Source organism: Corynebacterium efficiens YS-314 (assembly GCF_000011305.1).
Taxonomy (GTDB): Bacteria; Actinomycetota; Actinomycetes; order Mycobacteriales; family Mycobacteriaceae; genus Corynebacterium; species Corynebacterium efficiens.
The window spans coordinates 915,541-973,211 of sequence record NC_004369.1 but is presented as its reverse complement, the minus strand read 5'-3'; the positions used below and the strand labels follow the sequence as shown (position 1 = coordinate 973,211).

Here is a 57,671-nt window from a genome sequence, read left to right as displayed (position 1 = left end):
TAATAGGTAGCATTATTGTTAGTGTTTATAGGTTCCTGTCACTCAACCAAAAGAAGGGACCTATTCTTGACGCCGCCTATACACACTGAGACGACCTCACCCGGACTGGGGTTCCGGGGTTATGCCTCCATCACCATGACAGTGCTTCTGTCCTTCGCCTATGGACTCCAGATGTATGCGACCGTCCCGGCATTCGGAGCGCTGGCTGACGAATTCTCCCTCGACCTCACCCAGATCGGATTCCTGGTATCCATCTGGTTCCTCGGTTACGCGGTAGCCCACGTCCCGGCCGGTTTCGCCGCCGCGGCCTGGGGCGCGAAACGCGTTGCTGTCTGGGGTGCCTTCGCCCTGACGCTCTCCACCGTCATCTTCGCCTTCGCCCAGAGCTACGGAATGATCGTGTTCTCCCGTGGACTCGGTGGTGTGGCCATGTCCTTCATGGCTGGTGCGGCCTTCCCCCTGGCCACCGCCTGGGCCCCCGCCAAACACTCCCGACTGATCGTCGGCGGTCTGGTCAACGGTGTCGGTTTCACCGGCGCCTCCGCCCTCGGCCTGTACGTATGGACGCTGCTCATCAACTCCTACGGCTGGCGCGTCAGTACGCTCATCGCCGCCGCCATCAGCCTCATCGTGGCTGTGGCCTCGGTGTTCCTCATCACCACGCCCCGCCACACCGATGAACTCGACGGTGGTCACTTCACCCTCAAGGCAACCGGTCAGGTGCTGCGTTCCCGTTCCATCTGGGCTATCGGCATCGGCAGCATCTGTGGTTATGGCGTCCTCTTCACCGTCTCCCAGCTCGGCCCGGGTTATGTGGAGAGCGAATTCGGTTTCTCCGCTGAAAACGCCGGTCTGCTCGGTGCCCTGATGCTGCTCCTCGGTATCCCGGCTGCCCTGGCCAGCGGTGTCATCGCGGACCGTGCACGCCGCTTCCTGCCCACCCTGTGGATCCCTGCGGGTCTGCTCGTGATCATGCTGGCCATCCTGCCGTTCATCAGTGGCGCTGGTCTGTGGATCGCGCTGCCACTCGTCGGCATCCTGGGCTCGATGTACTTCTCCCCCGCCACCGTGGCGCATGGTGAGTACCCGGATGAGATCTCCCCGGCCAACTACTCCACCGCGTTCGGCCTCGTGCTGTCCCTGGGCAATATCGGTGCCTTCCTCTTCCCCTATGTCTACTCGGTGGCCACCGGATACGTCGGTGCCCGCTGGAGCTGGATGGTGCTGGCTGCGATTGCTGCCGTCGCCTGGTTCGGATTCCTCTTCGCCCGTGAACCACGGGTGGACAAGGCTGATACCCCGTCGGACTCCGACGATCAGATCGCTGTATCCAAGAAGGCCTACAGCCTGAGCCGTTAAGGCCATTAATCGCGTTAGACGATTACTCCTATATAACGCCCGCCTGCACACCGGCCCCCACACTGATGGAGACCACGGTGCAGGCGGGTTTTTCATGCGTCCCACCGCCGTGCCACAGATAAAAACCGCCCGCCCCCTGCTCTCCTGAGGAGAAACAAGGGGCGGGCGGTTCGAGTCATGCTCCCATGCCGGTCAACCTGGCTGGTTGACCCGCACCACCTACCTAGCGCGCGGCCGGGTAGGTGCCGTCGGCGCCGAGGCGGGCGTCGGCGTCGATAAGCATGTTGATCTCAGCCTCGTGGGCGCCGCGCTCAGGCAGGCGACGTCCGTCGACCTGTTCGAACAGAGGTGCGCGACCGACCATGCCGGCCTCGAGGCGGTTGGCTCCGGCGCGCAGACGCTCGGTGGCGCGCTTGCGCCATGCCTCCACGTCCAGACCAGCATTGCGCATGGCCTGCTCGAAGACACCGGTGGTGGCCATGACCACCAGGGCGGCGACGTGACCGAAGCCGAGCGAGGTCAGGACACCGGCCTTGATGGCACCGGCACCCAGGTCGAGTGGCTCACGCAGCCAGACCAGGCTCTCGCCCTTGGCCTGCATCTCCGGATCCACACAGTCCAGGGCCGCGTTCTGCGGCAACTTACCGGTCTCGAGGACGGAGACCAGACCACCGATCTGGAACAGTGCGGCGCCGCCCTTGGAGTGGCCGGTCAGCGTCTTCTGGGAGATGACGAACATCGGGTTGTCCGCGTCGCGGCCGATGGTCTTCCAGAGGATGCTGTGCAGCTCGGACTCGTTCGGGTCGTTGGCGTTGGTGGAGGTGTCGTGCTTGGACACCACACGCACATCATCCGGGGTCAGACCCATCTTCTTCAGTTCCCTCGCCAGGACGGACTTCTCGCCACCCCGTGCGGCACCCAGGGCACCGATGCCCGGGGCCGGGATGGAGGTGTGGGAACCGTCGGCGTAGGACTGGGCGTGGGCAACCACGGCCAGCACCGGCAGACCCAACTCGGCTGCGAGGGAGGCACGTGCCAGGAGCACGGTGCCACCACCGGCGGCCTCGAGGAAGCCGCCACGACGACGGTCGTTGGCGCGGGAGATGAAGCGCGGATCGATACCCTTGTCCAGCATGGTCTGGGTATCGGCGGTGGCGTTCATGTCGCCGAAGCCGGTGAGGGATTCGACCTGGATGTCATCGATACCACCGGCGACCACGAAGTCGGCCTTGCCCAGGCGGATCTTGTCCAGACCCTCCTCCACGGACACAGCCGCGGTGGCACAGGCGGCAACCGGGTGGATCATCTGACCGTAGCCACCGACGTAGGACTGCATGGTGTGGGCAGCCACGACGTTGGGCAGGGTCTCCTGGAGGATGTCGGAGGGACGATCCTGGCCCAGGAAGCGGTTGACGAACAGCTTGCGCAGGGACTGCATGCCACCGATACCGGTGCCCTGGGTGGAGGACACATCAGCCGGGTGGACAGCCTGCAGCAGCTCAGCGGGGCTGAAGCCGGAGGACAGGAAGGCATCGACGGCGGTGACCAGGTTCCATGCGGTGATGTTGTCCATCGCATCAATCATGGAGGCCGGGATACCCCACTTGGCCGGGTCGAAATCGGTCGGCAGCTGACCGGCAACGGAGCGGGTCAGGGTGGCCTTGCGTGGCACGAAGGAGGTGGAGCCCTTCTTCTTGGTCACGGTCCACTCGCCGTCAACCTCGGCGATCTCGGCGGATGCGTCGGCATCCACGTAGGCCTGGGCCTCCTCCTCACTGGTGACGGTGAAGGTGATGTCGCGGTCGAGGAAGATCTCGGCTGCGTCCATGGAACCACCGTCGATGAGGAAGGCATCGTTGACCAGTTCGCGGATACCACAGCGGGCGACAACCTCGTCACGGTAACGGTCGTAGATGTCCTCTTCCGGAACCTCGGTGCCCTCGGCGTCGTACCAGCCCGGACGTGGGTCCTCGGACCAGGTGATCAGGCCCATCATCCAGGCCAGTTCGACAACACCGGCGGCGGTCAGCTCAACGCTACCGTCACGCTGGATGCCGTACTCGGCCTCGAAGCGGGTGCGGCCGGAACCCCATGAGGAGATCTCGCCCACACCGACCATGACGACCATGTCGTCCAGATCCACGCTGACCTCGCCGACCTCGGCGCCCGGTGCCTGGACCGGGTTCTTCGGGGACGGCAGTGCCTTGATGGTGGCGGAGTCGGTCTCGACCTGCTCGACCTCGTCCTGTTCCAGGGAGGCTGCCAGCTCAGCGATGGAGATTCCGCCGCCGAGACCACCGGTGAGGTCGTAGTCGATCGGCGCGGTCAGCGCCTGCTCACGGGACTCAGCGGACGCCAGTCCGACGAGCTCCGTGGAGATCTCCTCCGGGGTGTAGACGTGGATGCCCAGCTTCTCAGCGGCCGGGATCAGGACGTCGTTGCGGCCCATCAGGCCGGTACCGGCAACCCAGCCGATCCGTGCCTGCGCCAGGGTGACGTACTGTGGCCAGCCGGTCTCGGAGCCCCACTTCGCCAGGATGGCGTCGAAGGCTGCCTTGACCTCGCCGTAGGCACCGTCGCCACCGAACATGCCACGGTTCGGGGAACCCGGCAGGACGATGTGGACGCGCTCACCTGCACCGCGGGAGGCCAGGTCGGCCAGACCCGCGATGGTGCGCTCGACGGACCAGAGCAGCAGACGTGCCTGGTTCTCGGTCTGCGGACCGGCATCAGAGAGGTTGCCGGAGACAGACGGTGCCGCGAACGGGTACGCCAGGGTCGGGGTCAGAGCAGGCTTGGTCACGGTGACGGAGCCACCGACGGTGACGCGCTGCTCATTGCCGATCCAGTCGATGACGGCATCGACATCGCGGTAGGAGGACATGTTCGCCGGAACGATCCACAGCTTCGCGCTCGGGGAGGCGTGCTGGGCGTAGAGCTGACGTGCGTACTCCTTGCGTGCCTGGGACACGTTGGAGGCGGTCATGATGACCGTTGCGCCCTGGGACAGCAGGCGGCCGGCGACGGCACCCGCGATGGACTCAGGTGCGGCACCGGTGACCAGTGCGACATCCTCGGCGTGTGGCTCGTCGGCTGCCTCGAGGGCAACCTTCGAGACCTCGGTCAGGGTTGCGGCGAGGGTGGTGTCCTCGACGTGGTCAGCCCACCAGGCTGCCTGCTTTGCGACGGTCTCACCCGTGCCCGCGAAACGCTCAACGGCGATGTCGGCACCGGTGGCCAGACGTGCGAGGTCCTCACGTGCGGAGGCCCAGCGGTCATCGAAGAGGATGGCGCGCTCGGCGGTGAACACCGGGGTGACCATCTTCTGCCAACCGGCACCCAGCTCGGCCTCGACGGCCTCGTAGAGCTCGGTGTCGGCCTCGGCGGCCGGGGCGTCATCCCGGGTATCCAGTCCGAGCTGGGTCAGGATACCGCGTGCAATGTTCGCCAGGACGCCGTCCTCACCGGTGACGGTGGCGGCGTAGGCGTCCAGGGCTGCGGAGTCGACGACTCCACCGCCACCACCGGAACCACCGGCGGACAGGGACACGGAGGTGCCGTTGGCTGCCGCGACGTTGTTGACGGCGGCGTCGATGAGGGAATCAACCTCACCCTTGTTGGAGGCGGACTCGGGCAGGGAGCCCAGGGCGCCACCGCGAACGGACTCGCCGTCGCGGGTGCCCAGCAACAGCTCGACCTCGACGTGGGCGACCCAGCTCTCGGGCAGACCCCAGGTGCCGGTGACGCGGTCACCGACGTAGGAGGCCTTCAGGCCGGCGGCACCGAGCAGTGCACGCAGGCGGGCGCGGATGGCCTCGCCCAGGACCGGACCGAAGGGCTTGTAGCCCGGTGCGGCGGTGACGACACGACCCTGCAGGGTGGCTACATCGGCATCGGCTGCGCCGTCGATGGTGGGGACGGACAGCTCGGTGGACATGTCCATGAGCATCTGGTTACGACGGGAGGAGACACCGTTGGTGAGGGTCTCGGAGGTGTCCGCCGGGGTGATCTGGTCGATGTTGATCTTGTTCTGCAGGGCGAACAGAGTCATGATCGCGTTCGATGCGTTGAACTTCAGTTCAGGGGCATCGGAGACGGCGACCGGTGCGGCGGCGGGAGCTGCCGGTGCCGGCACGGACTCGGTGACCGGGGCGGGTGCAGAGGACTCGGCGGGAGCCGCCGGGGTGTCCTCCTCCTCGACCTCCACGACAGGTGCCTGGCGGACATCGTTGAGCATGACCTGATCCTGATCGCGCTCCACGTTGAACACCGGGCGGGACTCACCGATGACATCCATGGTGCGCAGTGCCAGGTTGGTCAGGGTCGGGGATGCTGCGAGGCCGACCTCGATGATCTGGTCGACCTGGCCGATGATCAGGGCCTGGGTCTCGATCCAGCGGACCGGGGAGGCGAACTGCCAGGACAGCAGCTCGATGAGGAGCAGGCGGGCGAGCTTGTTCTCCTCCATCTCCTCGACCTTGACACCCTTGAGGCGCTCGGACGGGACGACAGCCAGGATGGCATCGACGAAGTCCTGGGTCAGCTCGAATGGGCGGGCGACCAGGTTCGGGATGTAGCGGCCACGCAGGGCATCGATGTCGATGACCTGTGGCAGCAGCTCGTCGAGCTTCTCGGCGAAGGCCGGGACACCCGGACGCAGCACGCTGGAGTGGAACGGCACATCGATGCCGGGGATGTCCACGTAGGCGCGTGGGTTGGCGCTGGCGGAGGCCTTGAGGGCCTTCAGGCCCTTGAGGGTGCCGGCAACGGCGTACTGCTGGCCGTCGACGTTGTAGTTGACGATCTGCAGGAACTCGCCGGATTCCTCGGCGATGCGGTCGACCCAGTTCTCCACCTCGGCACCGGACAGTCCGATCATGTTCGGACGGAAGGCGGCCAGGGCGTAGTTGGAGCGGCCCTGCTCATCACGCGGGACCAGGGAGTGCATGGCGGAACCGCGGGAGAACACCACATCGATGACACCTTCGAGTTCGAAGATGTTGCCCAGGGATGCCAGGGCGGTGTACTCACCGAGGGAGTGGCCGGCGTAGAGGGAACCATCGACGATGGCATCGGCGGCCTTGAGACGCTCGGTCTGGGCGTAGGCGACGACCGCGAGGGCGACCTGGGTGAACTGGGTGAGGTTGAGGACACCCTTCGGGTGGACGAAGGTGGTGTCGCCGACCTTGAGCTCCACCGGGTTCTCATCGATGACCTGCTGGATGGAGAATCCGAGGTTGGCGCGGGTGTGGGCGTCGGCACGCTCCCAGACGGCGCGGGCCTCCGGGCTGGCGTTGCGGTCGCCCTGGCCCATGCCCTTGGCCTGGATACCCTGGCCCGGGTAGACATACGCGGTGGACGGTGCCTTGAGCAGCGCCTGGCCACGGGAGACCACATTGCCGTCGATGCGGCAGGTGACCTCGTAGGCCGGCATGAGGCCGGAACGGCCGACGCGCTCGACGGTGATGTCGACGATGTCGTTGAGCTGGACCATGCCGTACATGGAGTAGGTCCAGCCGACGACCTCGGAGCCGAGGCCGGCCAGGTGCTGGGCGGTGGCGGACAGCCACATGCCGTGCACCAGGGGCGCGTCGAGACCGACGAGCTTGGCGGCGTTGGCGGAGGTGTGGATCGGGTTGTAGTCACCGGAGACCATGGCGAACGGGGTCATGTCGGCCGGGGCGGTGACGGTGGCGGAACGCACGAAGGAACGTGGGGTGTCCTCGATGACCTCGTCGCGTCCACCGTAGGCCTCGGCGGGCTGTGCCAGGTCGGTGGTGGTGATACGTCCACGGATGGCGAAGCGGGTGACCAGCTTGGCCACGACCTCACCCTCGGAGAACAGGGTCAGGCGCACGGTGACGATGCGGCCCGAGGAGGACTCCTCGATGGAGGCGCAGCGGGATTCAACGTCGATGGTGCGGCCGTCGGCAAGCTCCTCGAGTGGGACGCGCAGGTCCAGGAGGTGGTCGAGGTGGACGGCGTTGAGCAGACCCTCGATGACGGGGTAGCCGTCGGAAAGCTTGCCGGTGCCCAGGGAGGCGTAGAGGGCGGGCCAGCAGACACCGACCAGTACGTCGCCGGTGCCGACGTTGTGCTCCTCAAGGGCTGCGCCGGTGACGGCGGTGTGGGCGGTGAGCAGCTCGCGTGGCAGGGTGAAGGAGTCGCGGACGTATCCGAACTCGGTGCCGTCGTCGATCTTGGTGGGCAGGGCCTCGATCTTGTCGCCGGCGGCGGACACGGAACCGACACCGGCCACGCCTGCGAGCAGTGCGTAGACGGACTCGGGCAGCTTCTCACGGGAGACGACCGGGGAGGCGCCGGTGGCCACGGCATCGCTCAGCTCGACGGGGATGTCGACGTGCTTGACCAGGTAGGGGCGCTGCTCGACGGGGATGTCATCGAAGACGGAGTCGGCCAGGATGCGGATGATCCAGTAACCGTCCTCCTCGATGAGCTCGAAGGCACCGTCCTCCAGGACGTGTGCGGGGTTGTCGATGAGGTTGCCGTGCCAGACGATGTGCGGTGCGGACAGCAGCAGCTCGCGCTCGTTCTTGGACTCGTTGAGGCGGGCGTAGATCTCGACGGGCTCGCCGTCGACAGCCTCAATGCAGGCCTCCTCGAAACGGCCGAGGAGGTCGGCGACGGGCTCATCGACGCGGTCAATGCCGGCGACGGAGACGGGGCCGGGGATGACGCGGACGGCGTTGGCGCTGTAGCGCGGGTTGTGGGCCTGCCACAGGGTGTCCAGACCCCACCAGCGGGCGAGGTCGGCGTCGATGGCCGGGACCCACGGCATGGGCTTGTGGTGCTTGCGGCACAGACCGATGAACCACGCGGCGTCGCGGGCGGAGACCTTGATCTCGCGGGCGTGCGGGTAGGCGGCAAGGAGCTTCTCGACGGCGGCCGGTGCATCCTCGATGGAGGCCAGGTCCGGGAAGAGGGTCTCGATCTCACCGTGGTCGGCGTCGTGGAGGCGTGCCTCCAGGCGGTGCACCAGGTCGAAGAGACGATCGTCCCAGGTCGGGTCCTGGGATGGGTGGGCCAGGTCGACCCAGCGCTCGATCCACTCGGCGTAGGTCATCTCCTCGAGATCACCGAAGTACGGCTTGGCGGTCTTGTTGATGGCGGCGATGAGCTCCTCGCGGTGCTCCTCGACATCATCGGAGTCGATGGAGGAGATCAGGCGGGACGCTGCTGCGGAGTCGTTGTCCAGCTCGTACATGTCGGCATGCAGGTGGGACAGACCAGAGGTGACGCCACCGCGGGAATCACCGCGGCCAACCCAGCCGCCGGCATCCTGCGGGTCGATACCCGGGGTGTCCACCAGGGCCTGCTTGACCTCTGGTGAGGTGGTGGCCTCCTTGGTGGCCATGGCGGCGGTGCCGATGATGATGCCGTCGACAGGCATCTTCGGGTAGCCGAGGTCCGCGGACCACTGACCGGTGAGGTAGTGGGCGGCCTTGGCGGGGGTGCCGATGCCACCACCGATGGTGAGCACGACGTTCTTGCGTGCACGCACCTCGGCGTAGGTGGTCAGCAGGAGATCATCGAGGTTGACCCAGGAGTGGTGTCCACCGGCGTGGCCGTCCTCGACCATCATGATGATGTCGTGGTCGGGGTTGTTGTCGGCGATGGCCAGGGTGGCGCGGATCTGGTCGACGGTGCCTGGCTTGAAGGCGATGTACGGGAAGCCGTCCTCGTTGAGGCCCTGGAGCAGCTCGGTGGCCTCCTCGGGCTCGGGGATGCCGGCGGAGATGACCACACCATCGATGGCGGTACCTGCGGCGCGGGCGCGGGAGACGATGCGCTGCGCACCGAACTGCAGGTTCCAGATGTAACGGTCGAAGAACATGGAGTTGAACTGGGCGGCTCGGCCCGGGTTCAGCTGCCTGACCAGGTTCTCCTTGTTGCGGTTGAACACCTCCTCGGAGTACTGTCCGCCGCCGGCCATCTCGGCCCAGTAGCCGGCGTTGGCGGCTGCGGCGACGATGGTGGCATCCACGGTGGTGGGGGTCATGCCACCGAGCAGGATCGGCGAGTAGCCGGTCAGGGTGGAGAAACGAGTCTGGACCTTGGTCTCACCGGTGGGGAGCTTGACCAGCTTGGGTGCGAACTCGGACCAGTCGACGGCGGTCGGGATCTGGTAGCCGGGACGTGCCAGGTTGTCGCGCTCCGCGGCGGTGTAGGCGGGCAGCTGGGTGATGCCGGTGCCCTCGAGCAGGGGCGCGGTGAAACGGGCGAGACCGGCGTCCAGGGTGAGGACATAATCGGCCTTCAGCTGGGAGATCTGGGCAACCCAGTCGGAGTGGTCGACCAGGATGGCGCAGGCCAGTCGCTTGGCATCGACGTTGAGACCACAGGCCTCGGACCACTCGACGGCGATGTTGACCGCCTCCTGCATGGAGGAGTGGTGGAACGGGATGGCAACGGGCAGGTAGTCGAACTTCGGCTCGAGCAGGGAGCCGCCCTTGCGCTTGTTGTTGATGTCCTCGTTGAAGGCATCAGCGGCGTGCTGGAGGGCCGCGGCGGCCTTCTTCAGCTGTGCCGGCTTACCGGAGAGGACGAAGTGTGCCCGTGCGTTGCGCAGGGAGACCTCGACACCGTCGACATCGGCGACGACCTCGTGGATGGTGTCACGCTCGAGTCCGCGCACGGAGAGCATGTGGGAGCCCTTACCGGCGAACCGGGAGGCGGCGGCACCGAGCAGGATGGCGAATGCGAGGACGTCCTCCTCGTTGACGGCTGCCTCGACACCGAGGATGCCCTGGGAGTGACCCAGGCGGGTGGCGTTGTCCACATCCAGGCCCAGATCCCGCAGCTGACGGGTTGCCGCGACCTGGCCCAGGACGATGCCCGGGATGGACACGGCCGGCTGCGGATCGATATCCGACTCATGATCCGAGCCTTCGCGGGTCAGTTCCTCCAGACGCGCAAGCGACCCGGGGACGATGGAGGTCACCTGGCGTGCGAAGGGGGCGGTTTTTGCCCGGGCGCGGGACAGCAGCTCGCGGAGATGGGAGGCGGCGATGTGGTCGACACTGGCGTCGGCGATCACCTGCTGCCAGGCGGATGCCTGACCTGCGTACAGAATTGCTGGCTCCTTGAAGGAATGCAGCGGTGTCAGTGAAGAGATGCTCACGAAATAAAGCTCCTAAGTCTTGGAATGGGCACAGGTGTCCCATGACCACTTACGAATGCGTAGGTTACGCGAACGTAGCCGAAAAAGGTGAATGAACCCTCACGTTTACCTGGCAGGGGTTAGTTTTCGCAGGAAACACGGTTATCCGTGTGTGGAACATCACAGATTGAGGGTATGTCCGGAGGAGTTTTCCGCGAACTCTGGCCCCCATGATCCCGTGTTGTTATTGTTAACCACTGTTATCAAGCGTTAATTGCTGTTAATTACCGTTATGCTTGGGACCTAAGTGGGATCGGAGATTCATGAACACACCCATCAACCGCAGGACGTTCCTCAAGGTGACTGGTGTCGCTGCGGCAGCAGGCGCGGCGGGCATCCTCGTGGCACCGCGGGCGACGGCCGTCGGCCCCATCCTGGGAACCGTCATCGACTACGCCGCCGGCGTGCCCAGCGCGGCATCCATCAAGGCAGCGGGACATCTGGGCGCAGTGCGTTATGTCTCCCAGCGCCGCCCCGGAACGGAAAGCTGGATGCTCGGCAAGCCCGTCACCCTTGAGGAGACCCGCAGCTTCGCCGCCCTGGGGCTGAAAACCGCCTCGGTCTACCAGTACGGCAAGGGGTCGACCGCGGACTGGCTCAACGGGGCCGCCGGCGCCGGGGTCCACGCACCACAGGCCATCGCCCTCCACCTCGCGGCAGGTGGCCCCACCAACCGCCCCATCTATGTCGCCATCGATGACAACCCGACGCGGACCCAGTACCTCAACCAGATCCGCCCCTACCTCCAGGCCTTCAAGACCGCGCTCGAGGCCGCCGGGTACCGCCTCGGTGTCTACGGCAACTACAACGTCATCGACTGGGCCATCAGTGACGGGCTCGGTGAATTCTTCTGGATGCACAACTGGGGCGGCACCGGCCAGGTCCATCCCCGTGCCGCACTGCACCAGGTACGCATCGACAAGGACCGCCTGGATGGTGTGGGCATCGACATCAACCACGTCTACGCCCACGACTGGGGCCAGTGGACCCCCGGCAATGTGGTCGACGACGTTGTCCCACCGCTGCCGGGCTCCCAGGAGCCCCTCCCCCACTCCGCCCTCAACCCACAGAGCATCTCCGAGCTGATGCGGGTTCTGGGCACGCTATCCAGCTAGCGGGCAACCTCTTCATTATTAAACGTATCCGGGCCGGGAAACCATGTGGTTTCCCGGCCCGGATACGTTGGTGGCCCCGCTAATCCCCGGCGGAACGCTCCCGGACATCCCCCAGCTGATTCTCCACCAACCGGGTGAGATCCTCCGCATCACCGGTCACGGCTGCGGCTACGACGAAGTCCGTACCGAAGGACACCGAGGAGTGCAGCAGGCGATCATCAGACCATCCCCACTTGGTTCCGATGACACCCGGCAGCACATGGGTACCCCAGTCCTGGTCATAGCCATCGGCGGCCATCGGGTCGGCCGCAGCCATGGCCACCAGGATCGGTGAGGTGGGATCGTCCCGCAGGAGCGCTGCGACGAACTTCACCACGTCGTAGGTGGAGGTCACCGAGTATCCCCAGCGTTCCGCCCCCCGGGTGGATAACAGTCCGTATTTATCAGCCGTGACATCAACGGCCTCGGGGTACTTCTCGAAGAGTTCACTGGCCGAGATGTCGGAGGAGGTGTTGATCATGTCCACCGCGGCGTACTTCTCCTCCACGGTGCCGTTGTCCAGGACATAGTCCGCGATGTAGAGCTTGCTCAGGCTGAGTGCCGGACGTGCAAACCGCTCAGTGGCGGTCCCGGTCCGGAACTCCCCGTCCAATTGCAGATAGGTCACCTGGGAGCCGGTGGAGTTCTCCACAAAATCCGAGTAGCTGGAATTACCGGTGATGTCCGACCCCGCTGACACCGTGGTTCTCTGCACGCTCTCCCCCGCGCCCTCCCCTGCCTTCTCACCGTCATCCGTGAAGATGATCAGCGGACCGCCCACAGCGATGACCACTGCGAGCAGAAATGTGGAAAGACGCCACCCGGGGTGGACGTAGGAAGATGATGACACGCCGAACAATCCTAATGCATAAAGAAACCACCACTGTTCCCGCGGGGGAACAGTGGTGGTGGCTAGTGGGTGCCGAAGGCACCACACCGGTTCGGATTCAGCTGTGGATTAGTGGTCAACAGCCTTCTCGACACCGACGCCGGTGAGGGAACGAACTTCCATCTCGGCAGCGAGGTCATCCATGTTGTCCGGCTTACCAACCATGGTGCCGATCCAACCGGCAAGGAAGGCCAGCGGGATGGAGATGATGCCCGGGTTCTTCAGCGGGAAGATGGCCCAGTCCGCGCCGGGAACCATGGAGGTCTCGGTGCCGGAGACTGCCGGGGAGAAGAAGATCAGCAGCAGTGCGGAGATCAGGCCGGTGTAGATGGCGGCCACGGCACCGGTGGTGTTGAACTTCTTCCAGTACAGGGAGTACAGGATGGTCGGCAGGTTGGCGGACGCTGCGATGGCGAAGGCCAGGGCGACCAGGAAGGCGACGTTCTGGGTCATGGCCAGGATACCCAGGACGATGGAGAGGACACCGATGACGATCACGGTGATGCGGGAGACGCGGACCTGCTCGGCCTCGGTGGACTTGCCGTCACGGAGAACACCGTTGTAGATGTCGTGACCGACAGCTGCGGAGGCGGTGATGGCCAGACCGGCGACCACGGCGAGCACGGTGGCGAAGGCGACAGCGGAGATCAGAGCCATGAAGATGGAACCACCGAGTTCGAAGGCCAGCAGCGGGGCTGCCGCGTTCTGGGCACCCGGGGCGGCGAGGATATCATCCGGACCGACGAGTGCGGCAGCGCCGTAACCGAGGATCAGGGTCATCAGGTAGAAGGCACCGATGAGGACGATGGCCCAGGTGACGGACTTACGTGCCTCGACGGCGGTGGGAACGGTGTAGAAGCGCATGAGCACGTGGGGCAGACCGGCGGTGCCGAGCACCAGTGCGATGGCCAGGGAGATGAAGTCCAGCTGGGAGGTCAGGCTCGCACCGTACTGCAGGCCGGGCTCGAGGATCTGGGTGGCCTCGTAGCCCTTGGCTGCCAGGTGCTCGGAGTCAGCATGGGTCTCCACGGCATCATTCAGCAGGGTGGTGATGCCACCCTTGACCTTCCAGAAGGTCAGGACAGTCATGATGCCGACACCGCCGACCAGCAGGACAGCCTTGATCATCTGGACGTAGGTGGTGCCCTTCATTCCGCCGAGCAGGACGTAGGCGATCATCACGATACCGACGATGCCGACCACAACCGCCTGCCAGACGAACTCGTGGATGTTGAGCAGAACGGACACGAGGGAACCTGCACCGGCCATCTGGGCGATGAGGTAGAAGAGGCTCACGGCGAGGGTACCGAAGGCGGCGGCCACACGGACCGGCTTCTGCTTCAGGCGGAAGGACAGAACATCCGCCATGGTGAAGCGGCCGACGTTACGCAGTGGCTCGGCCACCAGCAGCAGCGCCACGAGCCAGGCCACGAAGAAGCCGATGGAGTAGAGGAATCCGTCATAACCGTTCAGCGCGATGGCACCGACGATACCGAGGAAGGAGGCGGCCGACAGGTAGTCACCTGCGATGGCCAGGCCGTTCTGGGTGCCGGAGAAGGAGGCACCACCGGTGTAGAAGTCGGTGGATTCGCCGGTGCTCTTACCGGCGCGCATCACCACGGTCATGGTGACGACGATGAAGACAACGAAGACAGCGATGTTGAGGATCGGGTTACCGACACCCTCGGGTGTCGCTTCCTGTGCGAGGAGAAGGGTTGAGTTCATGGTGGTTTAACCTTCCATCTTCTTGCGGATTGCAGACTGGCGGGGCTCGAGGTTCTTGTTCGCGAACACGATGTACACATAGGTGATCACGAAGGTGGTAACGAACTGGAGCAGCCCGAAGATCAGGCCGATGTTGATGGATCCGAACACCGGGGTGGCCATCCACTCACTGGCGAAGGTCGCAATCAGTACGTAGGCGATGTACCACACGAAGAACGCGATGGTCATCGGGAATGCGAAGGAGCGGAACTTGCTGCGGAGTTCACCGAACTCCTGGCTGTTCTGCATGTCCCGGAATTCTTGAGCTGTCGGCTGACGACGCTCCCGGATTGAAGGTTCTGCACTCACTGGAAATTCATCTCGCTTTCATATCCCTCGAGCAGGGTGTTGGTAACCGGTTTCCGGGGGAGGTGCCGGCCTCCCCCGGAAACTGAATGTCTCACTACATTTCGCCGACGACCGGAAAATATGTTGTCGGTCACAGCTAAACGTGTGAATGTGAAGTTACCTAACTCACATTGCAATGCGATAGCGATTAATGAAACTTTTCCCAAACTTCCACACCCGATACACCCGAAAACAGCTTTAACCAGCCGTTATAATCGCTGACGATCTACCCCCAAAAGAGCACATGATGATGACTTTGTTAACCCTGTTAACATGCGGTTGTAATAGTTAACGGGCTTCACATACCGGCTTTTTCGGCATGATCTCTGTTTCTGGGGTTAAAATCGGGCAGGTTAGGCCGGAAATTCCTCGGGGTCATGGAAGAGACGACCCATCCCCGGCCCCTCATCCAACGCCGTGATGCGCTCCACCTCCTCCACCGAAAGTTGGAAGCCGTGGACATCCAGATTGCTGCGCAGACGCCCCGGATCGGATGACTTCGGGATGGCTACCACCCCCAACTGGACCAGCCATCTCAATACCACCGCGGACGCCGGGACCCCGTACCGGCCCGCAATTCCCTTGATCACCGGATGCGATAGAACCCCACCCCGCGCCAATGGTGCCCATGCGGTGGTGACCACGCCCAACCTGTCATGCAACGCCCTCAGGGGTGCCTGACTGAAGCCGGGATGCAGTTCCACCTGGTTCACCGCCGGCACGATCCCCGTGGTGACCACGAGGTCCTCCAACACCCCGGCGTAGAAATTGGCCACACCGATCGACTGGACCTGCCCCAGACCCTGGATCCTGGCGACCGCCTCGAAGGTCTCGTTGTACAGTCCCTTCCTCGGGCACGGCCAGTGCACGAGGTACAGATCGAGATAGTCCAGGCCCAGGCGCGCCAGGGAGGCCTGGAACGCCCGGGCGGCCTGTTCACGGCCCTGATCGTCATTCCATACCTTGGAGGTGATGAACAGCTCATCCCGGGTGACCTCACCCGACCGGATGGCATCGGTCACCGCGCGACCGACCTCCACCTCATTGTCATAGAGTTTCGCGGTGTCGATGTGGCGGTAGCCCATACCGATGGCCTCGCGGACGGTCCGGTAGGCCTCCTCGCCGTGCATCTGCCAGGTCCCCAGTCCGATCTGGGGGATCTCGGACCCGTCGCTCAGGCTCAGTGTGGGACTCGGTGTCGGGCTCATGATCGGGTTGGATGCGTCATGGTATGTCATACCCTCATTCAACACCACCCGCGCCCACCCCGGATGGCCTCAACCACCGGAATAACACCCCGGGAATCGTTAGTGTTGAGACCATGACACGAACCTCCGCCAGGGATCTGATCGATCAGGTATTGGACAAGGACAGTTTCTGCTTCTGGGACACTCCCCCGGAGTACGGGGAGATAGATGATGACTACCGGGAGGCGCTTGCCCGCGCCCGGGAGAAATCCGGGGTGGATGAGGCGGTGATCACGGGTGAGGGAACGGTGGAGGGCTCCCGCGTGGCGTTCATCGTCTCCGAGTTCGCCTTCCTCGGTGGTTCGATCGGTGCCGCCACCTCCCGTCGTCTCATCCAGGCCATCCACCGGGCCACGCGGGAACGTCTCCCGCTGTTGATCTCGCCGTGCTCGGGTGGCACCCGGATGCAGGAGGGCACCCCGGCGTTCGCCATGATGATCTCCATCACCACCGCCGTCTACCGGCACAAGGACGCCCACCTGCCGTTCCTGGTCTACCTGCGTAACCCCACGATGGGTGGGGTGATGGCCTCGTGGGGTTCCGCCGGCCACTTCACCTATGCCGAGCCGGATGCACTGCTGGGTTTCCTCGGTCCCCGCGTGGTGGAGCTGACCACCGGCACCCCCATGCCGGAGGGCGTGCAGCGGGGCGAGAACCTCGCCGGGCACGGTGTCATCGACGGGGTGGTCTCCCCCACCCAGCTGCGTGCGGCGGTGGTCAAGATCATGAGGGTGTTGGGGGAGGCGTCGCCAGGCACGCCCCGTGAGCTCGCCGCACCCGGGAAACCACGTGGTGCGTGGGAGTCGATCATGATCACCCGGGAACCCGGTCGCCCCGGGGTGGCCGATCTGGTGTCGCGTCTGGGCAGAAACGTGGTGACCCTGTCCGGCACAGGTGACGGTCGCATCTCGCGGGCGACCACGGTGGCGCTGGCCCGCATCGGGGGCCGTCCGGTCGTGCTCATCGGGCAGGACCGTCACCACCTCCCGCTCGGGCCGGCCGCACTGCGTTTCGCCCGCCGCGGTATCGCCCTGGCCAGGGAGCTGCAGCTGCCGATCATCAGCATCATCGACACCCCCGGCGCGGAGCTGTCGCGGGAGGCGGAGGAGAACGGGCTCGCCGGTTCCATCGCCCGGACTTTGGGGGAGCTTGTCGACGCTCCGGTGCCCACCGTCTCCGTCATCCTCGGCCAGGGCTGTGGAGGCGGTGCGCTGGCCATGCTGCCCGCCGACCGGGTGCTGGCGGCGGAGAACGCCTGGCTGTCCCCGCTGCCCCCGGAGGGCGCCTCCGCCATCATCTACCGTGACACCTCCCACGCCCCGGAGATGATGGAACGGCAGGGGGTGTCCGCCCATGCGATGCTGGCCTCCGGGATCATCGACGGACTCATCGCGGAACACGATGATTTCATCGGGGAGGTTGTGGCCGCAATTGACAACACCCTCCACGAATTGGAAACCAATCCGGAGAGGGTGGGTCGGGAACAGCGCTTCAGGCACTATGAGCGCCTGGCTGATCTGAACTAGGCGCTGATCAGGTCGATGATGAAGACCAGGGTGCGGCCGGACAGTGGGTGTCCACTACCCTCCGGGCCGTAGGCAGCCTCCGGGGGGATGGTCAGCTGACGACGTCCGCCAACCTTCATGCCCGGGATGCCCTCCTGCCAACCGGCGATCAGGCCGGTGAGCGGGAACTGGTTCGTCTGGCCACGGTCCCAGGATGAGTCGAACTCCTCACCGGTCTCGAAATCGACACCGACGTAGTGGACCTCGACGACACCGCCCGGCTGGGCCTCGGCACCGTCACCCACGATGAGGTCCTTGATCACCAGGTCCTCTGGCACGGGTCCGGTCTGGGCTTCAATCTGTGGCTTTTCCATAAGGTTCACATGCTCCTTGAAAGATCGTGACGAGGTTGGGGTTTCAGCTGCCGTGTCCTTGTACGGCCCCGTGGCGGGGCTTCACAGGACACAGCAAAGGCCGGAACCATCGCCTGTCATTATGACAGATTCTCTGGCTCCGGCCGAAGCGGGTCGCACCGAGGGTGCGTCAGACCCGTTGCCTAGCGCTCTTCGCGGGGGATGATCTTGCGTGCGGTCTCACCGGTGTAGATCTGGCGAGGACGGTTGATCTTGGCGCCCGGATCGGCGAGCTGCTCGCGGTAGTGGGCGATCCAGCCCGGGAGGCGGCCGATGGCGAACAGGACGGTGAAGAAGTCCGTCGGGAAGCCCATGGCGCGGTAGATCAGGCCGGTGTAGAAGTCCACGTTCGGGTACAGCTTGCGGGAGATGAAGTAATCGTCGTTGAGGGCGATCTCCTCCAGCTTGAGAGCCAGATCCAGCAGTGGGTCGCCACCGAGGTGCTCGAGGATCTCGTGGGCGGTGTCCTTGACGATGGCTGCACGCGGATCGTAGTTCTTGTAGACGCGGTGTCCGAAGCCCATGAGGCGGACACCCTTCTCCTTGTTCTTCACGCGGTTCATGAAGTCGGTTGCGTCGCCGCCGTTGGCTGCGATCTCCTCGAGCATCTCGAGGACAGCCTGGTTGGCGCCACCGTGCAGCGGGCCGGAGAGTGCGTTGATGCCGCCGGCGATGGAGACGAACATGTTCGCCTGCGCGGAGCCGATCATGCGGACAGTGGAGGTGGAGCAGTTCTGCTCGTGGTCTGCGTGCAGGATGAGCAGCTTGTCGAGGGCCTTGACCATGATCGGATCAACCTCGTACGGCTCGGTCGGGTAACCGAACATCATGCGCAGGAAGTTCTCACGGGCATTGAGGGAGTTGTCCGGGTACATGTACGGCGCACCCTTGCGGGCACGGTGTGCGTATGCAGCCAGCATCGGAACCTTCGCCATCAGGCGGACGGTTGCCTTGTCCAGCTGAGCCTCATCCAGGGGATCCAGCTGATCCTGGTAGTAGGTGGAGAGGATGTTAACCGAGGAGGCCAGGGTGGCCATCGGGTGGGCATCGCGAGGGAAGACATTGAACTGGGACTTGAAGTCCTCGTCCAGCAGGGTGTGGTGACGAATCTCGTCGTTGAACTTGTGGAGCTCTTCCGGGGTCGGGAGCTCACCCTTGATCAGGAGGTAGGAGACCTCATTGAAGGTGGCATTTTCGGCCAGATCCGCAATGTCGTAGCCGCGGTAGCGCAGGATGCCTGCATCACCATCGATGTAGGTGATCTTGGATTCGGTGGAACCGGTGCTGACATAACCGGGGTCGAAGGTGACCAGACCGGTTTCCGACAGCATCTTACCCAGGATGACACCGGAGTTACCCTCGGTGGCCTGCTTGATGCCCATCTCGAATTCGCCGCCAGGGTAGTGCAGTACAGCCTTGTTGTTATCAGAAGCCACGATTTCCCTTTCAAACTTTTTGTCGGTTCCCCCGGGTTGCGGGAGGTCACCAGATTCAATAACCAGGTCGGACGCATCACGTGCAGCCAGAATGTTGTTGCGCGACACAAAAGTCTCCAAACCGGTCCGTTTAACACGCTATACCGACGATTGCCGTTTAGCCATATCCCGGTTAAGGGCCACTTCCCCCCTCTGCGGACTTGGATACCCACGTTTCCCGGCCACCCACGCCCACCGTAGTCAGTAGGCGCGGTCACGCCGGGAATTGTGCCGTCTTCCTGCTATTCATTTGTGTTTCGTCATATCAATTGCAGGTGAAAAGCCATGCTTTTCCGCCCGATTTCCGTAAGCGCCATTCTGCCGAGGAGTGGAGCATGGCACAGTTTAGCAAAGGTTGTGATGTGTGCGACAAAAAACTGCGAGTTTTTTCTTTCCGCATGTAGACCATATGTTGAAAACCCAACTACAGGGGATATTCGCAGGGTTGAAAACAAAATGCGGCCCCAGATTATGCACTACCCCCGATATGGTGATAAATCACCTACCGGGCGTACCGGGAAGGGGTGCTGCGTCGATAGGCAAGCCCGGAGAATCACCCCGCCCGCATTTTCGGGACAATCCCCCGAAATGGGCGGGTTTTGTGGAACGCGGACACAGGCACCGGGGTGCTGTGGGGTTATAGTGATCAAGTCAGATAAGGCGGGGGCCGCTAACCGACCTCTTACCTACGCCTCACTTCCAAGCGCAGAAAGTTGCCCGAAGACATGACCGACTTCCCCACCCTGCCCTCCGAGCTCATCCCCGCAGATGGCCGCTTCGGCTGCGGCCCCTCCAAGGTCCGCCCCGAACAGATCCAGGCGATCGTGGACGGTGCCTCCTCCATCATCGGCACCTCACACCGTCAGCCCGCCGTGAAGAACGTCGTCGGATCCGTCCGTGATGGACTCTCCGAGCTCTTCTCCCTGCCCGAAGGCTATGAGATCATTCTCTCCCTGGGTGGTGCCACCGCTTTCTGGGATGCCGCGACCTTCGGCCTGATCGAGAAGAAGTCCGGTCACCTGTCCTTCGGTGAGTTCTCCTCCAAGTTCGCCAAGGCCTCCAAGCTGGCACCATGGCTGGAGGAGCCGGGTGTGGTCACCGCTGAGCCGGGCGATGCCCCCGAGCCACAGGCCTTCGAGGGCGCGGATGTCATCGCCTGGGCCCACAACGAGACCTCCACCGGCGCCATGGTCCCGGTCACCCGCCCAGAGGGCTCCGAGGGCTCCCTGGTCACCATCGACGCCACCTCCGGCGCCGGCGGCCTGCCCGTCAACATCGCGGATGCCGATGTCTACTACTTCTCCCCACAGAAGTGCTTCGCCTCCGACGGTGGCCTGTGGCTGGCTGCCATGAGCCCGGCGGCCCTGGAGCGCATCGAGAAGATCAACTCCTCCGACCGCTTCATCCCCGAGTTCCTCAACCTGCAGACCGCTGTGGACAACTCCCTGAAGAACCAGACCTACAACACCCCGGCTGTGGGCACCCTGCTCATGCTGGACAACCAGGTCAAGTGGATGAACGACAACGGCGGACTGGACGGCATGGTTGCTCGCACCACCGCCAACTCCTCCGTCCTCTACGACTGGGCTGAGGCACGCGAGGAGACCACCCCGTACGTCGCGGATGCAGCCAAGCGGTCCCTGGTCGTGGGCACCATCGACTTCGATGACTCCATCGACGCAGCCGTTGTTGCCAAGATCCTGCGCGCCAACGGCATCCTCGATGTCGAGCCGTACCGCAAGCTCGGACGCAACCAGCTCCGCGTGGGCATGTTCCCCGCCATCGACACCGTCGATGTGGAGAAGCTGACCAAGGCCATCGATCATATCCTCGAGGGTGGCTTCGCCAAGAAGTAGCACCAGCGCAGGCTTTTCCTGCAGGACGCGCTATCCCGGTACCGCCCCGGTACCACGGGGCAGCGCGTTTTTTCGTTAAGCTGGGTAAACACATCACGGTGGTGCCCCCTTGAAGTAAACTCACCGTCATCACTGAAGCCAAAGGAGTCAACATGCGGGAAATCTTCCTCGTCAGCGGTGATTCCACCGAATCGTCCCTGGTGTTCAAGACCTCCCCTGAGGACGGTGCCGAGGAATTCTTCATCGCGGTCACCGACGAACTCCGGGACATCGTGGCCGGTCACCCAGCACCTGCCCCCGTCACCGTCACAGATACCACCGGTGTCTACGTGCCCGGGGGAACCGGCAGCGTGTCCCTCGCCCCGGTCAACGGCGATGCCGACCCGGACGCCCCGGAGGATACGGACACCCAGGGTGAGAGTGATCCCACCGCGGAGCCCGTCGATACGCCCGCTGCGCCCACCGGCCGCACCCCGCGGGAGGAACGGGAGATCGACCCGCGCATCAGTGCGCCATTGATCATGTCGCCACGGGAGATCCAGACACGCATCCGCGCCGGCGCCACCGTCGCCGAGGTCGCCGAGGAAAACGGTGTCACCGAGGCCCGCATCGAGCCCTACGCCCATCCGGTGTTGCTGGAGCGGGCCCGCATCGCCGAGCTGGCCAAGCAGTCGCACCCGGTGCGCGAGGACGGCCCGGCCAAGCTCACCCTGTGGGAGATTCTCGCCACCGCCTTCGCCGCCCGCGGCCACGACCTCACCTCAGCGGTGTGGGATGCCTACCGGGATGCCTCCAACCAGTGGATCGTCCGGGTGGACTGGAAGGCCGGTCTCAGCAACAACCACGCCGAATGGTCCCTCAACCTGCACAACACCAGCTCCCCCACCTCCGATCCGCGCACCCCGGTGGCAGCCGACCTCATTGACCCCGATTTCATCCAGCCCGTCCGCACCCTGACCTCGGTCGGTGGTGGGAAGTACGCAGGCGATGATGAGGACTATGAGAATTCCGGTGACGATGACCGTCGCGCCGACGAACACGCCACCGGCCGCACCGACGCGGACGACGAGGTCACCGCAGCCGAGGGTGAGACCGGGCGGGCACCGGAGGAGGCACCACGCAACCGGCGTCGCAAAGCGGTCACCCCGCACTGGGAAGATGTTCTGCTGGGAGTTCGCGCCAACACCAGGCGCCCGAAGAAATAGGACTGATCAGTCATGCCTCAACAGCTGGGAGAGAATGCGGCCATTGTCACCTTCTGGTTTGTGACGGCAGCCGATCCGCACGCCATCATCCGCTCCGGCCCCCGTGCCGACCGTGGATTCGGCCGCAAGTATCTGGCGCAGCTGAACCCCGCCTGGCCGATCACACCCATCGGCCAGTTCTCCCTCAGCCGATCCGCGCCCGCCTCGGCGAATGAGTTCTACATCGCCGGTTTCCCAGGTGTGACTATCATCCAGACGGCCCTTGAGGATGTCTCCTCCATGGAGTCACTCGATCCACGCATCCTGAAGTCCATGCCTGCCTCGGATATCTATGTCTTCGCCGAGAATGAGCACACCACCCTGGGCGGGTTCGCCCACATCAGGGGCGATGCCATCAAGCGGTCCTTCATCGCTCGTGAGGAACGGGTCTTCGAGGACATCGGGGTGCCCGGAGGGTTTGAGGCACCCTACTGGGCCGGGAAGAAGGGGGAACGGACCAGCCCGCTGTCCCTGCCCTTCAACCCGATCGAACTGGTCCGGGAGGCACAACGCGCCTGGCTGGGATTCGATCCCGCCACCTCACCCGACATCAACGTGGTCGCCTTCGCCGTGGACGGGCGTCCCGAACCCCGGATCGCCGCCCCGAGACGTCAGCCGTCGGTGGATGAGGTCACCCAGAACGCCGCCGAGAAACTCGGGCTGCGCGAATCAGCGGATTACGACGACTACGAACAACATGACATCCCCGACCGTGTGGTCCCCCACCGGGTGGTCGACGGTGCCGGTAAAGTTGCCCGCGCCGCGCAGAGCCTGGGGAAGACCCTGTTCCGGGCGGGCCGGGACCTCGGTTCCACCGTGGCGGAGCGACTCCGGCACACCGACCGCAAAACAACCCCGGCTCCACCGGATACGGTGCGCAGCACGGACACCGGCCGTGGTGATGCACCGCGCCCGACAGCCCGCGACGAAGACAGCGGCGGCACGTCCAGGAGGGGGCGCCGTCCCGGCGCGGATGAGGACCTCTACAGCGGGGATCCCGGGACTACCGAACCATAGACCACCCAGGAGCGGACCTCAGCGCAGGTGACGCTGGGAACGGTCGCGTTCATAGAAGGCGATGGCGGCGGAGGTCGCCAGGTTGAGGCTGTCCGTTCCGGGGGCCATGGGGATCCGGGCGCGCACATCGGTCGCCCTCATGGCATGCTCGGTCAACCCCGGTCCCTCGGCACCGACGAGGAGTGCTACCTTCTCCCTCCCCGCCAGGGCATCCTCCAGGTGGACAGCCTCCGGATCCGGGGTGAGGGAGACGAGGTGGAAGCCGGCGTCGGCAAGCTCGGTCAGGGACCTCTGCCACGTGGTGTAGGTACCGGCGAGATGCGCGTACGGGAGGCGGAGGACATGTCCCATGGACACCCGCACCACACGGCGGTAGAGCGGGTCGGCGCAGCCGTTGCCGAAGAGTATGGCATCAACCCCCATGCCGGCGGCGTTGCGGAACATGGAACCGATGTTCTCATGGTCTCCCACACCCTCCAGCACCACGACCGTGCGGGCGCCGTCCAGGACCGATGCCACGGTGGGTTCCTCCACGCGGTCTGCGGCGGCCAGGAGACCGCGGTGCATGTCGAATCCCGCGACCTCGGCCAGTACCTCCCGGGTGACCTCATAGACGGGGATGTCACCCACCTCATGTTCGGCGAGGAAGGCATCCAGTTTGCCCCGGAATCCGACCAGCGCCCGGACGGGGAACCGTGATTCCAGCAGCCGGCCGGTCACCAGCGGCCCCTCTGCGATGACCAGTCCCCTGCCACCGGGGAGATCCGGGCGGAAATCGGAGCGGTTGAGGTCGCGGAAGTCATCCAGGCGGGTATCGGCCGGGTCGGTGATGATGATGCGCTCTACGGCTGCCACGGTCAGGACACCGCGGCCATGATCGGATCGATGCCGAAGAACACCACGAACAGGGCGGCGACCAGCCACATCAGCCAGTGAATCTGCTTGCTCTTACCCGCGGCGGCGGCCATGACGGCGTACATGATGAAACCGACGCCGATGCCGTTGGCGATGGAGTAGGTGAACGGCATGGTGACAATGGTGAGGAACGCCGGCAGGGCGATGTAGAACTTGGAGAAGTCGATCTCGCGGACCTGGCCCATCATCATGGCGCCGACGATCACCAGGACGGGGGCGGCGGCCTCGATGGGGACGATCTCATACAGCGGGGTGAGGAACATCGCGAGGAGGAACAGACCACCGGTGACGATGTTCGCCAGGCCGGTGCGGGCACCGTCGGCCACACCCGCGGAGGAGTCGGCGAAGACGGTGTTGGAGGATGCGGAGACCGCGCCACCGACGATGGCGCCGGCACCCTCAACAACCAGGGCCTTCTTGATGTCCGGCAGGTTGCCGTCGGCATCGGTGAGGTTGCCCTGCTTGCCCAGTGCCGTCATGGTGCCCATGGCGTCGAAGAAGTTGGCCAGCACGAGGGTGAAGACCAGGAGGCTGGCGGCGAGGACGCCCACGCGGGTGAAGGCGCCGATGAGGTCGACTGCACCGACCAGGGACAGGTCGGGCACACCACCGAAGGAGTCTGGGATGCCCGGAACCGCGAGTGACCAGCCCTCGGGGTTGGGTTCACCGTCCTCGAAGGAGGCACCCGCCCCGAAGATCGCCTCGGCGATGATGGCCACGATCGTGGTGCCCAGGATGCCGATGAACAGGCCGCCACGCACACCGCGGACAACGAGGATGCCACACAGCAGGACACCGATGATGAACACCAGGGTGGGCCAGGAGGCAATCGACCCGTCGATACCGAGGGTGACGGGGACGGTGGTTCCGGCGGCATCGGGGATACGCCGGACGAACCCAGCATCCACCAGACCGATCATCGCGATGAACATGCCGATGCCGACACTGATGGCTGCCTTCATGGACTGCGGGATGGCGCGGAACACCGCAACGCGGAATCCCGAGACAGCCAGGATGACGATGACGATACCGTCGATGACGACCAGGCCCATCGCCTCCGGCCAGGTCAGTCCCTCACTGGCGACGAGGGTGACCGCAACCAGGGTGTTCAGGCCCAGGCCCGCCGCGATACCGAAGGGGTACCGGGCGATGAGACCGAAGGCGATGGTCATGACACCGGCGGCCAGCGCGGTCACCGCCGCGACCTGGGGGATACCGAGGGTGTTACCGTTGACATCCTCGGTGGTACCGAGGATCAGCGGGTTGAGGATGATGATATAGGCCATCGCGAAGAAGGTGACCACACCGGCACGGATCTCCGTGGCGATGGTCGACCCCCTCTCGGAGATGGAGAAATAACGGTCCAGGACACCCCTGGGCTCCGTTGCGTTTTTCGACGTCATGACCGCAAACCTGTTTCTATGCTGGGAAGCGCCCCCGGCTGGGGACGCACTGAAAGCGACGCGTCTGCATCCCGTCCACTGCCTGCGACACAGGTGCCATTGATGGGGCCCTCCCGCAACCGGCAAGCAGTTAGGTGCTATGAGTGCGTGGAAATTGTTTCACCCCTACCCGGTGACAGGCAACTCCAACGGAGAAAGAACGGGCAATTAAGGACCTTCATCAACTGCCCCACCCGCTGAGATGCTACTGTTTGGCTGTCCTCCATTTATGGGGAAGTTGTTCGGCAGGCGTCAGTTCTAGAACGGAAGGTGCATCGACACACCGTGGTGGCCACAAGTTTTCACATGCTCAACGGCCGGGTCCGGGCGTTTTCCGCCCATATGCAACGGCTGGTCACCCAGATCCCCGCAGCAGCTGCGTACGAGGATGAGATCCGCGAGAAACTACGCTGCGCAGGACCCGATGTCTTTGTCACCATCCTGGCGGAGAACCACGGTTACAACGTGGAGATCCGCCCCTCCCGCCCCTTCTCCCCCACCATCACCGTGGATGCGCACGGACACACCGATGAACGGGAGAGCCCCGGTATCAGGGGCCGTGATCAGGCCTGGCAGTCCCGCGCCCAGGCCGCCTCACGCCGCCGCGGTGCTGACACCGGCCTGCTCATCAACGAACGCGGAAGGGCCATCAGCCCCATCGAGGGATCATTCCTCGTTCTCCAGGGTGACATCGTCTTCCATTCCACCCACGAGCGTGCGCTGCCGTCAGTACTGGAGACCCCGGTGATGAACTACCTCCTCACCCAGGGCGCGACCCCGAAGGCCCGCCCGGAGGGTTTCGACATCGAGGAGATGCGCCGCGCCGAGGTGTGGTTCATCAGTTCCTTCAGCGGTATCCAGCTGGTGGAGGCATGGATGGAGTACGGCAGTGTCTTCCGCATCGGCGAGAAGCGACCGGTGGCCGCGTTCATGCCCACCTTCTCCGAGGTGAACCAACACCTGTGGGATGAGGCGGAGACGGTTTAGACTCAGCAGTCATGCTGCCCAATAAACTGTCTGCCATCCCCGTGGTGCTGTCCATCACCCTGTCGTCAGTCCTGTCATCCGGGTGTTCCACGGCTACCGACGCCCCCGGTTCCCCGGAATCCTCCCCATCACCCACGGGAACGGTTGAGCGCCTGGTCCCGGAGATCATCACCGTCCATCCCTTCGATGACACCGTCTTCACCCAGGGCTTGGAGGTCGATGGGGATCAGCTGCTGGTGGGCACCGGCCAGTACGGTGGTTCGGAGATCTTCCGCACCACACTCGACGGGCAACGGTCCGATGTCCACCAGCTGGAGGACCGGTTCTTCGGTGAGGGTGTCACCCACACCGGTGATCATGTGTGGCAGTTGACCTGGAGGGCGGGAACCGCCTTCAAACGGGAGGCGGGAACCCTGGAGGAGATCGACCGGGTCTCCTACGAGGGTGAGGGCTGGGGTCTGTGTTCCCTCGGGGACACCCTCATCATGTCGGATGGCACCGATGAGATCCGCCACCTGGATCCGGACACCTTCGCGGAGACCTCCCGGGTGGAGGTCACACTCGCCGGGCAACCGGTCACCGGGATCAATGAGCTCGAGTGCGTGGATGGTGAGGTCTACGCCAATATCTTCCTCGACACCGACATCATCCGGTTTGACCCCACCACCGGTGAGGTCACCGCCGTCATCGACGGTTCGGTGCTGCCCAACAACGCCCTGCCCGATCCGGACAATGTGCTCAACGGCATCGCCCACATTCCCGGAACGGACCGTTTCTACCTCAGCGGCAAGCGTTGGCCCGACCTCTACGAGGTCCGGTTCGTCGGCGCCGATCAGCGCTGACTAGAATCAGGTTCCATGGCTAGCCGGAAGACCAAACGCAAGAATTTCATCCAGATCGCGACGCTGCTCGTGGCGGTGGTGGTTGTGGTGGTGATCTCTGTTGTGTTCCAGAACTGGTGGAACAACCGCCCAGAACCGGAACCGGAGACCGTCTCCATCACCGCCAGCTCACCCGCCGGTGAGATCGAGGTCTTCCCCTACAGCATCTGTGAGCCGGGTGTGGAATGCGCGGAGAACGAGGTTCCCACCCTCGAGGTCGGTGCGGATGAGGAACTGCGGCTGACCATCCCCGAGATCATCCACGACCACGACTGGTACCTGCTGACCATCTACGATGATCCGGCAGCCAACGACGAGTTCTACCACACCAGTTACGAAACAACCGAGGTCACGGTTCCCGGTTCGGTTGATCCCGTGACCGAGGGCGGAGAACGTCCCCGTCTGGTGGTCGTGGAGGTGACCTCCGTGATGATCGGAACGGATGACAACGGCGAGGAGACCCCCTACACCACCACCTGGTCCCTGGCCACTGTGGAGCAGTAGAGGAACAGCAGAGGCCACCGCGGCATCACCTCGTCGATGCACCACTCACACAGATAGGACAACGGTCCCCGGGGTTCAGGTCATTCTGAACCCCGGGGACCGTTGCTGTGTCCGGTTCGGCCACCCGGGTCGACCCCGGTTGGCAGGCCCGCTGGTTATGCCTCGAGTTCCTTGGCCACGGCGCGCAGGATCTTGGCCACCTGCTCCCCGACCTTGCGGTCGGGGTAGTGGCCCTTGAGCAGCGCCGGTTGCACCGTCCCCTCCAGCATAGTCACCATGTCGGAGATGATTCCGTTGAGTTCCTCCGGCTTGTAGGTGTGCTGTGGGCGACGGCGGGGGGTTTCCAGCACCTTCACGCGCAGGGCCTGGGGGCCTTTACGCCCTGCGGCGAAGTCGAATTCGATGCGCTGTCCCTGGTGGAGTTCGGTGACTCCCTTGGGCAGGACCTGCTTGCCCACGAAGCAGTCCTCGCCACCCGGATTGGAGACAAAGCCGAAACCACGCTCAGGGTCATACCATTTCACAGTTCCGACAGGCACGTGCCCTCACCACTTTCTTCCTCAAAAAAACCAACCACTAGCTAAAAGTACGAAGAGACTATTATACACCCCACCCGGTGGCGCTAAAATCCTTCCGGAAACCGGCTTAGTTACGAAAAGATCCATTTTGTGACATACATCATACACCCCTCGACCATCGGGGTGACCTGCACAAATTCCACCTCCGCGACCCCCGGTTTGGTGAAGAACGGATAAAAAACGTGACACAATCGTGACCTTCCGATTACGGTGTCCCTCAGGCATTGCAACAGTTCGCCGAATCCGGCTCATCGCCAAACCCTGTCTGGGGCCGGAGGGGAACACACCGCAGATGCATCAGACCTACAAACCACACACGCTTCTACCTTGTAGAAGACTTGCAGACAGGGACGGGGAACCCACCTGCCCACCGCGGGCACCGGAGGTAACTCCTTGGGGTGAAGCCGAAGTTCTCCTTCGGCAGGGCACATCCTCCGCCCTAACCCGACAGCTAACCTCGACGGCGACAGATGAGAGGACATGCTTTTCATGGGACGTCATTCCGCCAAGACCGCCACCCCGTTCGTCAAGATGGCTGCCACCACCGTTGCCTTCGGTGCCGCCGCTGTGGCCTTCGCCCCGGCCGCCTCCGCAGCCCCCGACTCTGACTGGGACCGTCTCGCCAACTGCGAGTCCGGTGGAAACTGGGCCATCAACACCGGCAACGGCTACCACGGTGGCCTGCAGTTCTCCCCGAGCACCTGGCGCGCCTACGGTGGCGACGAGTTCGCACCGTTTGCCTACCAGGCCACCCGCGAGCAGCAGATCGCCGTCGCCGAGCGCACCCTCGCCGGTCAGGGCTGGGGCGCATGGCCCGCCTGCTCAAGCAAGCTGGGACTGAACTCCGCCCCCACCCCGCGCAACCTCAACCCCGCTCCGGCACCTGCCCCGGCTCCGGCAGCACCGGCCGAGTACCGTGCCACCGTGGACACCAACACCAACCCGGTTGTCGGTTCCAGCGACCTCAACACCGTCCAGGGCATCTACGATGCTGTCTCCGGCACCCTGGCGCAATACGGTGTGCAGGTCCCCGCCGAGATCCAGGCGCACTACAACGCCTTCATCGGCCGCTAAACCTACCTGCCCGTCGGTGCTCCACCGACTGCACCGGCTCCACCGGCTGGATCACAAGGGGCGGGCCCTTCCCCATCGCGGGAGGGCCCGCCCCTTTCGTGTCTGCACCCGGGGATGAGAAGACCCCCACCCTGACGGACCGGTGATCGGTCTGCCGGGGTGGGGGTCTGCTTCAGGACCCGCGGAAACTCTCTAGCGGTTGATACGGGTGTACGGGTGGACGTAGCCGATCGTCTCGGCCGGGACCGGGAATTCCATATCGTCGCCCCATGGGCTGGACGCGCCAGCATAGGGAGCAATGAGTTCAGTGACTACGTGACCTTCGCTTGGGTCGTGATCGGGCCAAGCCGGATCAACGTAACCCTTCTTCTCTACATTTGCCATGTTTCCCATTCTCTCAAATCCGACAGACAAAAGTCACCTCAACTGCACCTAAACTTGGGGACATCATGAAAAAAGATTCCCCCGTTCCCACCCTCACGGGGTGGTTGGAACAGCTCGACGATGACCAACTGTCTGGAATTCTCCGTAACCGACCCGACACCGCCCTTCCCCTACCACCTGGTTTAGGTTCCCTTGCTGCACGTTTACAACTGCGGGCCTCCATCCAGCGCGCCGTCCACAAACTATCCGCCCTTGAGTTGGCGGTGCTGGAGGCCGCCGCCAACGCGGGTGCGGAACTCAACCCGATTACTGCCCCCGAAGTGGTGGAGCGACTCCACCGTGCGCTGCGTCATTCCGCAGCCGTGCCCACCGCCGAACAGATCGGTGAGGCGCTTAACCGTCTCCGGCAGCTGGCGCTCGTCTTCGGTGGGGAGCGGTTCATTATCCTGCCTGAGACCATGGCCACGCTTCCCACCAACTGGCAGCTGTTGCCGGAGGAACACGGGAGGAGCCTGACGTTCGGGGAGGCGTCGCAAAGCATTGAGGCGCTGCCCGCACGTCACCGCAAGATCCTGGTCACGCTGGTCACCTCCAACGGGCTGGGGCTCACCCGCGACGCCGCGCTGTCCGCGGATCCCGCGCGCCCGATCCCGCAGCTGATCAAGGCGGGTCTGCTCTCGCGTGTGGATGAGCAGACCGTCAAACTGCCGGGCGTGGTGCGGCGCGTGCTGGAGGGCCAGGAGGACACCGCCTGGCGTGTGGTGCCCGTCGAACCCAGCGCGGTCCCGGGCGCGGACGATGCGGGTATCGCCGCGGGGTTGGAGGTGGCGCGCCTGCAACGGATGCTTATCGACGCCCTCTCCACCGCCCCGGCATCCACCCTCAAGGAGGGAGCGCTCGGCGTGCGCATGGTCACCCGGCTGACCCGGGAACTGCAGGTGGATGAGCAGCAGGTCGCCAGGGTGGTCAGCCTGGGTGTGTCCAGCGGGCTGCTGCGCCGCGGGGTGCCCGACCCCCTCCCGGCCGATGACGACGGCGGTGACTATATCGCCCCGACCCCGGTGGCCGATGAGTGGCTGCAGGCCACCCTGGCCGAGCAACTCGCCCACCTGATGCGGGGTTGGTGGACGCAGACGTACGCTGCCTGGCTGGTCGGCGAGGCCGATGAGAAGAACAAACCCATCCACCTGCTCAGCCCGGCCTCGCGACGGGATGCGCTGCCGGAGACCCGCGCCATGATCCTGCAGTCCCTGACCCGGGTTGGTGAGGAGGATCTGGAGGCGGATCTGTTCTTCCACCACCCCCTGGCGGCATCGCGCATCCCGAGGGAGACCATCCGCCACCTGCTGGAGGAGGCCCGCTGGATCGGCGCGGTGGCCGGGGGTGGTGTGACCTCGCCGGCGCGGGTACTGACACAGGCCCCGGCGGGTGTGATCCCGGAGATTGCAGACATCGCCGTGGCGGTCCGCGCCCCGAAACCGGTGGACTACTTCATCGTGCAGGCCGATTACACCGTCATGGTGCCCGGTCCCCTGCAACCGGAGATGCAGAAGATCATCGGGCAGCTCGCCGATCTGGAGTCCCCGGGCCTGGCCAGTGTCTACCGCATCAGTGAGGCCTCGCTGCGCCACGCGATGGATCTGGGACTCACCGCCACCGAGATCGAGGATTTCCTCACCCAGCACAGCGCCACCGGGCTGCCCCAGTCGGTGGCGTATCTGCTGCAGGACATCGCCCGCCGGCACGGCACGCTGCGTGGTGGGCCCGCCCTGTGTTATCTCCGCAGTGATGACCCGGCCCTGCTGCACTCCGCGGTGGAGGCGGCAGGGGCGCTCGGGTTACGTCAGATCGCGCCGACCGTGGCGGTGTCCAACGCCTCCCTCATCGAGGTGATCACCGCCCTGCGCAAGGCCGGGATGCAGCCGGTGGCGGAGGATGCCCTGGGTGCCAGCCTCGATCTGGCACCACGGCCGGCCCGTGTGCCGGCCGCGGAACAACCCCGGTCCGCCGGCCCCCTGGATGAGAGCCGCATCAGGGCGGCGGTGGCCGCGATCCGGCGGGAGGAGGTGGCACGCACCGGAACGGTCTCGGATCAGCCCACCCTGGCGGTGCTGCAGGCCGCGGTGCGGGGACAGCGGACGGTGACGCTGGGGTTCGTCGACAAGCAGGGGGTTGCGGTGCACCGGACCGTCAAGCCTCTGACGGTCAACGCCGGTCAGGTCGACGCGCTGGATGAATCCACCGGTGCCGTGCACCGTTTCATGTTGCACAGGATCACAGAGGTGATAGTGGACTAGCGGGAAAACAGTGACATAATGGAGGTTTGTATATCGATAGGAGACACATTTAGTGGCCTTTGGCGATGGACCTCTGATCGTCCAATCCGACAAAACCGTCCTGCTGGAAACCGGTCATGACCTGGCCGGTGAAGCCCGCGCCGCGCTCGCCCCCTTCGCCGAGCTCGAGCGCGCACCCGAGCACGTCCACACCTACCGCATCACCCCGCTGGCACTGTGGAACGCCCGCGCCGCGGGCCACGACGCGGAGCAGGTGGTCGACGTCCTCGAGCGCTACAGCCGTTTCCCCGTCCCCCAACCCCTGCTTGTCGACGTCGCCGAGACCATGTCCCGCTACGGCCGTGTGCGCATGCACAAACACCCCGCCCACGGCCTGATCCTGGAATCCTCCGAACCGGCGATCCTCGTGGAGATCTCCCGCCACAGGAAGATCAAACCGATGCTGGGACAGCAGCTCGACCCCGAGACCATCGCGGTGCACCCCTCTGAGCGGGGCCGCCTGAAACAGGAACTGCTCAAGATCGGTTGGCCGGCTGAGGACCTCGCCGGCTATGTCGACGGTGAGGCGCACCCCATCGCGCTGTCCACCGAGGTCGAGGACTGGTCGCTGCGTGACTACCAGCAATACGCCGCCGACTCCTTCTGGGAGGGTGGTTCCGGCGTGGTCGTGCTGCCGTGTGGTGCCGGCAAGACGATGGTGGGTGCGGCCTCCATGGCCAGGGCCCAGGCCACCACCCTCATCCTGGTCACCAACACCGTCGCCGGGCGCCAGTGGAAGGATGAGCTGCTGCGCCGCACCACCCTCACCGAGGATGAGATCGGCGAATACTCCGGTGAACGCAAGGAGATCCGCCCGGTCACCATCGCCACCTACCAGGTGGTCACCCGTCGCACCAAGGGCGAATACAAGGCGCTGGAGCTGTTCGACTCCCGCGACTGGGGCCTGATCATCTACGACGAGGTGCACCTGCTGCCCGCCCCGGTGTTCCGCATGACCTCCGATCTGCAGTCCAGGCGCCGACTGGGCCTGACCGCCACCCTCGTGCGCGAGGACGGCCGCGAGGGCGACGTGTTCTCCCTCATCGGCCCGAAGCGTTACGACGCCCCATGGAAGGACCTCGAGGCCCAGGGCTTCATCGCCACCGCCGACTGCGTGGAGGTCCGCACCACCATGACCGATGCCGAACGCATGGTCTACGCCACCGCGGAGACCGCCGACCGCTACCGCCTGGCCGCCACTGCCCACACCAAGACCCGTGTGGTCCGGAGGATCCTGGAACAGCATCAGGGGCAACCCACCCTCATCATCGGTGCCTACCTGGATCAGCTGGAGGAACTCGGGGCGGAATTCGATGCCCCCATCGTGGACGGCAAGACCTCCAACAAGAAGCGCGGGGAGTTGTTTGATAGATTCCGTTCCGGCGAACTGAACGTGCTGGTGGTGTCCAAGGTGGCGAATTTCTCCATCGACCTGCCCGAGGCCGCCGTGGCCATCCAGGTCTCCGGTACCTTCGGGTCCCGCCAGGAGGAGGCCCAGCGACTGGGCAGGCTCCTGCGCCCCAAGGCCGACGGTGGCGAAGCCCACTTCTACTCCGTGGTCAGCCGGGACACCCTGGACACCGAATACGCCGCCCACCGGCAACGGTTCCTCGCCGAACAGGGTTATGCCTACCGGATCATCGACGCCGACGATCTCCTCTTCCCCATTACCGAGAAAGAAACATAGATGACGCACTTCTCCTTTGACGTCGACGAAGCCTACGCCCGGAAGAACAACGAGTTCCTCCGCGACACCAAACGCCTCCAGATCTCCGCATTCTTCTTCGGTCTGGTGCTGCTGGCGATCGGTGGGGTGTTGTACTACCTGGCCGACGGCGCCGTCTGGGGCTGGATGGTCCTGATCGTCATGGGCATCATGGCGGCCCTGAGTTTCGTCATGATCCCCGTCCTGCCCCGCCAGGTCGGTTCCGCCGAATCGCTCTACAACACCTATCCCCTGGTCCCGGCCGTGGTGGCTGAGATCAACCCCCGCGATGTGGTGCTGCTGGCCCTGGTCAACACCAATGTGGATGAAACCCTGCCCCCACGCTGGGGTCTGGCGGTGCGCACCATCAACCGCCTCGGTGTGCATGACCGCAAACTCGGTGAGCGCGTGCCGTCCGTGGCCGTCAGTGGCCGACGCACCATCCGCGACCAGGACCACTGGGATGAAATCAGCCCCATGCCCATCACCTGGGGCACCACGGACGCCGACGTGGTCCGACGCGCCGAGAAGACCATCCCCCACGACCTGTGGAACAAGCTGGAGAAGAACCGCAACAGGCTCGACGAGGTCAAGAACACCCGCATGAACCTGCTGGTGCTCTAGGAAGTTCTTCAGGGAAATATGCTGCCGGTGGTAGCCACTGAGAAATCGGTGGTGGCCACCGGCTTTTTGTCTGCCTGGGTAGGCTCCGTCGTTATAGGGAGCCTGCCGCGCGCAGCCGCTGTGCCGCCTCCCGCAGTGTGTCCTCCTGCTTGCAGAACGCGAACCGTACCTTCGAGGACCATTGTTCGGGCTTGTCGACGAACGCCTGTACCGGAATCGCCGCCACCCCGACCCGGTCAATGAGATCGAAGCAGAACTCCGCACCATCACGCTCGCCGATGTCTGCGACCACGAAATACGTTCCATGCGAATCATGGACCTTCAGGCCAGCCTGCGTCAGCGCGTCTGTGAGGATATCCCGTTTGTTCTGCAGCCCCTTGCGCATCTGTTTGACCCACGGTTTCTCATGGGCGACGGCATGGGCGACAGCGGGTTGGAACGGGGTAGCACCCACATAGGACATGAACTGTTTCGCCCGGATCACCGCCTCCAGGATCGGGGCGGGGGCCAGCGCCCAGCCGGTCTTCCATCCCGTGACGTTGAAGGTCTTGGCCGCCGAGGACACCGTGATCGTCCGATCCCACATGCCGGGCAGACTAGCAACAGCGGTGTGGGAGACCTTGTCGAAGGTCAGGTGCTCATACACCTCATCAGAGAGCACCAACAGATCATAGGCACGGGCGATACCCGCGAGGGCCTCCAATGACCGCTTGGAGAACACCGACCCCGTGGGGTTGTGCGGACTATTGACGATGATCATGCTCGTCTTCTTCGTCACAGCGGCATGGACAGCATCGGTGTCGAGCACCCAGGTATTGTCCTCCTCCTTCAGGGGCACGGCCACCCGCGTCGCGCCGGCCAGGGCGATGGCCGCGGCGTAAGCATCATAATAGGGCTCAAGGACAATCACCTCATCCCCCGGCTCCACCAACCCCAGCACCGACGCGGAGATCGCCTCGGTGGCGCCGACGGTGATGAGGACCTCCGTGTCGGGGTCGTAGTCGAGTTTGAAGCGTTTATGTCTGTCACTGGCCACCGCTGTGCGCAGTCCCAGGTCTCCCCTGCCACCGGAGTACTGATTGTTGCCCCCGAGGATCTGCTGCGAGGCGATCTCCAGCATCGGTGCCGGGCCGTCCTCATCGGGGAATCCCTGCCCCAGATTGATGGCCCCGGCTTCATTGGCCCGCTGGGTCATGGTGGCAAAGATGGTCTCCCCGAAGGGACGCAGACGCTCGACGACATACTTGTTCCTCATGTCGGAAACTCTATTTCATGCCATGATGAGATTCTTGCTCAGCCCGCCATAATTCCGGGTAGAGACATAAAAAGGGGGGTGTGTCCGGGGAACATCCCCGACACACCCCCCTGACTGCATAGTGGACGTGCAAAAGCAGGGGGTGGGGCCCGCACCACACGGTACGAACCCCACCCCTCTGATCAATCATTAAGTTGTTGGTCGGCGGTCACCTACTCTCCCACACCCTCCCGAGTGCAGTACCATCAGCGTAACCAGGCTTAGCTTCCGGGTTCGGAATGGGACCGGGCGTTTCCCTGCTACTATCACCACCGACACACCTATCACGGTGCACCAACCCAACCATGTTGGGTGTGTTGTGCCAGACACTGCATAGTGGACGCGAACAACGTGTTCAAATTGTGTGTTACATAAGCGCTTTAACATACCCCAACACCATTAGTGGGGTGTTTGTGTCGGTAAATTAGTACCAGTCACCTCCACATCTTACGATGCTTCCAGATCTGGCCTATCAACCCCATAATCTCTAGGGAACCTCAACAGAAACCTCATCTCGAAACAGGCTTCCCGCTTAGATGCTTTCAGCGGTTATCCCTTCCGTACGTAGCCAACCAGCCCTGCTCCTGGCGGAACAACTGGCACACCAGAGGTACGTCCGTCCCGGTCCTCTCGTACTAGGGACAGCCTTCCTTAAGTTTCAACGCGCGCGGCGGATAGAGACCGAACTGTCTCACGACGTTCTAAACCCAGCTCGCGTACCGCTTTAATGGGCGAACAGCCCAACCCTTGGGACCTACTCCAGCCCCAGGATGCGACGAGCCGACATCGAGGTGCCAAACCATCCCGTCGATATGGACTCTTGGGGAAGATCAGCCTGTTATCCCCGGGGTACCTTTTATCCGTTGAGCGACACCACAACCACAAGTAGGTGCCGGATCACTAGTCCCGACTTTCGTCCCTGCTCGAGCTGTCACTCTCACAGTCAAGCTCCCTTGTGCACTTACACTCACCACCTGATTACCAACCAGGCTGAGGAAACCTTTGGGCGCCTCCGTTACATTTTAGGAGGCAACCGCCCCAGTTAAACTACCCACCAGGCACTGTCCCCAACCCAGATCATGGGCCAAGGTTAAGACATTCAATCCGATCAGAGTGGTATTTCACCAACGACTCCACCACAACTAGCGTCATGGCATCATAGTCTCCCACCTATCCTACACAAACCGAATCAAACACCAATACCAAGCTATAGTGAAGGTCCCGGGGTCTTTTCGTCCTGCCGCGCGTAACGAGCATCTTTACTCGTACTGCAATTTCACCGGGCCTGTGGTTGAGACAGCAGGGAAGTCGTTACGCCATTCGTGCAGGTCGGAACTTACCCGACAAGGAATTTCGCTACCTTAGGATGGTTATAGTTACCACCGCCGTTTACTGGGGCTTAAATTCTCAGCTTCGCCGCTTAACGCAGCTAACCGGTCCTCTTAACCTTCCAGCACCGGGCAGGCGTCAGTCCGTATACATCAACTTATAACGTCTTCGCACGGACCTGTGTTTTTAGTAAACAGTCGCTTCCCTCTATTCTCTGCGACCCACACCAGCTCCAGAAGCAGATTCCTTCACCAGTGCAGGCCCCCCTTCTCCCGAAGTTACGGGGGCATTTTGCCGAGTTCCTTAACCACAGTTCACCCGAACGCCTTAGTATTCTCTACCTGACTACCTGTGTCGGTTTGGGGTACGGGCCGAATATGCACATCGCTAGAGGCTTTTCTCGACAGTACAGGATCACAGAATTCACCCCTTTAAGGGCTACGCATCACGCCTCGAACATAATGAGATACGGATTTACCAATACCTCGTTCCACACGCTTACACCACAATCCACTAAGTGGCTCATGCTACCTCACTGCGTCACCCCATCACTTAGCTACTACCAGATCAGGTCCCACGCACGCCACCACCACCAACCCGAAGGAAGGCACGTGATCTTGTGGGTGGTTAGTATCACTGATTCACCATGGGCGCGCACACTCGGGTACGGGAATATCAACCCGTTATCCATCGACTACGCCTGTCGGCCTCGCCTTAGGCCCCGACTCACCCTGGGAAGATTAACTTGACCCAGGAACCCTTAGTCATCCGGCGGATGAGTTTCTCACTCATCAATCGTTACTCATGCCTGCATTCTCACTCGCACACACTCCACAACACCGTCACCAGGCTGCTTCAACACGTGCACGACGCTCCCCTACCCAACAACACATACATGTCATTGCCGCGGCTTCGGCGGTGTACTTAAGCCCCACTACATTGTCGGCGCGGGATCACTCGACCAGTGAGCTATTACGCACTCTTTCAAGGATGGCTGCTTCTAAGCCAACCTCCTGGCTGTCTTCGCGACCCCACCTCCTTTTCCACTTAGCACACCCTTAGGGGCCTTAGCCGGCGATCTGGGCTGTTTCCCTCTCGACTACGAAGCTTATCCCCCGCAGTCTCACTGCTGTGCTATCACTTCACCGGCATTCGGAGTTTGGCTGATGTCGCTAAGATGTTGGTCCCGCTAAACCATCCAGTAGCTCTACCTCCGGGAAGAAACACACAACGCTGCACCTAAATGCATTTCGGGGAGAACCAGCTATCACGGAGTTTGATTGGCCTTTCACCCCTACCCACAACTCATCCCCTCAGTTTTCAACCTAAGTGGGTTCGCGCCTCCACGACGTCTTACCATCGCTTCACACTGGCCATGGGTAGATCACTCCGCTTCGGGTCCAAGACATGCCACTGATTCACCCTGATTAGGATTCGGTTTCCCTACGGCTACCCCACACGGGTTAACCTCGCGACATGCCGCTGACTCGCAGGCTCATTCTTCAAAAGGCACGCCATCACACCCCACAGGATGCTCTGACGGATTGTAAGCACACGGTTTCAGGTACTATTTCACTCCCCTCCCGGGGTACTTTTCACCATTCCCTCACGGTACTAATCCGCTATCGGTCATATCAAGTATTCAGGCTTACCGAGTGGTCCCGGCAGATTCACAGCAGATTTCACGAGCCCGCTGCTACTCGGGTACAACAACCACCCACCCACACTGACCTTCATGTACAGGACTATCACCTTCTACGGTAGGTGTTTCCACACCACTTCCACTAATCAATGCGCGATGAGCCAGTGTCCGGCAGAACACAACCGTCATTGCCCCACAACCACCTACATGCAACCCCTGCCGGGTATCACACACATAGGCTTTAGCCATCATCCGCGTTCGCTCGCCACTACTAACGGAATCACAATTGTTTTCTTCTCCTACGGGTACTGAGATGTTTCACTTCCCCGTGTCACCCCCCACACCGGCTATATATTCACCGGCGGGTAACCACACATCACTGCGGCTGGGTTTCCCCATTCGGACATCCTCGGATCAACGCTTAGTTGGCAACTCCCCGAGGCTTAACGCAGCCTCTCACGTCCTTCATCGGCTTGATATGCCAAGGCATCCACCGTGTGCCCTTAAAACAAACACTCCCACACCAACCCCGAAAGGTCGGTGTGGCGTTCGGATACTACTTATGCAAAATCACACAATAAAATAAAGATGCTCGCGTCCACTATACAGTTCTCACACAACACAACACCCACACCAGAAAACACCCAACCACAACAGGTTGCGCATCAACGATGATAAGTGCCTGGCTTGGAATAACACTTGTCATCCCAGACACCCAACAGCATGCCACCTACTTATCACCACCATCTCGGTGATGTGTTTGCCGACCCATGGGTCATGATCCACCCGATTACTACGTGTTGGTGGCAACCACATCCGGGTTCCAACACCAACAACCCACCACATGAACACAGTCCATGGTGGGTTTATTAAAGCTCCTTAGAAAGGAGGTGATCCAGCCGCACCTTCCGGTACGGCTACCTTGTTACGACTTCGTCCCAATCGCCGATCCCACCTTCGACAGCTCCCCCCCTTACGGGTTGGGCCACTGGCTTCGGGTGTTACCAACTTTCATGACGTGACGGGCGGTGTGTACAAGGCCCGGGAACGTATTCACCGCAGCGTTGCTGATCTGCGATTACTAGCGACTCCGACTTCATGGGGTCGAGTTGCAGACCCCAATCCGAACTGAGGCCGGCTTTGAGAGATTAGCTCCACCTCACGGTGTGGCAACTCGCTGTACCGACCATTGTAGCATGTGTGAAGCCCTGGACATAAGGGGCATGATGATTTGACGTCATCCCCACCTTCCTCCGAGTTAACCCCGGCAGTCTCTCATGAGTGCCCACCATCACGTGATGGCAACATAAGACAAGGGTTGCGCTCGTTGCGGGACTTAACCCAACATCTCACGACACGAGCTGACGACAACCATGCACCACCTGTACACCAGCCACAAGGGAAGCTACATCTCTGCAGCGATCTAGTGTATGTCAAGCCCAGGTAAGGTTCTTCGCGTTGCATCGAATTAATCCACATGCTCCGCCGCTTGTGCGGGCCCCCGTCAATTCCTTTGAGTTTTAGCCTTGCGGCCGTACTCCCCAGGCGGGGCGCTTAATGCGTTAGCTGCGGCACAGAAGACGTGGAAGTCCCCTACACCTAGCGCCCACCGTTTACGGCATGGACTACCAGGGTATCTAATCCTGTTCGCTACCCATGCTTTCGCTCCTCAGCGTCAGTTACTGCCCAGAGACCTGCCTTCGCCATTGGTGTTCCTCCTGATATCTGCGCATTTCACCGCTACACCAGGAATTCCAGTCTCCCCTACAGCACTCAAGTTATGCCCGTATCGCCTGCACGCCCGAAGTTAAGCCCCGGGATTTCACAGACGACGCGACAAACCACCTACGAGCTCTTTACGCCCAGTAATTCCGGACAACGCTCGCACCCTACGTATTACCGCGGCTGCTGGCACGTAGTTAGCCGGTGCTTCTTCTACAGGTACCGTCACAAAAGCTTCGTCCCTGTCGAAAGGAGTTTACAACCCGAAGGCCGTCATCCCCCACGCGGCGTCGCTGCATCAGGCTTGCGCCCATTGTGCAATATTCCCCACTGCTGCCTCCCGTAGGAGTCTGGGCCGTGTCTCAGTCCCAATGTGGCCGATCACCCTCTCAGGCCGGCTACCCGTCGACGCCTTGGTAGGCCATTACCCCACCAACAAGCTGATAGGCCGCAGGCTCATCCCACACCGATAAAATCTTTCCACCCCCTGACCTACCAGGGGGTCGTATCCGGTATTAGACCCAGTTTCCCAGGCTTATCCCGAAGTGCGGGGCAGATCACCCACGTGTTACTCACCCGTTCGCCACTAATCCACCCTGCAAGCAGGGCTTCATCGTTCGACTTGCATGTGTTAAGCACGCCGCCAGCGTTCGTCCTGAGCCAGGATCAAACTCTCCACAAAAGACGACACACACATAAACGTGTGTGTGCCAGGGCGTGAAAAGCCCGATAACCCAGCCAAACAAACAACCACACCCACTCCACAAAGGAGTAAGAATGCGGTCTGGCTTGTTCAACCAAAAATAATGGTTAAATAAATCTAAAACAATTTTCCGGTTCCCGCTTGTCCCGACGGGGAAAAGCAGCATGGGAACCGGTGTGTCGTAAAAAATATAACCATGCACACAATCAACCAGACACCCCGATGGGGCCTGGTCCATTATTTACAGTGGTAGGAGGTAATGCTCCCCCACCACCCGGCATGACCACCCCACCACGTATGGTGGGGTACGACAAACATAAAATAAATGGCACACTATTGAGTTCTCAAACAACATTCGCACACCCCGAACCCGCAACCGTTGTATGGTGGTTGGTGCTCGTTGGCAGCTTGATCGACAGTACATTGTTGGCAACCAGGAGTCAAAAACTCACTGACGCTCTTTTCTGTCTCACCGCCTGGCAACCTCGTGGCTGCCTTGCTGGTGTGCTCATTAATTTACCCATGGTTCATCTTTCTGCCAAATCACCAGCTAGAAGCGCTTTCTCAACCACTTCCCCACCGCCTGCCACCCCAACCTAGGCAGAGGTGGGCGGGGGTTTCGTCGCAAAGCGCAGAAAACCCCGGGAACCAATCAGGTTCCCGGGGTATACGGCTAGTGGTAGCAGGCGATCTTGCCGTGGGGACCGTCGATCACCTGGATCTCCGTGTTGAAGATGTCGGTGAGGATGTCATCCTGCATGATCTCCTCCGGAGTTCCCTCCTTCTCGATCTGCCCGTGCTTCACCGCAACGATGTAATCGGCGTAGCGGGCGGCGAAGTTGATGTCGTGCAGCACCACGATGATGGTGCGGCCGAATTCCTCCGCGGCGTGCTGCAGGTGTCGCATCATCTCCACCGAGTGGGCGATGTCAAGGTTGTTCAGGGGCTCATCAAGGAGGACATAGTCGGTCTCCTGGCAGAGCACCATCGCCACATAGGCACGCTGGCGCTGACCGCCGGAGAGCTGATCCAGGTAGCGGTCCTCCAGCTCGGTGAGGTTGAGGAAGTCGATGTAGCGGGAGATGATCACCTCATCCTCCTCGGTCAGCCGGCCCTTGGAGTAGGGGAAGCGTCCGAAACCAACGAGCTGACGCACGGTCAGCTTGGTCACGAAGTGGTTCTCCTGGCGCAGGATCGAGATGATCTTGGCCAGATCCTTCGAGGCGGTGGAGGACACGTCGTACTGTGCGACGCGGATGTCACCCTCGTCAATGCCGAGGAGACGGCCGATCATGGTCAGCAGCGTCGACTTGCCGGCGCCGTTGGGGCCGACGAGCGCGGTGATGCCACCCGCCGGGATCTCGAGGTTGACCGGTCCGATGGCAACTGCATCGGAATACTGCTTCCGGACGTTGGTTAACGTGATCACAGTCTGCCCTTTCTGAGGATGACGATGAGGAATACGGTGCCGCCGACCAGCTCGATGATGATCGAGACCACGCCCTGTGCGCGGAACACATGGTTCATGATGAAGTACGCACCGGTGAGGACGAGGTAACCGATGAGGGCGGCCATCGGGAAGATATAGCGGTGGTCGTAGGTATCGGCGAACTGGTAGGCCAGGGTGGCCACGAGGAATCCGAGGAAGGTCATCGGTCCGACCAGCGCGGTGGACACCGCCATGAGGATGGAGACGAGGATGAGGGTGTAGATCGAGGCGGCGCGGTGGTTGATGCCGAGGTTGGTGGCCGCATCCCTACCGAGGGCGACCACGTTGAGTTTCCGGGAGAACGCAACCAGCAGGACAGCCGCCACGACGATCAGGGGCACCGCGATCGGGAAGTACTCGGTCTCGGCGTTGTTGACGGATCCGAAGAGGCGCGCGGAGAGAACATCGAATTCGGACGGGGTGAGCATGCGCTGCATGAATGTGGACACCGACCCCAGGCCACCCCCGATGACGATGCCGACCAGCAGCATGGCGTGCATGTTGCCCCGTTTGCCGGTGAGCAGCCAGGTGTAGAGGACCAGCGTCAGCAGGATCATCACCACCAGCTGGCCCACGAACATCTCGAGGTTCCGGGTGGCCAGCAGCGCGGTGGTGCCGAAGAGGAACACCGTGGCGGTGTGGATCACGGTGTAGAGCGACTCGAAACCCATGATCGACGGGGTGATGATGCGGTTGTTGGTCACCGTCTGGAAGGCAACGGTGGCCAGGGCGTGACACACCGCCACGATGAGCATGACGAACACGCTCTCCATGCGTCGTTCTGCGATGACCGCAAACGAGGGGTGCCCGACGGGCATGGGGTTCTTGTACCAGATCAGACCCCAGGTGAACGCCAGTGCGGCGATGAACAGCGCGGCCATGATGATCCAGTATTTGCGCCTGGCCATCGCGGTCTGGAAGGGACCGGAGGTGCGGTTGGCGCCCACGGGGTTCGCCAGGTTGGTGCCCACATGTCCCTCGACGTCCGCGGATTCATGCAGGGTCTCCAGGCGGGCGAGGTGGGTTGGTTCGGTTCCGATGTGCCTATCCACGGTTACGCTTCCTCACAATCAGGTACACGAAGACGACGGCACCGATGATGCCGAGGACAACCGACACGGGGATCTCGAACGGCGCGATGATGGTGCGGCTGATCAGATCACAGATGGTCACCACGGCCACGCCGACGAGGCAGACCCACGGCAGGTTCGACCGCAGATCATCGCCGCGGAGCATGGAGACGATATTCGGCACGATCAGTCCCAAGAACGGCAGGCTGCCGACCACCACGGTGACCACACCGGTGGCCACCGCGATGAGTCCGGTGCCGATCAGGATCATGCGGTTGTAGTTCAGCCCGACGTTGGTGGCGATCTCCTCACCCAGGCCGGCGACGGTGAGGCGGTCGGCGAAGAAGAACACGGCGATGACGATGAACACGATGATCCACAACACCTCGTACTGTCCGCGGTACACCGTGTTGAAGGAGCCGGCGAACCAGATGCCCAGCTGCTGGAGCATGTCGGTCTGCAGTGCGAAGAAGGTGGAGACGGAACTGACCACGGCACCGAGCATGATGCCGATGATCGGCACGATCAGGGAGGACCGCAGCGTCACCCGCTTGAGGAACATGAAGAACACCATGGTGCCGATGAAGGAGAACAGCACGGCACCGACCATGCGGTCGAGAATGGTGGCCGCGGGAATGAAGTACATGACGGCCAACAGGCCCAGGCCGGCCCATTCGGTGGTTCCCGTGGTGGTGGGCTCCACGAATTTGTTCTGGGTGAGCAGCTGCATCACCAGACCCGACATGGCCATGGCGGCACCGGCCAGGATGAGGGAGACGGTGCGTGGAATGCGGACCGCCTCGAACATCAGCGTGCCGTCGTCACCGCCGAAGATGTCGTACTGGCCGGTGAACAGAGACAGCACCACCAGTGCGCTGACGGCGATGAAACCGAGGATCAGTTTCCAGTCGAAGAGCTTGGCACGGGTGCGTTTCCTGCGCGCGTCGGTGTTTGGTGTCCCGGTGGTGGCGGATGAGGATGTGTTGATGGCACTGGACATCAGTGTCGTCCTCTCCTTCCGCGTTGTGCACCGGCTGGTGCGTTCAACATGGGTGGTTACCTGATTTCTAGCGGGGTCTGGTTGACAGCTCAAACTCTCCGGGAAGACAAACAAGGGTGGGTGCCGGGGTCTTCCATCAAATCCGAACCGGTATATATGGGCGGTACATAGGGGTAAAGGCTGCCCTGTTTCTACAAGACAGCCTTTCATATTAAAGGCTAACCTAAGAAATCCATTCCCGGTTTCTCCCCCGGATCCCTGGTTCCGGTTCCAGGCTGGGGTTTGTGGTGCGGATTTCCGATTGCCTGCGGTCCGGTGGGGGTGGCATCTGGCACGTGTGCGAGGGGCTGATGCCCCACGCTTGTCGACGCCTCCCTCACCCACCTGTGGTGCAAGCCCGCCTTACTTCTGGGCGGCTTCCTCGAAGAGATCTGCCATGCCGTTGAGGATCTCGGTGTAGGTGATGATGTTCTCGTTGGTGTAGGTGTCGGCCGGTGCGATGAAGACCTTGCCGTCCTTGATGGCGGTGACGTTGGCCATGACCTCACTGTTGGTGATGATCTGCTCAGCCGGGGTGAAGTCAGCCTCGTTGCGGGTTTCGGTGCCGGCATCGCGGTCCATGACCAGGATGATGTCCGGGTTGGCCTGGGCAATTGCCTCGACGTTGATGTCATCGCCCTCGTGATCGTTGGAGGCGTTTGCCACCTCGAGTGCCGGGGTCAGGCCGACCAGGTCGAAGATCGGGCCGAAGGTACGGCCGACGGATGGGGCGATGTAGCCGATGTTGCCGCCGGAGACGTTGACAGCCATGACAGTCTGATCGGAGATCTCGGCGTAGGCGCTCTTGGCGCGCTCGAGGGCCGTATTGAAGTCCTCCACCAGGGTGGCTGCGTCCTCTTCCTCACCGAAGATCTGGCCGAGGGTCTCCGCCTGACGGATGAGCTCCTGGTCGAGCGGCTCGCCGTCACGTGGGTCGAGCTCGACCACGGTGGCACCCGGGGCCAGGGAGACGATGTCGTCGTAGTACTGGGCGAAGCGCTGACCGTTGATCACCAGGTCGGGCTGGGCCGCGGCCAGTGCCTCAAGGTCCGGTTCGCGGTGGGTACCCAGGTCCGCGATCTCAGGGTTCTCCTTGTAGTTGGTCACGGTGAACGGAACCAGGGGGACCGGCGCAGCCACCAGGTCAACACCCCAGCGGTCCAGCAGCTCGAATGCGCGGTTATCGGTGGCGGCGACGGTCTCGGTGGAGGTGATCTCCTTGGGGCCGTGGTTGTCCTCGATGGTGATGACCTCAGCGGCGGCGGCCGCGGTGGTCTCCCCGGTGGTCTCTTCAGCAGAGGAGGAACAGCCAACCAGTGCCAGTGCTGCGACGGTGGCGATGGAGACGAGCTTGAAACGAGAGTTGACCATGACGTCCTTTTCGGTTTTACATGCGCGGGCCATCAGTTCGATGACCTGAACGGTTTTAAGTAAAGGGCCGGTTGAGGCCCGCAGTTTGTTGTAGGCATTCCCCCGACATGCCACCCCGGGCACCCACCGCACCGCGGATCGATCCACGGAACAATAGGCTGCCCTTAGTGAGGTTAGGGTACCTAAAGAAGAAAGCTAACATAGGGATTTAACTTAGCCAAACCTTTGCGAAATACATCACACCCAAACTTCAAAACGAGCACGTCACACCCCAGATGGGGCACACCCGCCCCCGCGGTGTGACCCACACTGCTCCTTTCCGGAGAAACCAGTTTCAGCGGTGGCACGCTAGCTGAAAAATCATCGCCATGTGGCTGTGACATTGCCCCTACCCCACCGCCACGCGGACCCGGGGGCCTAAACTGATCCTCCGAAAGCCCGCATCACCGGATGGCGGCAGAAGTTTCCCCGAACCTTTCCTGTCACCGTCTTTTCATCACGTCGGAAGGTCTCCATCCGTGTCCACCCCAGCACCCGCCACCGTGTCATCTCACCAGCCCCAGCCCCCCAAGCCCCCCACCTGGCTGGGCTGGGTGCTGCTCATCGGAGGCATCATCGGCCTGATCTGTTCGGTGATCATCATGGCTGAGAAGCTCACCCTGCTGGAAAACCCCAACTATGTCACCAGCTGCGACATCAATGAGGTCATCTCCTGCGGCAGCGTGATGAAGTCCGGCCAGGCCTCCGCCTTCGGCATCCCCAACCCACTGTTCGGCATCGCCGGTTTCGCGGTCGTCGCCGGCATCGGGGCCAGCATCCTTGCCGGGGCCCGGTTCCGTGGCTGGTTCTGGTTCCTCGCCGAGATCGGCCTGCTCCTGGCCACCCTGTTCGTCCACTGGCTGGCGTATCAGTCCATGTTCGTCATCCGCGCGCTGTGCCCGTACTGCATGGTCGTCTGGGCCGTCACCATCATCATGTTCGTCATCGTGACCGCCTGGAATGTGAAAACCTACAGCGGTTATGACAACGGCGCGGTCCGCGGCCTCTACAAATCCCAGGCCGCCATCGCCGTGGGTTGGCTGCTGGTCATCGCCGCCATAGCGGCCTGGCAGTTCCGCTTCTACTTCTAGGCGCTTATCGACGCCCCACCCCTCCCCCACTCCCCGTCACCAGCGGGCCTCACGGCCCCCGGGTGGCGGGGAGCTCGTGTTATGAGGCTTTCGGGCGGGGACGGCTAAGGTGGTTCGGGACGCCGTCGCCAAGCCTGCCTGGCGACGTGTTCGATGAAGGAAGAGGAAACCATGACCAACCAACTGCTCACCCCCGCGGAATATGCCGCCGGTGATGTATTCCCCATTGAGGGCATCAACTGGGATCACATCCCCGACCAGGTCGACATGGACATCTGGAACCGCCTGACCACCAACTTCTGGCTCCCGGAGAAGATCCCGGTGTCCAATGACATTCAGAAGTGGAACAGCATGTCCGAGGCGGAGCACCTGGCCACCCTGCGGGTGTTCACCGGCCTGACCCTCCTGGACACCATCCAGGGAACCGTCGGTGCGGTCTCCATGATCCCGGATGCCACCACCCACCATGAGGAGGCGGTGCTGACCAACATCTCCTTCATGGAGTCGGTCCACGCCAAGTCCTACTCCAATATCTTCATGACCCTGGCCTCCACCCCGGAGATCAACGAGGCCTTTCGGTGGTCCAGGCACAACGAGCACCTGCAGTACAAGGCCAAGCGGATCCTCGACTACTACCAGCAGGATTCCACCCCGGCGCGCAAGAAGATCGCTAGCGTCATGTTGGAATCACTGCTGTTCTACAGTGGTTTCTACCTGCCGCTGCGCATGGCGTCGATCGGCAAACTCACCAACACCGCCGATGTCATCCGTCTGATCATCCGCGATGAGGCGATCCACGGTTACTACATCGGGTACAAGTACCAGAAGCACATCGCCACCCTCTCCCCCGAGAAGCAGGCCACCAACCACGATGAGGCGGTGGAACTGCTGCTGGACCTGTACGACAACGAGCTGGAGTACACCCGCCACGTCTACGATGACCTGGGCTGGAGCGAGGACGTCTCCGCGTTCCTGCGCTACAACGCCAACAAGGCCATGCAGAACCTCGGGTATGAATCCATCTTCCCGGTCGACCAGTGCAAGTTCGACCCGGGTGTCATGACCTCCCTCGACCCCTCCAGCAATGAGAACCACGACTTCTTCAGTGGTTCCGGCTCCTCCTACGTCATCGGTGACGTGGAGGCGACCAGCGACGAGGACTGGGACTTCTAACCTCCCACAGCTAGACAACACCCCCGACTGCGTCCTCCTTCATGGGAAGGCTGCGGTCGGGGGTGTTTGCTCTTTTCGTGGATCTTATGGTCAGCGCTGGATGGTCTCCCACAGCCCGCGCACTCGCTCATCGACCTCGTCAACAATGGCACGCACCCGCTCAGGGGTTTCATCCTTGGGGTCAGCCAGGTCCCAGTCCAGGTAGTGCTTACCGGGGTAGATGGGACATACGTCCCCGCAGCCCATGGTGATGACGTAATCCGCGCCGCGGACCACATCATCGGTCAGTGGTTTGGGGAAGGCACCGGCGAGATCAATGCCTCGTTCGGCGAGGACATCGACCACAACATCTGGAATCTCGGAGCTGGGCAGGGAGCCTGCGGAACGGACCTCAACCGCATCACCGGCATAGGACGACAGCAGAGCCGCGGCGATCTGAGATCGTCCGGCGTTGTGGACACACACGAAGAGGACCTGGGGAGCCGGGGTGGCGATCTTCCCCTCGGCCAGCGCCAGTGCCCGGAGTCGGTCCTTGGCGAAACGTTCCGCCAGCACCGGGAGGTAATCATGCACCTTCGCGGTACGTGCCAGGCTGGTGTAGGACTCGAAGATATAGCGTTCGATGGTCTCCGGGGAGAACACCCCCTGGTAGGTACTGGCGAGTTCGCCGGAGATGCGCTTCAGGAGATTGGTGTGCAGGGGCGGGGTCTGGGTTGTCATGACGGGGCGTTCCTTTCGGGGAATGCAGAAACCGGATCGTAGGGGGATCAGGAAGGGAGGAGCTCGTCGACAAGCACGGTGATCCGGTGCTTGATGTCGTCGCGGATGCGGCGGACATCGTCGATGCCCTTCCCCGCCGGATCCTCTAGCTCCCAGTCCTCATAGCGCTTGCCGGGGAAGATCGGGCAGGTGTCCCCGCAGCCCATGGTGATCACCACGTCGGAAGCCTGGACCGCCTCGGTGGTGAGGATCTTCGGGCTGGCGGAGGTCATGTCGATGCCATCCTCAGCCATGGCCGCCACGGCGACGGGGTTGAGCTGATCGCGGGGCTCCGATCCTGCTGAACGGACGGTGATACGTCCGCCGGAGAGTTCAGTGAGGTAGGCGGCGGCCATCTGGGAGCGGCCTGCGTTGTGGACGCAGACGAACAACACGCTGGGCTGGGTGTCAGAAGAGGTGGTCATGATGTCGAATGCCTATGAGTGGGTCAGTTCGTCGACAAGCTTCTGCACGCGGGCATCGATGTCGTCGCGCACCAGGCGCATGCGCTCGACACCTTCGATGCCGCGTTCCGACGGCTCATCGGTGACCCACCGCTCGAGGGTGCCGCGGGCGTCGTCAGGCATCTCCAGCTCTGCGTCGGCTCCGAGGATCACGACGCGGTCGACCTCGCGCAGCAGCTGCGGGTCGATGCCCTTGGGGTGGCCCTTCGACATATCGGCGCCCACCTCGGCGATCGCCTCGACGGACTGGGCGTTGAGTTTGCTACCCGGCTTGGTGCCGGCGGAGTGGATGGTGAGCTGGTCGCCGGCGTGCTTCTCGGCGAGCGCTGCGGCCATCTGGGACTTGCCGCCGTTGCCGACGCAGACGAACAGGACGGAAGGGGTGGTGCTCATGATTGGATGGTCTCCTTGTCAGATGCGAGGTGCTGAGTGGTGGGGCGGGTGGTGGCGGGCAGGGTCGGATCACCGGGGAAGAGCTTCGGGCCCAGCCACAGCATGGTGTAGACCAGGCCGACCAGCACGGGGATCTCGATCATCGGTCCGATGGTGCCGGCCAGCGCCTGGGCGGAGGTCGCACCGAAGGTACCGATCGAGACGGCGATGGCCAGCTCGAAGTTGTTGCCCGCGGCGGTGAAGGACACGGATGCGGACTGTGCGTAGTTCATGCCGGATGCCTTGGAGGCGGCCAGGGAGATGAAGAACATGCCCACGAAGTAGATCAGCAGTGGCGCAGCCATGCGGGCCACGGTCAGGGGCTGGGAGGTGATCGCCTCGCCCTGCAGGGAGAACAGCAGGACGATGGTGTACAACAGGCCAATCAGCGCCAGTGGGGAGATGGCGGGGATGAACTTGTTCTCGTACCAGTCGCGTCCCTTGACCTTCTCACCGATGATCCGGGATGCCGCACCGGCCAGCAGCGGGATGCCGAGGAAGACGAGCACGGAGCTGACGATCGCCCAGAAGGAGAACTCTGCGGAGGTGGTCTCCAGCCCCAGCCAGGACGGGAGCACCTGCAGGTAGAACCAGCCGAGGACACCGAACATGAGGACCTGGAAGATCGAGTTGATGGCAACCAGCACGGCGGTGGCCTCGCGGTCGGCGCAGGACATATCCGACCAGACCAGCACCATGGCGATACACCGCGCCAGGCCGACGATGATCAAACCGGTGCGCAGCTCCGGCTGGTCGGGCAGGAAGATCCAGGCCAGGGCGAACATGAAGGCCGGCCCGACCACCCAGTTGAGGAGGAGGGAGACCGTCATCAGGCGTTTGTCGGCGGCGATCTCCTTGGTCTTGTGATAACGGACCTTGGCCAGTGGCGGGTACATCATCACCAGCAGGCCGAGGGCGATCGGCAGGGAGATCCCGCCGACCTCGAGGGAGTTGAGGAAGGGTGCCAGCCCGGGCAGTGACCTGCCCAGGATCAGGCCTGTGGCCATGGCCAGGATGATCCAAATGGGGAGGAATCTGTCGAGGAAGGAGATCCGGGCGGGTACGGCCCGGGTCTGGGTGGGTGCAGTCATGCGTCACCTTCTCGTCGTATTGATTGTTATCAATATTGACGGTACTTCCAATATTGATGACTGTCAATATAGGATGGGGCACATGACCTCCGCGCAGATACTCCCCCTCACCGACCTCTCCGACTGCTGTTCACTGGGCACCGGTCCACTCGATGACGACGAGGCCGACCGCTACGCCACCCTGTTCAAGGTGCTGGCCGAACCGATGCGCCTGCGGATCCTTTCCCAACTGGCCGCCGGGGGCTGCGGGCCGGTCAGCGTCAACGAGCTCACCGAGATGATGGGCCTGAGTCAACCGACCATCTCCCACCATCTGAAGAAGATGACCGAGGCCGGCCTGCTGGAACGCACCCGCGAGGGACGAAGCGTCATCCACCGGGTCAAACCGGAGCTGTTCGCCGAGCTGCGCACCGTCCTGCAGATCGGTTAGGCAACCGGCATGATGGATGAAATGACGGGAGACGGTATGCGCAGCGAGCACGAGGCGATTATCATCGGCGGTGGTCAGTCCGGACTGGCCACCGCCTACTACCTGCTCAGGGCAGGGGTGGACACGCTGGTCCTCGATGACCAGCCGGCACCCGGCGGCGCCTGGCTGCACGTCTGGCCGTCGATGACGCTGTTCTCCACCGCGGAATTCTCCAACCTTCCGGGTTGGCCCATGCCGCTTTACGACGGTTTCCCCCCAGCCCAACACGTGGTGGATTACCTCACCGCCTACGAGCAGCGCTACAAAATCCCCGTGGAACGCCCCGTCCGGGTGGATCGCATCGAGCACGAGGAGGGGATCTTCCGCGTCCGGGCGGGTAATAAGGTCTGGTCAGCGCAGAATGTCGTTGCTGCGACCGGTACCTGGTCCGCTCCCTTCGTGCCGAACTACCCGGGCACCTTCCGCGGAACCCATTGGCATTCGGCCAACTATCCCGGCATCGAGCCTTTCCGGGGTACACGCGTCGCGGTGGTCGGTGGGGCGAACTCCGGTGCCCAGATCGCAGCGGAACTCACCCGCGTTGCCGAGGTCACCTGGTACACCCGCCGACCCCCACGCTGGATGCCCGATGAGGTCGACGGCCGGGTGCTGTTCCGCCGCAACCGCCTGCGCGCCCTGGCGATCCAGCGCGGGGAACCCGACCCCGGCGCGGACTCCGACCTGGGCGATATCGTGGCCCTCCCCGAGGTCCGCGATGCCCGCGACACCGGACGCCTACAGGCCACGCCCATGTTCACCTCACTCGATGAGGTTGATGCCGATCACCTGATCTGGTGCACCGGGTTCCGCCCCGCCCTTGGCCCGGTGCGCCGGCTTCTCGACGGCACCACCCCCCGCTATTCAGCCCTCCACCTGGTCGGTTACGGAGACTGGACAGGCCCCGGCGCGGCCACCATCACCGGAGTGGGCCCCTACGCCAAGCAGGCTGCCCGGGAGATCGCGGAGTCGGTGGGCAAGGTGGTGAAATAACTTCTCGAATCCTGGTCACTCACGGATGGAAAATGCCACGGGCTTCCCGTGGGCAATTCACCTCAGGGAGCGCTCTGCAGGAACTGTGACCTGCCAGAAGCCCCTTTACTAGTCCTGCGATAGCTGTCCTCGTTTTCGGTTGTCCATAAAAGGTTTCCAGGCAAGGAACACCCCCGAGAGAATAAGCAGAAGATTGGAGACGATTCCAAGGGTGGAGGTTACTCCCAGAATGAGTCGCAGCACCAGGAGCAGGGATCCTGCCAGGACGATGAACACCCCGAATTTGAACAATCCCGAACTGAAACTGCCGGTTTTCCCAGGTTCATCCCTTTTATCCATAGGCTTTACCGTACCTCTGGAGTCCAAGAACTGCTACCGGGAAATCTGCGAAGAACAGCAGTATAGGCTGCGGTTCCGCCAATCTCCCCCGCGGTATCGAACCCTAGAATCCAAGGGACATTGGGTTCCCCTTTTCCTGTTGTTGACGTATCCACAACATAACCGAGCGATGATGGCACGTCAAACACTGCGGCGTAGACCACATCAAACACTCCCGACGGTCAGTCCTCACAGATAGACTAGGGCTCATTGGTTCGCACTTCCCCCACAGAAAGAATATCGAATGGCCACCATCACCCTGGACCACGTGGACAAGCTGTACCCCAGCGGCTACCACGCCATCACCGACGCCAACCTCGACATCCGTGACGGCGAGTTCGTCATCCTCGTCGGGCCGTCGGGATGCGGAAAGTCCACGCTGCTCAACATGATCGCCGGGCTCGAGGACATCACCGGCGGCGAGCTGCGTTTCGACGACCAGGTCGTCAACGACCTCTCCGCCCGCGACCGCGACATCGCCATGGTCTTCCAGTCCTACGCCCTCTACCCGCACATGACGGTCCGCGAGAACATCGAGTTCCCGCTCAAGCTCTCCCGCATGCCCAAAAGCGAGATCCAGGACAAGGTCGCGGAGGTCTCCGCCTCCCTCGGCCTCGACGAGTACCTCGACCGCAAGCCCGCGCAGCTTTCGGGCGGTCAGCGCCAGCGCGTGGCCATGGGCCGCGCCATCGTCCGCCGCCCGAAGGTCTTCCTCATGGATGAGCCGCTGTCCAACCTCGACGCGAAGCTCCGCGTCCAGATGCGCGCCGAGATCGCCCGCCTCCAGCAGGACCTCGGTGTCACCACCGTCTACGTCACCCACGACCAGACCGAGGCCATGACCCTCGGCGACCGCGTCGTGGTCATGCGCAAGGGCGTCATCCAGCAGGCCGGCTCCCCCGATGAGCTGTACGCCTCCCCCACCAACCTCTTCGTGGCCAGCTTCATCGGCTCGCCGTCGATGAACTTCATGCCCGGCCGCCTGCGCGGCACGGTCGTCTCCACCGGTTTCGGTGACATCCACCTCCCGGACGTGCTTATCGACGCCGCCTCCCGCGCCACCTCCGAATCTGTCATTCTCGGCCTGCGCCCGGAGGCCTTCGACGACGCCTACCTCGTCGCCCCGGAGAAGCGCGACCAGGGCCTGACCATCTCCGCGACCCTCAGCCTGGTGGAATCCACCGGCGCCGACCGCTTCGTGTACTTCTCCCCGACGGAGAAGGAGCAGCCCAGCGAGGCCGCCCGCGAGGCCGCCCGGGAGGCCGGCGTCGATGAGCTCGGCGGCGAACTCGTCGCCCGCCTGACCAACGCCACCCGCGTGGTCACCGGCGACACCATGGACCTGTGGTTCAGCCCCGAATCCCTCTACCTCTTCGACGGTGAGACCGGCGACGCGCTCCGCAGGGATGAGGTGGCAGTCCAGTGAGTGGCCTGAGAATCTCGCGCCGCCGGTTCCTCGGCGCGGCCGGACTGCTCGTCGCGGGTGGAGCACTCGCTGCCTGCGGCAGCGGTGGCGGTCAGGCCGCCGGCTCCGGTGCCCTCCTCGGCGGTCCCCGCCCCCTGACCATCTGGGCCTCCCAGTACGAGGTCCCCGGACTGGAGAAGGTCGCCGAGCGTTTCCAGGAGGACACGGGTGTGAGCATCCGCGTCATCCAGCGCAACTACAACGGCCAGATGCTCTCCGACTTCCTCACCCAGGTCCCCACCGGGGAGGGCCCCGACATCATCGTGGCCCCGCACGACGTGCTCGGCCAGGTGGTCAACAACGGTGCCGTCTCCCCCGTCGACCTCATCGACCCGGAGGACAACTTCGTCGACATCGCCCTGCAGGCCGTCACCTACGACGGCCGCTACTACGGCGTGCCCTTCATCATCGAGAATGTCGCCCTCCTCCGGAACAACGCGATGACCGATCACACCCCGGAGACCTTCGACGATCTCCTCGCCGAGGGCCACCGGCTCATGGACGAGGGCGTCGCGAAGTATCCCTTCACCACCAGCCAGTCCGAGGCCTCCGGCGATCCGTACCACCTCTACCCCATCCAGTCCTCCTTCGGCGCCGAGGTCTTCGAGCGCGACGCCGACGGCGCCTACACCGCCGAGCTGGGCATGGGCGGCGACGAGGGCCGCGCCTTCGCCAACTACCTCGCCGAGATGGGTGCCAACCGCGACCTCATCGTCACGATGACCCCGGACATCTCCAAGCAGGCCTTCATCGACGGCGAGTCCCCCTACTTCATCGCCGGCCCCTGGAACCTGCCGGACATCCAGGCCGCCGACATGGACATCGAGGTCCTCTCCGTGCCCTCGGCCGGTGGGCAGCCCGCGATCCCGTTCGTCGGCGTGTCCTCCTTCATGATCAACGCCAACTCCTCCTCCCCGCTCGCGGCGCGGGACCTGGCGCTCAACTACCTGTCGCAGCCCGAGGTCCAGCTCGAGCTGTTCTCCAACAACCAACGTCCCCCCGCCAACAAGGAGGCACTCGACAACATGGGCGATCCCGTGCTCGCCGAGTACGCCCGCATCGCCCAGGAGGACGGCGCCCCCATGCCGTCCATCCCGCAGATGGGTGCGGTGTGGAACTTCTGGGGCACCACGCAGAACGGCATCGTCACCGGTGCCCGCGACCCCGAGCAGCTGTGGGACAACATGATCACCAACATCGAGAGGGCGATTGAATCGTGACCACCACACTGGACACCCGCCCAGTGGCGGATGAGGCGCCGGCCCCGCGGCGTCGTCAAGCAGGAGCCGGTCTGGCGATCAAGCTCCTCATCATGGCGGCCATCAACGCCTTCGGCTTCTACGGCATCGCCGCCTCGTGGCTCGCCGGGCAGTGGGGCATGCTGGCCTTCCTCGTCGTCGCGCTCATCGGCGCGAACGTCATCTACTTCTGGAATGATCGCCGCACCCTGCCCTGGAAGTACCTCTACCCGGCAGCCGTCATGCTACTCATCTTCCAGGTGTTCGTGGTGATCTACACCGCGGGCATCGCGTTCACCAACTACGGCGACGGCCACAACTCCACCAAGGACGACGCCATCACGGCGATCGAGCTCAAGTACGACGAGCCCGTTCCCGACGCCCCGTCCCGCCCCGTCGCCGTCATCTCCGGCGACGACGGCCTCGGCCTCGCCGTGCTTCACGACGACGACCGGGTCCTCGCCGCCACCACCGGTGAAGAACTGACCCCCGTCGAGGCCACCGTCGAGGACGGGCAGGTCACCGCCGTCGAGGGCTACGAGGTCCTCAGCGCGCAGGACGCCATGGCCCGCCAGCAGGAGGTCCTCGACGTCCGCGTGCTGTCCCCCGACGAGGGCGATGTCGTGCGCACCAACGACGCGCGCACCGCCACCACCTACATCTCGACGATGCGTTACGACGAGGCGCAGGACGCCATGATCGCCGCCGACGGCACCGTCTACACCCCCAACGACACCGGCAGCTTCGCCTCCGAGTCCGGCGAGGAACTCCTCCCCGGCTGGCGCGTCAACGTCGGCCTGTCCAACTTCACGCAGGTCTTCGCCGACTCCACCTACGCGGGCCCCTTCATGAAGGTCACCGCCTGGACGTTCGTCTTCGCGTTCCTCTCCGTCGCCCTGACTTTCTTCGCCGGCCTGCTCATGGCGCTGCTGTTCAACGACCCGAACATGAAGTTCCGCGGCTTCTACCGCGCGCTGGTCATCATGCCGTACGCCTTCCCCGCCTTCCTGTCGATCCTCATCTGGGCCGGTCTGCTCAACACCGACTTCGGCTTCTTCAACCAGATCCTCTTCGGCGGCGCGGATATCAACTGGCTCGGCGACCCCTGGCTCGCCCGCTTCTCCGCCGTCATGGTCAACCTGTGGCTGGGATTCCCCTACATGTTCCTCGTCACCACCGGTGCGCTGCAGTCCATCCCGGACGACGTGTACAAGGCCGCCAGGATCGACGGCGCCGGGGCGTGGACCACCTTCCGGAAGATCACGTTGCCGCTGCTCATGGTCGCCGTCGGCCCGCTGCTCGTGGCCAGCTTCGCGATGAACTTCAACAACTTCAACGTGATCTACCTGCTCACCGGCGGCGGACCCCGCGACCTTGACTCCCCCACCGGCGTCGGCGCCACGGACATCCTCATCAGCTTCGTCTACAAGATCGCGTTCGCCTCGGGTGAGAACCAGTACGGCGTCGCCTCCGCCATCTCCCTGATGATCTTCATCATGGTCGCCATCGTCTCCGCCATCACCCTCGTCCGCTCCAATTCC

40 protein-coding genes, 3 rRNA genes, 1 pseudogene and 1 riboswitch (1 of these 45 running past the window's edge) are annotated in these 57,671 nt (G+C 63.1%); of the genes and pseudogenes, 20 read left to right on the top strand and 24 right to left on the bottom strand.

Annotated features, from left to right (window positions below; genetic code table 11):
* The first annotated feature begins 135 nt into the window (after positions 1-135).
* Positions 136-1,359, top strand: a complete 1,224-nt coding sequence (locus CE_RS04680; RefSeq protein WP_006770122.1) for an MFS transporter — start codon at positions 136-138, stop codon at positions 1,357-1,359.
* 223 nt (positions 1,360-1,582) lie between these two features.
* Here CE_RS04680 and CE_RS04675 read toward each other — a convergent pair whose 3' ends face one another.
* Positions 1,583-10,501, bottom strand: a complete 8,919-nt coding sequence (locus CE_RS04675; RefSeq protein WP_006770123.1) for a type I polyketide synthase — start codon at positions 10,499-10,501, stop codon at positions 1,583-1,585.
* A gap of 302 nt (positions 10,502-10,803) precedes the next feature.
* Here CE_RS04675 and CE_RS04670 point away from each other — a divergent pair, with 302 nt between their 5' ends.
* Positions 10,804-11,655 carry a DUF1906 domain-containing protein gene (locus CE_RS04670; RefSeq protein WP_006770124.1) on the top strand — a complete coding sequence of 284 codons (852 nt, stop codon included), beginning with the start codon at positions 10,804-10,806 and terminating at the stop codon, positions 11,653-11,655.
* 79 nt (positions 11,656-11,734) lie between these two features.
* On the opposite strand, the gene CE_RS04665 is transcribed toward CE_RS04670, so the two are convergent.
* The 4 genes from CE_RS04665 to CE_RS04650 all read right to left on the bottom strand — a co-directional run bounded on the left by CE_RS04665 (position 11,735) and on the right by CE_RS04650 (position 15,933).
* On the bottom strand, positions 11,735-12,544 hold the full coding sequence (locus CE_RS04665) for a hypothetical protein (RefSeq protein WP_143758420.1): 810 nt from the start codon (positions 12,542-12,544) through the stop codon (positions 11,735-11,737).
* Positions 12,545-12,652: 108 nt separating this feature from the next.
* Positions 12,653-14,308: a solute symporter family protein gene (locus CE_RS04660; RefSeq protein ID WP_006770126.1), complete on the bottom strand. Its 1,656-nt coding sequence runs from the start codon at positions 14,306-14,308 to the stop codon at positions 12,653-12,655.
* Between the two features lie 6 nt (positions 14,309-14,314).
* On the bottom strand, positions 14,315-14,596 hold the full coding sequence (locus CE_RS04655; RefSeq protein WP_006770127.1) for a DUF485 domain-containing protein: 282 nt from the start codon (positions 14,594-14,596) through the stop codon (positions 14,315-14,317).
* A gap of 452 nt (positions 14,597-15,048) precedes the next feature.
* Positions 15,049-15,933: an aldo/keto reductase gene (locus CE_RS04650; protein WP_006770128.1), complete on the bottom strand. Its 885-nt coding sequence runs from the start codon at positions 15,931-15,933 to the stop codon at positions 15,049-15,051.
* A gap of 83 nt (positions 15,934-16,016) precedes the next feature.
* On the opposite strand from CE_RS04650, the gene CE_RS04645 reads away from it, so the two are divergent.
* Positions 16,017-17,468 carry a carboxyl transferase domain-containing protein gene (locus CE_RS04645; protein ID WP_006770129.1) on the top strand — a complete coding sequence of 484 codons (1,452 nt, stop codon included), beginning with the start codon at positions 16,017-16,019 and terminating at the stop codon, positions 17,466-17,468.
* Here the strand turns inward: CE_RS04645 and fkpA are convergent.
* Positions 17,465-17,821, bottom strand: a complete 357-nt coding sequence (gene fkpA / locus CE_RS04640) for an FKBP-type peptidyl-prolyl cis-trans isomerase FkpA (protein ID WP_006770130.1) — start codon at positions 17,819-17,821, stop codon at positions 17,465-17,467. The genes CE_RS04645 and fkpA overlap by 4 nt on opposite strands.
* Positions 17,822-18,003: 182 nt before the next feature.
* A complete protein-coding gene (locus CE_RS04635) occupies positions 18,004-19,296 on the bottom strand; it encodes a citrate synthase (RefSeq protein ID WP_011075192.1) in 1,293 nt (430 codons plus the stop codon).
* A 764-nt stretch (positions 19,297-20,060) separates the two neighbouring features.
* Between CE_RS04635 and serC the strand changes: the two genes are divergently transcribed.
* The 3 genes and pseudogenes from serC to CE_RS04620 form a co-directional block, all read left to right on the top strand.
* Positions 20,061-21,191, top strand: a complete 1,131-nt coding sequence (gene serC / locus CE_RS04630) for a phosphoserine transaminase (protein WP_006770133.1) — start codon at positions 20,061-20,063, stop codon at positions 21,189-21,191.
* Positions 21,192-21,343: 152 nt separating this feature from the next.
* Positions 21,344-22,396 carry a septation protein SepH gene (gene sepH, locus CE_RS04625; RefSeq protein WP_006770134.1) on the top strand — a complete coding sequence of 351 codons (1,053 nt, stop codon included), beginning with the start codon at positions 21,344-21,346 and terminating at the stop codon, positions 22,394-22,396.
* Between the two features lie 12 nt (positions 22,397-22,408).
* Positions 22,409-23,281: pseudogene (locus CE_RS04620) on the top strand (DUF6928 family protein); the annotation flags it as partial.
* Between the two features lie 189 nt (positions 23,282-23,470).
* Here the strand turns inward: CE_RS04620 and CE_RS04615 are convergent.
* Positions 23,471-24,307 (bottom strand): TrmH family RNA methyltransferase, encoded by an 837-nt coding sequence (locus CE_RS04615; protein WP_006770137.1) that lies wholly within the window; start codon positions 24,305-24,307, stop codon positions 23,471-23,473.
* Positions 24,308-24,309: 2 nt separating this feature from the next.
* Entirely contained in the window at positions 24,310-25,770 is a 1,461-nt protein-coding gene (locus CE_RS04610; RefSeq protein ID WP_006770138.1) for an NCS2 family permease, read from the bottom strand.
* A 327-nt stretch (positions 25,771-26,097) separates the two neighbouring features.
* Here CE_RS04610 and CE_RS04605 point away from each other — a divergent pair, with 327 nt between their 5' ends.
* From CE_RS04605 to CE_RS04595, 3 genes are read left to right on the top strand one after another with little or no spacing between them, the layout of a single operon-like run.
* Positions 26,098-26,796, top strand: a complete 699-nt coding sequence (locus CE_RS04605; RefSeq protein WP_231844061.1) for a hypothetical protein — start codon at positions 26,098-26,100, stop codon at positions 26,794-26,796.
* An 11-nt stretch (positions 26,797-26,807) separates the two neighbouring features.
* Entirely contained in the window at positions 26,808-27,638 is an 831-nt protein-coding gene (locus tag CE_RS04600) for a glutaminyl-peptide cyclotransferase (protein ID WP_006770141.1), read from the top strand.
* A gap of 15 nt (positions 27,639-27,653) precedes the next feature.
* On the top strand, positions 27,654-28,181 hold the full coding sequence (locus CE_RS04595) for a DUF2771 domain-containing protein (protein WP_006770142.1): 528 nt from the start codon (positions 27,654-27,656) through the stop codon (positions 28,179-28,181).
* Positions 28,182-28,336: 155 nt separating this feature from the next.
* Here the strand turns inward: CE_RS04595 and CE_RS04590 are convergent, their stop codons facing one another.
* The gene (locus CE_RS04590) at positions 28,337-28,720 is read right to left on the bottom strand and encodes a cold-shock protein (protein ID WP_011075186.1); all 384 of its coding nucleotides are present in this window, start codon (positions 28,718-28,720) and stop codon (positions 28,337-28,339) included.
* A gap of 346 nt (positions 28,721-29,066) precedes the next feature.
* Positions 29,067-29,241: riboswitch (cyclic di-AMP (ydaO/yuaA leader) on the top strand.
* Positions 29,242-29,248: 7 nt separating this feature from the next.
* On the opposite strand from CE_RS04590, the gene CE_RS04585 reads away from it, so the two are divergent.
* Positions 29,249-29,833: a resuscitation-promoting factor Rpf1 domain-containing protein gene (locus CE_RS04585; protein ID WP_035109960.1), complete on the top strand. Its 585-nt coding sequence runs from the start codon at positions 29,249-29,251 to the stop codon at positions 29,831-29,833.
* Between the two features lie 192 nt (positions 29,834-30,025).
* Here CE_RS04585 and CE_RS14820 read toward each other — a convergent pair whose 3' ends face one another.
* Positions 30,026-30,217, bottom strand: a complete 192-nt coding sequence (locus tag CE_RS14820; RefSeq protein ID WP_143758419.1) for a hypothetical protein — start codon at positions 30,215-30,217, stop codon at positions 30,026-30,028.
* Positions 30,218-30,282: 65 nt separating this feature from the next.
* Here CE_RS14820 and CE_RS04580 point away from each other — a divergent pair, with 65 nt between their 5' ends.
* From CE_RS04580 to CE_RS04570, 3 genes are read left to right on the top strand one after another with little or no spacing between them, the layout of a single operon-like run.
* Positions 30,283-32,514, top strand: a complete 2,232-nt coding sequence (locus tag CE_RS04580) for a helicase-associated domain-containing protein (RefSeq protein WP_006770146.1) — start codon at positions 30,283-30,285, stop codon at positions 32,512-32,514.
* A gap of 52 nt (positions 32,515-32,566) precedes the next feature.
* Complete coding sequence (locus CE_RS04575) at positions 32,567-34,240, top strand: DNA repair helicase XPB (RefSeq protein ID WP_006770147.1); 1,674 nt, start codon at positions 32,567-32,569, stop codon at positions 34,238-34,240.
* Positions 34,241-34,882 carry a DUF3239 domain-containing protein gene (locus CE_RS04570; protein ID WP_006770148.1) on the top strand — a complete coding sequence of 214 codons (642 nt, stop codon included), beginning with the start codon at positions 34,241-34,243 and terminating at the stop codon, positions 34,880-34,882. It begins immediately after the preceding gene.
* Between the two features lie 91 nt (positions 34,883-34,973).
* On the opposite strand, the gene CE_RS04565 is transcribed toward CE_RS04570, so the two are convergent.
* From CE_RS04565 to CE_RS04530, 8 genes are all read right to left on the bottom strand, one after another.
* Complete coding sequence (locus tag CE_RS04565) at positions 34,974-36,137, bottom strand: pyridoxal phosphate-dependent aminotransferase (RefSeq protein ID WP_006770149.1); 1,164 nt, start codon at positions 36,135-36,137, stop codon at positions 34,974-34,976.
* A gap of 199 nt (positions 36,138-36,336) precedes the next feature.
* Positions 36,337-36,453 (bottom strand): 5S ribosomal RNA (rrf, locus tag CE_RS04560).
* A 127-nt stretch (positions 36,454-36,580) separates the two neighbouring features.
* A 23S ribosomal RNA gene (locus CE_RS04555) occupies positions 36,581-39,664 on the bottom strand.
* A 366-nt stretch (positions 39,665-40,030) separates the two neighbouring features.
* Positions 40,031-41,551 (bottom strand): 16S ribosomal RNA (locus CE_RS04550).
* Together the 16S, 23S and 5S rRNA genes form the textbook arrangement of a ribosomal RNA operon.
* 694 nt (positions 41,552-42,245) lie before the next feature.
* The gene (locus tag CE_RS04545) at positions 42,246-43,001 is read right to left on the bottom strand and encodes an iron ABC transporter ATP-binding protein (protein WP_006769424.1); all 756 of its coding nucleotides are present in this window, start codon (positions 42,999-43,001) and stop codon (positions 42,246-42,248) included.
* On the bottom strand, positions 42,998-44,113 hold the full coding sequence (locus CE_RS04540) for an iron chelate uptake ABC transporter family permease subunit (RefSeq protein WP_006769425.1): 1,116 nt from the start codon (positions 44,111-44,113) through the stop codon (positions 42,998-43,000). Before CE_RS04540 ends, CE_RS04545 begins: the two co-directional genes overlap by 4 nt.
* Positions 44,106-45,131 (bottom strand): ABC transporter permease, encoded by a 1,026-nt coding sequence (locus CE_RS04535; RefSeq protein WP_006769426.1) that lies wholly within the window; start codon positions 45,129-45,131, stop codon positions 44,106-44,108. The genes CE_RS04540 and CE_RS04535 overlap by 8 nt, the downstream gene beginning before the upstream one ends.
* Positions 45,132-45,533: 402 nt before the next feature.
* Complete coding sequence (locus CE_RS04530) at positions 45,534-46,541, bottom strand: siderophore ABC transporter substrate-binding protein (RefSeq protein WP_035109588.1); 1,008 nt, start codon at positions 46,539-46,541, stop codon at positions 45,534-45,536.
* 518 nt (positions 46,542-47,059) lie between these two features.
* Between CE_RS04530 and CE_RS04525 the strand changes: the two genes are divergently transcribed.
* Positions 47,060-47,671 carry a vitamin K epoxide reductase family protein gene (locus CE_RS04525; protein ID WP_011075180.1) on the top strand — a complete coding sequence of 204 codons (612 nt, stop codon included), beginning with the start codon at positions 47,060-47,062 and terminating at the stop codon, positions 47,669-47,671.
* Between the two features lie 171 nt (positions 47,672-47,842).
* The gene (gene nrdF, locus CE_RS04520) at positions 47,843-48,844 is read left to right on the top strand and encodes a class 1b ribonucleoside-diphosphate reductase subunit beta (protein ID WP_035109590.1); all 1,002 of its coding nucleotides are present in this window, start codon (positions 47,843-47,845) and stop codon (positions 48,842-48,844) included.
* A 90-nt stretch (positions 48,845-48,934) separates the two neighbouring features.
* Here nrdF and CE_RS04515 read toward each other — a convergent pair whose 3' ends face one another.
* Genes CE_RS04515 through arsB form a run of 4 tightly spaced genes read right to left on the bottom strand, consistent with a single transcriptional unit; the run spans position 48,935 to position 51,590 of the window.
* Positions 48,935-49,564 (bottom strand): three-helix bundle dimerization domain-containing protein, encoded by a 630-nt coding sequence (locus CE_RS04515; RefSeq protein WP_006769432.1) that lies wholly within the window; start codon positions 49,562-49,564, stop codon positions 48,935-48,937.
* Between the two features lie 47 nt (positions 49,565-49,611).
* On the bottom strand, positions 49,612-50,028 hold the full coding sequence (locus CE_RS04510; RefSeq protein WP_006769433.1) for an arsenate reductase ArsC: 417 nt from the start codon (positions 50,026-50,028) through the stop codon (positions 49,612-49,614).
* 12 nt (positions 50,029-50,040) lie between these two features.
* Positions 50,041-50,460, bottom strand: coding sequence for a low molecular weight phosphatase family protein (locus CE_RS04505; protein ID WP_006769434.1), 420 nt, complete (start codon positions 50,458-50,460; stop codon positions 50,041-50,043).
* A complete protein-coding gene (arsB, locus tag CE_RS04500; protein ID WP_011075179.1) occupies positions 50,457-51,590 on the bottom strand; it encodes an ACR3 family arsenite efflux transporter in 1,134 nt (377 codons plus the stop codon). Before arsB ends, CE_RS04505 begins: the two co-directional genes overlap by 4 nt.
* Before the next feature lie 82 nt (positions 51,591-51,672).
* Between arsB and CE_RS04495 the strand changes: the two genes are divergently transcribed.
* Both CE_RS04495 and CE_RS04490 read left to right on the top strand, forming a co-directional pair.
* Positions 51,673-52,020 carry an ArsR/SmtB family transcription factor gene (locus tag CE_RS04495; protein WP_035109591.1) on the top strand — a complete coding sequence of 116 codons (348 nt, stop codon included), beginning with the start codon at positions 51,673-51,675 and terminating at the stop codon, positions 52,018-52,020.
* Between the two features lie 36 nt (positions 52,021-52,056).
* Entirely contained in the window at positions 52,057-53,049 is a 993-nt protein-coding gene (locus CE_RS04490; protein WP_173362564.1) for an ArsO family NAD(P)H-dependent flavin-containing monooxygenase, read from the top strand.
* Between the two features lie 108 nt (positions 53,050-53,157).
* Here the strand turns inward: CE_RS04490 and CE_RS15600 are convergent, their stop codons facing one another.
* Positions 53,158-53,388 (bottom strand): hypothetical protein, encoded by a 231-nt coding sequence (locus tag CE_RS15600; RefSeq protein ID WP_006769438.1) that lies wholly within the window; start codon positions 53,386-53,388, stop codon positions 53,158-53,160.
* 283 nt (positions 53,389-53,671) lie between these two features.
* Here CE_RS15600 and CE_RS04480 point away from each other — a divergent pair, with 283 nt between their 5' ends.
* The 3 genes in view from CE_RS04480 to CE_RS04470 are tightly spaced (each overlapping or abutting the next) and all read left to right on the top strand, a layout consistent with a single transcriptional unit that may run on beyond the window.
* On the top strand, positions 53,672-54,853 hold the full coding sequence (locus CE_RS04480) for an ABC transporter ATP-binding protein (RefSeq protein ID WP_006769440.1): 1,182 nt from the start codon (positions 53,672-53,674) through the stop codon (positions 54,851-54,853).
* A complete protein-coding gene (locus CE_RS04475) occupies positions 54,850-56,112 on the top strand; it encodes a sugar ABC transporter substrate-binding protein (RefSeq protein ID WP_011075176.1) in 1,263 nt (420 codons plus the stop codon). Before CE_RS04480 ends, CE_RS04475 begins: the two co-directional genes overlap by 4 nt.
* Positions 56,109-57,671, top strand: partial view of an ABC transporter permease subunit gene (locus tag CE_RS04470; RefSeq protein ID WP_006769442.1) — the 5' portion only. 18 nt of this gene lie beyond the right edge of the window; the window shows 1,563 of its 1,581 coding nt (coding positions 1-1,563); the start codon lies at positions 56,109-56,111; the stop codon falls past the right edge of the window. Before CE_RS04475 ends, CE_RS04470 begins: the two co-directional genes overlap by 4 nt.

Bases quoted from the DNA above. Each gene is read 5' to 3' on its own strand.
- CE_RS14820 (WP_143758419.1), bottom strand. From the start codon at position 30,217: ATGGCAAATGTAGAGAAGAAGGGTTACGTTGATCCGGCTTGGCCCGAT.
- CE_RS04585 (WP_035109960.1), top strand. From the start codon at position 29,249: ATGGGACGTCATTCCGCCAAGACCGCCACCCCGTTCGTCAAGATGGCT.
- CE_RS04580 (WP_006770146.1), top strand. From the start codon at position 30,283: ATGAAAAAAGATTCCCCCGTTCCCACCCTCACGGGGTGGTTGGAACAG.
- CE_RS04495 (WP_035109591.1), top strand. From the start codon at position 51,673: ATGACCTCCGCGCAGATACTCCCCCTCACCGACCTCTCCGACTGCTGT.
- CE_RS04680 (WP_006770122.1), top strand. From the start codon at position 136: ATGACAGTGCTTCTGTCCTTCGCCTATGGACTCCAGATGTATGCGACC.
- CE_RS04515 (WP_006769432.1), bottom strand. From the start codon at position 49,564: ATGACAACCCAGACCCCGCCCCTGCACACCAATCTCCTGAAGCGCATC.
- arsB (WP_011075179.1), bottom strand. From the start codon at position 51,590: ATGACTGCACCCACCCAGACCCGGGCCGTACCCGCCCGGATCTCCTTC.
- CE_RS04510 (WP_006769433.1), bottom strand. From the start codon at position 50,028: ATGACCACCTCTTCTGACACCCAGCCCAGCGTGTTGTTCGTCTGCGTC.
- CE_RS04595 (WP_006770142.1), top strand. From the start codon at position 27,654: ATGGCTAGCCGGAAGACCAAACGCAAGAATTTCATCCAGATCGCGACG.
- CE_RS04570 (WP_006770148.1), top strand. From the start codon at position 34,241: ATGACGCACTTCTCCTTTGACGTCGACGAAGCCTACGCCCGGAAGAAC.
- CE_RS04660 (WP_006770126.1), bottom strand. From the start codon at position 14,308: ATGAACTCAACCCTTCTCCTCGCACAGGAAGCGACACCCGAGGGTGTC.
- CE_RS04505 (WP_006769434.1), bottom strand. From the start codon at position 50,460: ATGAGCACCACCCCTTCCGTCCTGTTCGTCTGCGTCGGCAACGGCGGC.
- CE_RS04530 (WP_035109588.1), bottom strand. From the start codon at position 46,541: ATGGTCAACTCTCGTTTCAAGCTCGTCTCCATCGCCACCGTCGCAGCA.
- fkpA (WP_006770130.1), bottom strand. From the start codon at position 17,821: ATGGAAAAGCCACAGATTGAAGCCCAGACCGGACCCGTGCCAGAGGAC.
- CE_RS04565 (WP_006770149.1), bottom strand. From the start codon at position 36,137: ATGAGGAACAAGTATGTCGTCGAGCGTCTGCGTCCCTTCGGGGAGACC.
- CE_RS04600 (WP_006770141.1), top strand. From the start codon at position 26,808: ATGCTGCCCAATAAACTGTCTGCCATCCCCGTGGTGCTGTCCATCACC.
- CE_RS15600 (WP_006769438.1), bottom strand. From the start codon at position 53,388: ATGGATAAAAGGGATGAACCTGGGAAAACCGGCAGTTTCAGTTCGGGA.
- nrdF (WP_035109590.1), top strand. From the start codon at position 47,843: ATGACCAACCAACTGCTCACCCCCGCGGAATATGCCGCCGGTGATGTA.
- CE_RS04650 (WP_006770128.1), bottom strand. From the start codon at position 15,933: ATGACATACCATGACGCATCCAACCCGATCATGAGCCCGACACCGAGT.
- CE_RS04490 (WP_173362564.1), top strand. From the start codon at position 52,057: ATGCGCAGCGAGCACGAGGCGATTATCATCGGCGGTGGTCAGTCCGGA.
- CE_RS04655 (WP_006770127.1), bottom strand. From the start codon at position 14,596: ATGCAGAACAGCCAGGAGTTCGGTGAACTCCGCAGCAAGTTCCGCTCC.
- CE_RS04610 (WP_006770138.1), bottom strand. From the start codon at position 25,770: ATGACGTCGAAAAACGCAACGGAGCCCAGGGGTGTCCTGGACCGTTAT.
- CE_RS04480 (WP_006769440.1), top strand. From the start codon at position 53,672: ATGGCCACCATCACCCTGGACCACGTGGACAAGCTGTACCCCAGCGGC.
- serC (WP_006770133.1), top strand. From the start codon at position 20,061: ATGACCGACTTCCCCACCCTGCCCTCCGAGCTCATCCCCGCAGATGGC.
- sepH (WP_006770134.1), top strand. From the start codon at position 21,344: ATGCGGGAAATCTTCCTCGTCAGCGGTGATTCCACCGAATCGTCCCTG.
- CE_RS04670 (WP_006770124.1), top strand. From the start codon at position 10,804: ATGAACACACCCATCAACCGCAGGACGTTCCTCAAGGTGACTGGTGTC.
- CE_RS04645 (WP_006770129.1), top strand. From the start codon at position 16,017: ATGACACGAACCTCCGCCAGGGATCTGATCGATCAGGTATTGGACAAG.
- CE_RS04535 (WP_006769426.1), bottom strand. From the start codon at position 45,131: ATGTCCAGTGCCATCAACACATCCTCATCCGCCACCACCGGGACACCA.